The sequence below is a fragment of the Actinomycetes bacterium genome, from assembly GCA_022599915.1.
Lineage (GTDB): Bacteria > Actinomycetota > Actinomycetes > S36-B12.
Map to the genome: position 1 here is coordinate 57,672 of JAHZLH010000026.1, position 57,671 is coordinate 115,342.

Annotated in this window: 53 protein-coding genes (2 of these 53 cut by a window edge); 14 read left to right on the forward strand and 39 right to left on the reverse strand. The window is 61.0% G+C overall.

Going from position 1 to position 57,671, the window contains the following annotated elements; translation table 11 throughout:
• The 10 genes from prmC to K0U62_04645 form a co-directional block, all read right to left on the reverse strand.
• On the reverse strand, positions 1 to 123 hold the start of the coding sequence (gene prmC / locus K0U62_04600; protein ID MCH9800802.1) for a peptide chain release factor N(5)-glutamine methyltransferase. Its footprint begins 756 nt before the window's first position; 123 of the gene's 879 nt are visible here — the first part of the coding sequence; the start codon lies at positions 121 to 123; its stop codon lies beyond the left edge, outside the window.
• Positions 120 to 1,193 (reverse strand): peptide chain release factor 1, encoded by a 1,074-nt coding sequence (prfA, locus tag K0U62_04605; protein MCH9800803.1) that lies wholly within the window; start codon positions 1,191 to 1,193, stop codon positions 120 to 122. The genes prmC and prfA overlap by 4 nt, the downstream gene beginning before the upstream one ends.
• A 41-nt stretch (positions 1,194 to 1,234) precedes the next feature.
• Complete coding sequence (gene rpmE / locus K0U62_04610; protein ID MCH9800804.1) at positions 1,235 to 1,456, reverse strand: 50S ribosomal protein L31; 222 nt, start codon at positions 1,454 to 1,456, stop codon at positions 1,235 to 1,237.
• Between the two features lie 90 nt (positions 1,457 to 1,546).
• Positions 1,547 to 3,196, reverse strand: a complete 1,650-nt coding sequence (rho, locus tag K0U62_04615; protein ID MCH9800805.1) for a transcription termination factor Rho — start codon at positions 3,194 to 3,196, stop codon at positions 1,547 to 1,549.
• A gap of 316 nt (positions 3,197 to 3,512) precedes the next feature.
• Positions 3,513 to 4,415, reverse strand: coding sequence for a homoserine kinase (gene thrB / locus K0U62_04620; GenBank protein MCH9800806.1), 903 nt, complete (start codon positions 4,413 to 4,415; stop codon positions 3,513 to 3,515).
• A complete protein-coding gene (gene thrC, locus K0U62_04625; protein MCH9800807.1) occupies positions 4,412 to 5,482 on the reverse strand; it encodes a threonine synthase in 1,071 nt (356 codons plus the stop codon). Before thrC ends, thrB begins: the two co-directional genes overlap by 4 nt.
• Complete coding sequence (locus K0U62_04630) at positions 5,479 to 6,753, reverse strand: homoserine dehydrogenase (GenBank protein ID MCH9800808.1); 1,275 nt, start codon at positions 6,751 to 6,753, stop codon at positions 5,479 to 5,481. The genes thrC and K0U62_04630 overlap by 4 nt, the downstream gene beginning before the upstream one ends.
• Before the next feature lie 138 nt (positions 6,754 to 6,891).
• The gene (gene lysA, locus K0U62_04635; GenBank protein ID MCH9800809.1) at positions 6,892 to 8,298 is read right to left on the reverse strand and encodes a diaminopimelate decarboxylase; all 1,407 of its coding nucleotides are present in this window, start codon (positions 8,296 to 8,298) and stop codon (positions 6,892 to 6,894) included.
• Positions 8,299 to 8,352: 54 nt separating this feature from the next.
• Positions 8,353 to 10,011, reverse strand: coding sequence for an arginine--tRNA ligase (gene argS, locus K0U62_04640; GenBank protein ID MCH9800810.1), 1,659 nt, complete (start codon positions 10,009 to 10,011; stop codon positions 8,353 to 8,355).
• A 26-nt stretch (positions 10,012 to 10,037) separates the two neighbouring features.
• A complete protein-coding gene (locus K0U62_04645; GenBank protein MCH9800811.1) occupies positions 10,038 to 10,571 on the reverse strand; it encodes a macro domain-containing protein in 534 nt (177 codons plus the stop codon).
• Positions 10,572 to 10,756: 185 nt separating this feature from the next.
• Between K0U62_04645 and K0U62_04650 the strand changes: the two genes are divergently transcribed.
• A complete protein-coding gene (locus tag K0U62_04650) occupies positions 10,757 to 11,197 on the forward strand; it encodes a YccF domain-containing protein (protein MCH9800812.1) in 441 nt (146 codons plus the stop codon).
• A 15-nt stretch (positions 11,198 to 11,212) separates the two neighbouring features.
• Here K0U62_04650 and K0U62_04655 read toward each other — a convergent pair whose 3' ends face one another.
• From K0U62_04655 to K0U62_04670, 4 genes are all read right to left on the reverse strand, one after another.
• On the reverse strand, positions 11,213 to 12,088 hold the full coding sequence (locus K0U62_04655) for a transglutaminase family protein (protein ID MCH9800813.1): 876 nt from the start codon (positions 12,086 to 12,088) through the stop codon (positions 11,213 to 11,215).
• Positions 12,088 to 12,993 (reverse strand): alpha-E domain-containing protein, encoded by a 906-nt coding sequence (locus K0U62_04660; GenBank protein MCH9800814.1) that lies wholly within the window; start codon positions 12,991 to 12,993, stop codon positions 12,088 to 12,090. Before K0U62_04660 ends, K0U62_04655 begins: the two co-directional genes overlap by 1 nt.
• The gene (locus K0U62_04665) at positions 12,987 to 14,528 is read right to left on the reverse strand and encodes a circularly permuted type 2 ATP-grasp protein (GenBank protein MCH9800815.1); all 1,542 of its coding nucleotides are present in this window, start codon (positions 14,526 to 14,528) and stop codon (positions 12,987 to 12,989) included. Before K0U62_04665 ends, K0U62_04660 begins: the two co-directional genes overlap by 7 nt.
• 190 nt (positions 14,529 to 14,718) lie before the next feature.
• Positions 14,719 to 15,033, reverse strand: coding sequence for a hypothetical protein (locus K0U62_04670; GenBank protein ID MCH9800816.1), 315 nt, complete (start codon positions 15,031 to 15,033; stop codon positions 14,719 to 14,721).
• A gap of 120 nt (positions 15,034 to 15,153) precedes the next feature.
• Here K0U62_04670 and K0U62_04675 point away from each other — a divergent pair, with 120 nt between their 5' ends.
• Positions 15,154 to 16,236: a DNA adenine methylase gene (locus K0U62_04675; GenBank protein MCH9800817.1), complete on the forward strand. Its 1,083-nt coding sequence runs from the start codon at positions 15,154 to 15,156 to the stop codon at positions 16,234 to 16,236.
• Between the two features lie 112 nt (positions 16,237 to 16,348).
• Positions 16,349 to 16,948 (forward strand): transglycosylase SLT domain-containing protein, encoded by a 600-nt coding sequence (locus K0U62_04680; protein ID MCH9800818.1) that lies wholly within the window; start codon positions 16,349 to 16,351, stop codon positions 16,946 to 16,948.
• 124 nt (positions 16,949 to 17,072) lie between these two features.
• Here K0U62_04680 and K0U62_04685 read toward each other — a convergent pair whose 3' ends face one another.
• Positions 17,073 to 17,822 (reverse strand): 1-acyl-sn-glycerol-3-phosphate acyltransferase, encoded by a 750-nt coding sequence (locus K0U62_04685; protein MCH9800819.1) that lies wholly within the window; start codon positions 17,820 to 17,822, stop codon positions 17,073 to 17,075.
• A gap of 109 nt (positions 17,823 to 17,931) precedes the next feature.
• Here K0U62_04685 and K0U62_04690 point away from each other — a divergent pair, with 109 nt between their 5' ends.
• A complete protein-coding gene (locus tag K0U62_04690; protein MCH9800820.1) occupies positions 17,932 to 18,288 on the forward strand; it encodes an FKBP-type peptidyl-prolyl cis-trans isomerase in 357 nt (118 codons plus the stop codon).
• 82 nt (positions 18,289 to 18,370) lie between these two features.
• Positions 18,371 to 18,577 carry a zinc ribbon domain-containing protein gene (locus tag K0U62_04695; GenBank protein MCH9800821.1) on the forward strand — a complete coding sequence of 69 codons (207 nt, stop codon included), beginning with the start codon at positions 18,371 to 18,373 and terminating at the stop codon, positions 18,575 to 18,577.
• A gap of 84 nt (positions 18,578 to 18,661) precedes the next feature.
• Here K0U62_04695 and K0U62_04700 read toward each other — a convergent pair whose 3' ends face one another.
• From K0U62_04700 to K0U62_04730, 7 genes are all read right to left on the reverse strand, one after another.
• Complete coding sequence (locus K0U62_04700; protein MCH9800822.1) at positions 18,662 to 26,440, reverse strand: DUF11 domain-containing protein; 7,779 nt, start codon at positions 26,438 to 26,440, stop codon at positions 18,662 to 18,664.
• Between the two features lie 331 nt (positions 26,441 to 26,771).
• Entirely contained in the window at positions 26,772 to 27,212 is a 441-nt protein-coding gene (locus K0U62_04705) for a hypothetical protein (GenBank protein ID MCH9800823.1), read from the reverse strand.
• Between the two features lie 55 nt (positions 27,213 to 27,267).
• Entirely contained in the window at positions 27,268 to 27,729 is a 462-nt protein-coding gene (locus K0U62_04710; GenBank protein MCH9800824.1) for a hypothetical protein, read from the reverse strand.
• 72 nt (positions 27,730 to 27,801) lie between these two features.
• Complete coding sequence (locus K0U62_04715; protein ID MCH9800825.1) at positions 27,802 to 29,175, reverse strand: patatin-like phospholipase family protein; 1,374 nt, start codon at positions 29,173 to 29,175, stop codon at positions 27,802 to 27,804.
• Between the two features lie 98 nt (positions 29,176 to 29,273).
• Complete coding sequence (locus K0U62_04720; GenBank protein ID MCH9800826.1) at positions 29,274 to 30,584, reverse strand: DUF445 domain-containing protein; 1,311 nt, start codon at positions 30,582 to 30,584, stop codon at positions 29,274 to 29,276.
• Positions 30,585 to 30,612: 28 nt separating this feature from the next.
• Positions 30,613 to 30,960: a twin-arginine translocase TatA/TatE family subunit gene (locus K0U62_04725; protein MCH9800827.1), complete on the reverse strand. Its 348-nt coding sequence runs from the start codon at positions 30,958 to 30,960 to the stop codon at positions 30,613 to 30,615.
• A gap of 68 nt (positions 30,961 to 31,028) precedes the next feature.
• Positions 31,029 to 32,492, reverse strand: coding sequence for a trypsin-like peptidase domain-containing protein (locus K0U62_04730; protein ID MCH9800828.1), 1,464 nt, complete (start codon positions 32,490 to 32,492; stop codon positions 31,029 to 31,031).
• 107 nt (positions 32,493 to 32,599) lie between these two features.
• Here K0U62_04730 and K0U62_04735 point away from each other — a divergent pair, with 107 nt between their 5' ends.
• From K0U62_04735 to K0U62_04745, 3 genes are all read left to right on the forward strand, one after another.
• The gene (locus tag K0U62_04735) at positions 32,600 to 33,250 is read left to right on the forward strand and encodes an O-methyltransferase (GenBank protein ID MCH9800829.1); all 651 of its coding nucleotides are present in this window, start codon (positions 32,600 to 32,602) and stop codon (positions 33,248 to 33,250) included.
• 92 nt (positions 33,251 to 33,342) lie between these two features.
• Positions 33,343 to 33,510: a DUF3117 domain-containing protein gene (locus K0U62_04740; protein MCH9800830.1), complete on the forward strand. Its 168-nt coding sequence runs from the start codon at positions 33,343 to 33,345 to the stop codon at positions 33,508 to 33,510.
• A gap of 20 nt (positions 33,511 to 33,530) precedes the next feature.
• Entirely contained in the window at positions 33,531 to 34,961 is a 1,431-nt protein-coding gene (locus K0U62_04745) for a leucyl aminopeptidase family protein (GenBank protein ID MCH9800831.1), read from the forward strand.
• On the opposite strand, the gene K0U62_04750 is transcribed toward K0U62_04745, so the two are convergent.
• Entirely contained in the window at positions 34,958 to 35,254 is a 297-nt protein-coding gene (locus K0U62_04750) for a DivIVA domain-containing protein (GenBank protein MCH9800832.1), read from the reverse strand. The genes K0U62_04745 and K0U62_04750 overlap by 4 nt on opposite strands.
• Before the next feature lie 109 nt (positions 35,255 to 35,363).
• Between K0U62_04750 and K0U62_04755 the strand changes: the two genes are divergently transcribed.
• Entirely contained in the window at positions 35,364 to 36,155 is a 792-nt protein-coding gene (locus K0U62_04755) for a TIGR00730 family Rossman fold protein (GenBank protein ID MCH9800833.1), read from the forward strand.
• Positions 36,156 to 36,157: 2 nt separating this feature from the next.
• Here the strand turns inward: K0U62_04755 and dapE are convergent, their stop codons facing one another.
• Positions 36,158 to 37,240, reverse strand: a complete 1,083-nt coding sequence (gene dapE / locus K0U62_04760; GenBank protein MCH9800834.1) for a succinyl-diaminopimelate desuccinylase — start codon at positions 37,238 to 37,240, stop codon at positions 36,158 to 36,160.
• A 17-nt stretch (positions 37,241 to 37,257) separates the two neighbouring features.
• Here dapE and dapD point away from each other — a divergent pair, with 17 nt between their 5' ends.
• Positions 37,258 to 38,199, forward strand: a complete 942-nt coding sequence (dapD, locus tag K0U62_04765; protein ID MCH9800835.1) for a 2,3,4,5-tetrahydropyridine-2,6-dicarboxylate N-succinyltransferase — start codon at positions 37,258 to 37,260, stop codon at positions 38,197 to 38,199.
• Positions 38,200 to 38,205: 6 nt separating this feature from the next.
• On the opposite strand, the gene K0U62_04770 is transcribed toward dapD, so the two are convergent.
• From K0U62_04770 to K0U62_04795, 6 genes are all read right to left on the reverse strand, one after another.
• Positions 38,206 to 38,838: a hemerythrin domain-containing protein gene (locus tag K0U62_04770; GenBank protein MCH9800836.1), complete on the reverse strand. Its 633-nt coding sequence runs from the start codon at positions 38,836 to 38,838 to the stop codon at positions 38,206 to 38,208.
• A gap of 94 nt (positions 38,839 to 38,932) precedes the next feature.
• Positions 38,933 to 40,219, reverse strand: a complete 1,287-nt coding sequence (locus tag K0U62_04775; GenBank protein ID MCH9800837.1) for a citrate synthase — start codon at positions 40,217 to 40,219, stop codon at positions 38,933 to 38,935.
• Positions 40,220 to 40,316: 97 nt separating this feature from the next.
• A complete protein-coding gene (gene dapC / locus K0U62_04780) occupies positions 40,317 to 41,396 on the reverse strand; it encodes a succinyldiaminopimelate transaminase (protein ID MCH9800838.1) in 1,080 nt (359 codons plus the stop codon).
• Complete coding sequence (locus K0U62_04785; GenBank protein ID MCH9800839.1) at positions 41,389 to 42,390, reverse strand: prephenate dehydrogenase/arogenate dehydrogenase family protein; 1,002 nt, start codon at positions 42,388 to 42,390, stop codon at positions 41,389 to 41,391. The genes dapC and K0U62_04785 overlap by 8 nt, the downstream gene beginning before the upstream one ends.
• On the reverse strand, positions 42,387 to 43,337 hold the full coding sequence (locus K0U62_04790) for a hypothetical protein (GenBank protein MCH9800840.1): 951 nt from the start codon (positions 43,335 to 43,337) through the stop codon (positions 42,387 to 42,389). The genes K0U62_04785 and K0U62_04790 overlap by 4 nt, the downstream gene beginning before the upstream one ends.
• Entirely contained in the window at positions 43,334 to 43,666 is a 333-nt protein-coding gene (locus tag K0U62_04795; protein MCH9800841.1) for a ferredoxin family protein, read from the reverse strand. The genes K0U62_04790 and K0U62_04795 overlap by 4 nt, the downstream gene beginning before the upstream one ends.
• A 111-nt stretch (positions 43,667 to 43,777) precedes the next feature.
• Here K0U62_04795 and K0U62_04800 point away from each other — a divergent pair, with 111 nt between their 5' ends.
• Positions 43,778 to 44,779, forward strand: a complete 1,002-nt coding sequence (locus tag K0U62_04800) for a GNAT family N-acetyltransferase (GenBank protein MCH9800842.1) — start codon at positions 43,778 to 43,780, stop codon at positions 44,777 to 44,779.
• Here K0U62_04800 and K0U62_04805 read toward each other — a convergent pair.
• From K0U62_04805 to mshB, 3 genes are read right to left on the reverse strand one after another with little or no spacing between them, the layout of a single operon-like run.
• Positions 44,731 to 45,243, reverse strand: a complete 513-nt coding sequence (locus tag K0U62_04805) for a flavin reductase family protein (GenBank protein ID MCH9800843.1) — start codon at positions 45,241 to 45,243, stop codon at positions 44,731 to 44,733. The genes K0U62_04800 and K0U62_04805 overlap by 49 nt on opposite strands.
• Positions 45,240 to 45,713: a hypothetical protein gene (locus K0U62_04810; protein MCH9800844.1), complete on the reverse strand. Its 474-nt coding sequence runs from the start codon at positions 45,711 to 45,713 to the stop codon at positions 45,240 to 45,242. Before K0U62_04810 ends, K0U62_04805 begins: the two co-directional genes overlap by 4 nt.
• The gene (gene mshB / locus K0U62_04815; GenBank protein ID MCH9800845.1) at positions 45,713 to 46,615 is read right to left on the reverse strand and encodes an N-acetyl-1-D-myo-inositol-2-amino-2-deoxy-alpha-D-glucopyranoside deacetylase; all 903 of its coding nucleotides are present in this window, start codon (positions 46,613 to 46,615) and stop codon (positions 45,713 to 45,715) included. The genes K0U62_04810 and mshB overlap by 1 nt, the downstream gene beginning before the upstream one ends.
• Before the next feature lie 86 nt (positions 46,616 to 46,701).
• Here mshB and K0U62_04820 point away from each other — a divergent pair, with 86 nt between their 5' ends.
• Entirely contained in the window at positions 46,702 to 48,789 is a 2,088-nt protein-coding gene (locus K0U62_04820) for a prolyl oligopeptidase family serine peptidase (protein ID MCH9800846.1), read from the forward strand.
• Between the two features lie 21 nt (positions 48,790 to 48,810).
• On the opposite strand, the gene K0U62_04825 is transcribed toward K0U62_04820, so the two are convergent.
• The 5 genes from K0U62_04825 to K0U62_04845 all read right to left on the reverse strand — a co-directional run bounded on the left by K0U62_04825 (position 48,811) and on the right by K0U62_04845 (position 54,440).
• Positions 48,811 to 49,818 carry a dipeptide ABC transporter ATP-binding protein gene (locus tag K0U62_04825; GenBank protein ID MCH9800847.1) on the reverse strand — a complete coding sequence of 336 codons (1,008 nt, stop codon included), beginning with the start codon at positions 49,816 to 49,818 and terminating at the stop codon, positions 48,811 to 48,813.
• Entirely contained in the window at positions 49,802 to 50,818 is a 1,017-nt protein-coding gene (locus K0U62_04830) for an ABC transporter ATP-binding protein (GenBank protein ID MCH9800848.1), read from the reverse strand. The genes K0U62_04825 and K0U62_04830 overlap by 17 nt, the downstream gene beginning before the upstream one ends.
• Positions 50,806 to 51,720: an ABC transporter permease gene (locus K0U62_04835; GenBank protein MCH9800849.1), complete on the reverse strand. Its 915-nt coding sequence runs from the start codon at positions 51,718 to 51,720 to the stop codon at positions 50,806 to 50,808. Before K0U62_04835 ends, K0U62_04830 begins: the two co-directional genes overlap by 13 nt.
• Positions 51,713 to 52,636, reverse strand: a complete 924-nt coding sequence (locus K0U62_04840; GenBank protein MCH9800850.1) for an ABC transporter permease — start codon at positions 52,634 to 52,636, stop codon at positions 51,713 to 51,715. Before K0U62_04840 ends, K0U62_04835 begins: the two co-directional genes overlap by 8 nt.
• A 169-nt stretch (positions 52,637 to 52,805) precedes the next feature.
• Positions 52,806 to 54,440: an ABC transporter substrate-binding protein gene (locus K0U62_04845; protein ID MCH9800851.1), complete on the reverse strand. Its 1,635-nt coding sequence runs from the start codon at positions 54,438 to 54,440 to the stop codon at positions 52,806 to 52,808.
• A gap of 662 nt (positions 54,441 to 55,102) precedes the next feature.
• Here K0U62_04845 and K0U62_04850 point away from each other — a divergent pair.
• Positions 55,103 to 55,999 carry a hypothetical protein gene (locus K0U62_04850; protein MCH9800852.1) on the forward strand — a complete coding sequence of 299 codons (897 nt, stop codon included), beginning with the start codon at positions 55,103 to 55,105 and terminating at the stop codon, positions 55,997 to 55,999.
• A gap of 62 nt (positions 56,000 to 56,061) precedes the next feature.
• On the opposite strand, the gene ychF is transcribed toward K0U62_04850, so the two are convergent.
• Positions 56,062 to 57,141 carry a redox-regulated ATPase YchF gene (gene ychF / locus K0U62_04855; GenBank protein ID MCH9800853.1) on the reverse strand — a complete coding sequence of 360 codons (1,080 nt, stop codon included), beginning with the start codon at positions 57,139 to 57,141 and terminating at the stop codon, positions 56,062 to 56,064.
• Between the two features lie 251 nt (positions 57,142 to 57,392).
• Here ychF and rmuC point away from each other — a divergent pair, with 251 nt between their 5' ends.
• On the forward strand, positions 57,393 to 57,671 hold the 5' portion of the coding sequence (gene rmuC / locus K0U62_04860; GenBank protein MCH9800854.1) for a DNA recombination protein RmuC. The gene runs 990 nt beyond the window's last position; only the first 279 of its 1,269 coding nucleotides appear in the window; its start codon is at positions 57,393 to 57,395; the stop codon falls past the right edge of the window.

The window sequence follows — 57,671 nt, forward strand, 5'->3', positions numbered from 1 at the left end:
GATCGGCTCCGCTGACAACACCGTGGCGGCCAGTGCCCGCGCATCCTGCGCCGGGCTGGGAACCCCAGCGGCCCGCAACTGCCTTTCCCACTCCTGCAGCGCGGCTGGCAATGGCCTACTCATCCGCCCCCCGCGGACAATCGCTCCGCCATGTCGGCATCCACAAGCGACTGAATCACTGCGTCGATTTCCCCATCGAGTACCTGATCGAGGTTGTAGGCCTTGAAGCCGACCCGGTGGTCGGAGATGCGATTCTCCGGGAAGTTGTAAGTCCGCACTCGCTCGCTGCGATCCACGGTGCGCACCTGCGATCTGCGAGCATCTGAGGCCTGTTGATTTGCCTCTTCCTGGGCCACCGCGAGCAAGCGGGACCGCAAGATTCGCATGGCTTGCTCTTTATTTTGCAGTTGGCTCTTTTCGTTCTGGCACGACACCACTACGCCGGTGGGCTCGTGGGTGATCCGCACCGCCGAATCGGTCGTGTTGACGCTCTGACCGCCAGGCCCCGAGGAGCGATAAACATCAATCCGCAAATCATTGGAATCGATCTGCACGTCGATTTCCTCGGCCTCTGGCAGTACCAGCACGCCAGCCGCTGAGGTGTGAATTCGACCGGAGGATTCGGTGACCGGCACCCGCTGCACTCGGTGCACGCCGCCTTCGAACTTCAACCGGGCAAATGGCGCATCGTCGGGGTCCACCGCACCGCGAGCTCGAACTGCCAGCGCGGCATCTTTGACTCCGCCGAGATCCGACTCTTCCAGTTCCAGGATTTGGTGGCTCCAACCGTGCCGTTCCGCATAGCGCTGGTACATCCGCAGCAGATCGGCCGCAAACAGAGCCGATTCCGCACCGCCCTCACCTGCTTTGACCTCGAGGATCACGTCTTTGCTGTCCATCGGATCGCGAGGGACCAGCAGCAGCCGAAGTTTCTCAGCGGCTTCGTCCAGTTGGGCGGTGAGTTCCGCGGCTTCCTCTGCGAAGGCGGCGTCTTCCTCGGCTAGCTCTTCCCCGGCGGCAACATCTTCAGTCAGTTGTTGCCAGTCACGGTAGGCGGCAATGACCGGGCGAAGTTCGGCAAACCGCCGTCCCAGCCGACGCACTTGTGCTTGATCAGCATGGATAGCGGGATCCGCGAGCTGCTGCTCGATGTCGGTGTATTCCGCAAGGATTTCCTCGCAGGCTTCGAACACGTTAGATCCTCACCGGGGCAGGAAAAGCAGCCCGGACCGGATTATTTGTCCTTGTCCGCGGACTTGCCGAACCGCTTCTCGAACTTGGCGACGCGACCACCAGTGTCCAGCAGTTTCTGCTTGCCGGTGTAGAACGGGTGGCACTTCGAGCACACATCAGCGTGGATAGCCCCATCAGCCGCAGTGCTGCGGGTGGTAAAAGTTTCGCCACAGGTGCAAGTGACCTGGGTCTCGCCGTAAGCGGGATGAATATCGGGTTTCATCGTTGTCTCCTTCTAGGGTCCGGGTCGCGAAACGCGTGAACCGGTCCGCCGATGATTGTCACACGGCGAGGGGGTTACAGCCAAGTGCAACTACTCAGCAGAGCTGTCCCCGTTCGCAGTGGGCGTAGTTTTCTGCACTTGGGAGAGGAAGTCGTAGTTGCTCCTAGTGTCACGCAGCTTGGTGAGCAGCAGTTCGATCGACTGCTGCACCTCCAAGGCATGCAGCACCCGGCGCAGATTCCACACGATCTTAAGTTCCTCGGCGGTCATAAGCAGTTCTTCCTTGCGGGTGCCAGATGCATCGACATCCACACTGGGGAAGATCCGCTTGTCGGCCAACCGCCGGTCCAACTTGAGCTCCATGTTGCCGGTGCCCTTGAACTCTTCGAAGATCACTTCGTCCATCCGCGAGCCAGTTTCCACCAGCGCGGTGGCCAAGATGGTGAGCGAGCCACCGTTTTCGATATTGCGAGCGGCACCGAAGAACTTCTTCGGCGGATAGAGCGCCGCCGAATCGACACCACCGGACAGAATGCGACCGGATGCCGGAGCCGCCAAGTTGTAAGCACGACCGAGTCGAGTCATCGAGTCCAACAGCACGACAACGTCGTGGCCCATCTCAACGAGTCGCTTGGCGCGTTCGATAGCGAGTTCCGCGACCGTGGTGTGATCGTCTGCAGGCCGGTCGAAGGTTGAGGAGATAACCTCACCCTTGACTGAGCGCTGCATGTCGGTAACTTCCTCCGGACGCTCATCCACCAGCACCACCATCAGGTGACACTCCGGGTTGTTAGCCGTGATCGCATTCGCGATGGCCTGCAACACCATGGTTTTACCGGCCTTGGGCGGTGACACGATCAAGCCACGTTGCCCCTTACCGATCGGGGAAACGATGTCGATGACGCGGGTGGTGAGATTGGCAGGATCAGTTTCCAGCCGTAGCCGCTGCTGCGGGTACAGCGGAGTCAGCTTGGAAAAATCTGAGCGCTGCCGGGAATCTTCCACCGACATGCCATTCAGGGTGTCCACCCGAACCAACGGGTTGAACTTTTCGCGCCGTTCACCCTCGTTGGGCTGCCGGATCACGCCAGTTACGGCGTCACCCTTGCGCATACCCAATCGCCGGACCATAGACAGCGAGACGTAGACGTCGTCGGGACCGGGCAGGTAGCCGGAGGTGCGGACGAAAGCGTAGTTGTCCAGCACATCCAAAATGCCGGCAACGGGCACCAGCACGTCATCGTCGTTGATCACCGGCTCGGCGTCACGGTCGCGGCCGCGGCGATTGTTCCGATCGCGACCCCGACGGCGAGAACGACGTTGCCCGCCCTGGTTTCCGTCCTGCTGATCGCCACGGCGCCGGTTGTCGGAGTCCGAGTCACCGGACTGCTCATTGTCCTGCTCGTTGCCCTTGTCGTCGCCTTTATCGTTGCGCTGCTCGTTGCCCTTGCCGTTGCGCTGCCGGCTGCGGTTTCTACCACCGTCGTTGCTCGTGCGCTCCGAGGAATCCGAATCGTTGCGCTGCTCGTCGCCGGAATCATTGGATTTGGCGTCTTCGCGCTGAGTTTCGCCTTGCTCGCCGTTGCGACTTCCCCCGGATTTCCCGGTGTTATTCGAATCCGACTTCGCCTTGCCTGAACCTTGCTGGCCGATGGCGCTAACCAAGTCACCCTTGCGCATTGTGCTGGCGCCGGAGATCCCCATCCCTTGCGCCAATTTGCGCAGATCGGGGAGGAGCATAGACGAAAGATCTGATCCCTGTGCCGAAGACTGAGCCGGCTTATCGTCAGAGATGGTGTTTGCCACTTGTACTTACCCTTCTGGGGCTATCACTGATGACCTATTGGCATCAGAATTTTGTGGAACCGACGACAAAGGAAATGAACGAGAACTGCGAAGTTTCGGATTGCGATGTCTCACAGGTGACGATCTGGCCGTCGGTGATGTCTTCACAGTAGCACGACGAAATCCGTAGCGGCAGTACCCCCGACGCTCGGCGGGTTCGGCTCAGTTGACCCGCGGAGCGATACCGCGAGTGAGTTGCGTTGCTGCCAGTTCATTCCGCCAGCAGCCGCAGGCCGGGACCAAAGGACACGGGCCGAGTTGAAAACCCGGAATAGCCTGACTCAGCAAGGTGAGCCAGCGATTCGCGACTCCCCAGTGCCAAGACTGTCGGCCCTGCACCCGACACCACCGCAGCAATACCTTCGCTGCGCAGCGTGTCCACGAGTTCCATAGCTACCGGGTATCCCGATCGACGTTGTTCCTGATGCAGTCGATCAGCGGTCGCGTCGAACAACAAATCCGGCCGGCTGGTCAACGCCACCGTGAGCAACGCTGAGCGAGAAGAGTTGTGTACGGCATCAGCTAGTGGCACCTCGGCGGGCAGAGCGGCTCGTGCAGCGACAGTGGGGCTAGTGGCGGCTGGGACGAGCAATACCGCAGCCACGTCCGCGGCAACTGGCTGCGAAATCGCGCGCGCGGTGCCATCGGCTTGGGTCCAGGCAATCGTGAATCCACCCAGTACCGCCGGGGCAACATTGTCCGGATGGCCTTCGATTTCGGCTGCTAGTTGCAGAATCTCCCCGGCAGAGTCGGCGATGTCACCCGCCAACGCATAGGCCAATGCCACCCCACCAGCAATGGCAGCTGCCGACGACCCCATGCCACGACTCTGCGGAATGGCGTTGCGGCAGGTGATTCGCAGACCGGGCACGTCAAGGTGCAGCCGTTCGCAGCCAAGCAACATTGAGCGGGCCACCAGATGAGACTCATCGCGCGGCAGATCATCACTGTCTACCCCCGAGGACACCACGGCCACGCCGGGAGTTTCCACCACCTCGGCGACGTAAACGTCGCGAATATCCAACGCAAGTCCAAAACTGTCGAAACCAGGGCCGAGATTGGCGCTAGTTGCCGGTACAGAAATCCCCACCCGGGATCGGGGCGGTTTGGTCACTGGTCCAGACCCAGTTGCTGCGCTGCGGCAACTGCGGACGGCGGGATGACCACCGGCTCAGCGGCACCTGCCAACGCGATCTGTGGATCTTTGAGCCCATTTCCGGTCAGAGTGCACACGATTCGGCTGTCTGCCGGCACGAGTCCGGCGGCGGAGCGCTTCAGCAGTCCGGCAACTCCCGCGGCGCTTGCCGGTTCGCAAAATACGCCATCGTGGCGGGCGAGCAGCCGGTAGGCGGCCAAGATTTCGTCGTCGGTGACTGCTTCGATCACACCACCAGATTCATCCCGGGCCGCTTCAGCTTGCTGCCAGGAAGCCGGATTACCGATTCGAATAGCAGTGGCCACCGTTTCGGGCTGTGCGACTGGGGCGCCGGTCACGATCGGAGCCGCGCCGCTGGCCTGATAGCCCCACATCTGCGGGGTTTGCTGCGCGGGACCCGACTGCTGGTACTCCTGATAACCGAGCCAATAGGCCGTGATATTGCCCGCGTTACCCACCGGCAAACAGTGAATGTCGGGTGCATCTCCCAACGCATCTACGATCTCGAATGAGGCGGTCTTTTGGCCCTGAATTCGGACCGGATTCACCGAATTCACCAGCGAGACCGGGTAGTCGTCCGCCAGCTGGCGAGCCAGGGTCAGACAATCATCAAAATTTCCGTCCACTGCCAGCAAGGTCGCCCCGTGCACGATCGCCTGAGCGAGTTTCCCCCGAGCGATCTTGCCGGATGGGATAAGGACGGCCGAGATCAAACCCGCTTTGCCCGCGTAGGCGGCGGCACTTGCGCTGGTATTGCCAGTGGAAGCGCAGATAACTGCCTTCGCCCCATCGTCCACGGCTCGAGAAATCGCCATGGTCATACCGCGGTCCTTGAAGGAACCAGTGGGGTTGGCACCCTCGAACTTCAGCCATACTTCCGCTCCGACCTCAGCACTGAAGTATTCGGAACGGATGAGTGGCGTGCCGCCCTCGCACAGACTGATCACAGCCTCCCCGATCGGCAGCCGATCGGCGTACTCGGTCATGATGCCGCGCCACTGGGCGGCGGTTGTTATCGCGGTCATTGCTCACCCACCACTCGCATCACACCGACCACGCGTTTGACCGACGCCAGTCCGGACACTTGATCGATCGTGGCAGACAACGCAGATTCCTTGGCCGCGTGGGTGCGGATGATCAACCCGGCTGCCTCACCCTGGCCATCTTGTCGAACGGCCAGGATGCTGACGCCGTGGTCAGCGAAGACCTGAGAGATCTCCGCGAGGACACCGGGCTGGTCTGCCACATGCAGATTGACGTAGTAGCTCGTGCTCGCCTCGCCGATCGGCAGGATAGCTACGTCGTTGTAGGTAGAAGATGCCGCACCGCGAGAGCCACTCACCCGATTTCGCGCGGCGGTGACGAGATCACCGAGGACGGCTGAGGCAGTCGGCTCGCCGCCGGCGCCCTGCCCGTAGAACATCACCTCACCGGCAGCGTCGGCCTCAACGAAGACCGCATTGAACGCACCGCGCACTGAGGCCAACGGATGAGTGCGCGGCACCATCGTCGGATGCACGCGCACACAGACTCCTTCACCGGAGGGGGTCGAGTCGGCGATCGCTAGCAACTTAATGACAAAGCCCATGTCTCGGGCGGCCGCGACATCGGCGCCGGTCACTTCCGTAATCCCCTCGCAGTACACGTCTGCGCCGGTCACTCGGGTGTGAAAGGCCAAGCTGGCCAAAATGGCGGCTTTGGCCGCCGCGTCTAGCCCACCCACGTCTGCGGTGGGATCCGCTTCGGCGTAGCCCAGTCGTTGCGCGTCAGCCAACACTGCTGCGTAGTCGGCTCCCTCTTCATCCATCCGGGTCAGGATGTAGTTCGTGGTGCCGTTCACGATGCCCAGCACCGTGCGCACCCGATCACCAGCCAGTGAATCGCCCAACGGCCGCAACAGCGGAATCGCTCCGGCCACCGCAGCTTCGTAGTACAAATCAACGCCCTGTTTTTCGGCTAAAGCGTGGAGTTCGCCACCGCGCTCCGCCATCAACGCCTTGTTCGCCGAGATGACACTGGAACCTGCTTCCAGCGCTGCACTGATGTAGCTGGCGGCCGGTTCAATGCCACCAATCAGCTCCACCACGATGTCTGCCCCGGAGGCGGCAAGCGCAGCAGCGTCGTCAGTAACCAATTCCGCCGGAATCCCGGGTCGAGTTTTGCCGGTATCGCGAACAGCCACACCGACCAGTCGCAGTCGGCTACCGACACGAGCAGCCAGATCATCTGCAGAGTCAGTCAGGATGCGCGACACCTGCGATCCGACGGTGCCGCCGCCCAGCAACGCGACAGTGATCTCCCGATCGCTGGCTGAGGCCGGAGCGGGTTGAGCAGGGGTGGTCGAGTCAGAAGGCACAGGACATTCTATCGACTCGCGCGGCAACCGCCGACCTAGTTCCCGACAACCGGCACCGCAGCCAGCCGATCAGTTGAGTCACAGCCCAGGATCCAACGCCAACATGTCGACCACGGTCTCCCGCCGCAACAGCGTGCTGAGTCGACCATCCCGCACTCCCATGGCGGGGGGTCGGGGTACCGCGTTGTAGTTGCTGGCCATCGCCCGGCAATAGGCACCGGTGGCCGCGACGGCGATCAGATCGCCGGTAGCAATATCTCCCGGCAACCACACATCTCGCACCACGATGTCGCCGCTCTCGCAGTGTTTACCGACGATCCGACACAGTTCCGGTTCCGATGCCGACTCACGGTTGGCCAGCACCGCGGTGTATTCCGCGTCGTAGAGGGCGGTACGAATGTTGTCACTCATGCCACCGTCCACCGAAACGTAGGTGCGACTGCCACCCGCATCCAACTCAATCCGCTTGATCGTCCCTACGGTGTACAGCGTGATCCCAGCAGTGCCGACGATCGCTCGCCCAGGTTCGACGGCCAATCGCGGCATGGGCTGCCCGGATTGCTCGCACTCCGCACGTACCGCCGCAACAATCTGCTTGGCCATATCTGCCACCGCAAGTGGGTCATCACCGGGCAAATAAGCGATCCCCATGCCACCGCCCAAGTTCAACTCACCGATGGTGATGCCCTCAGCGGCTAGCTTTGCGGCCAACTCCACCAGTCGCCGGGCAGCCACCTCAAATCCGGCCGGATCGAAGATCTGGGAACCGATGTGAGAATGCAGTCCTAGGAGCTCGAGGTTGGGCATCGTGGCTACCCGATGGGCAGCCTCGGCAGCATTGCCGTCCGAAAGCCCCAGACCGAACTTCTGGTCTTCGTGCGCGGTAGCGATGTATTCGTGGGTGTGCGCCTCCACTCCCACAGTGACCCGCACCAGCACCCCAGTGGTGACGCCCTGTTCAGTTGCTAGCTGCCCTAATCGGGCAATCTCGGTGAAGGAATCCACTACAAATCGGCCAACACCAGCACTCAGCGCCGCTTGAATCTCCGCTTCGCTTTTGTTGTTGCCGTGAAACAGCAGCCGGGCCGGGTCAACGCCCGCCCGAAGCGCAATCTCCAGTTCGCCGCCGGTGCAGACGTCTAGCCGTACCCCCTCGTCGGCGATCCAGCGCGCGATCCGAGTGGTCAAGAAGGCTTTACCGGCGTAGTAGACGTCACAGTCCGCACCTTGGCTGCTGTAGGCCTCAGCGTAGGCACGAGCCGCATCACGGACATGCTGTTCGTCGTAGATGACTGCCGGGGTTCCGCACTCTGCCACGATGTCGCGCACATCCATGCCGCCGACGTGCAGGGCTCCATTGTCGGCCCGAGTCGCAGACTGCGGCCACACGGCTGGATCGAGCGAACCGGCCACTGCCGGTGCATCGGGAGCGGGGTGCGGGTCCACGATGTCACCGTGGCGGGGTCCGGCGGGGTGTGCTGGCATGTCTCCCAGGCTAGCCGCCCCTTGCCGACTACGGCACGTGTGCGGGGTGCAGAACTACATGCGCTCCGGGGCCGATACGCCACACAGCCGCAGGCCATTGGCCACTACCTGACGGGTAGCGGCGCACAGCCACAGTCGGGCCACACCAGTCGCGTCTACTTCTTCGTCGCCACGTGGGAGCACCCGGCAGGAGTCGTAGAACTTGTGATAGGCCGTCGCCAACTGCTCGAGGTAGCGAGCAATCCGGTGCGGCTCCCGCAGTTCGGCAGCACCGGTAACGATGCGCGGAAACTCCGCCAGCACCCCCAGCAGCGCTGCTTCCGCCGGATCCGCAAGCAGACCCGGATCGAACTCCTGCTGCCGCCAGTCGATGCCCAACTCAGCAGCATTGCGCAGCACCGAGGAAATCCGGGCGTGGGCGTATTGCACGTAGTAGACCGGATTGTCGTTGGAGCGCTTGATGAGTAGATCGAGGTCCAGCGTCAGCGGAGAATCCACCGGGTAGCGGATCAAGGAATAGCGAGCAGCGTCTACCCCGACCTCATCGACAAGGTCCTCCAGCGAGACGATATTGCCGGCACGCTTGGATAGCCGGACTTCTTCGCCACCCTTCATCATCTTGACTAGTTGCCCAATAGGGATCTCGATGTTGTAGTTCGGATCATCGCCGGCGCAGGCGGCCACCGCCCGCAGTCGGCCCACATACCCATGGTGATCTGCTCCGAGCAAGTACAGGCAGATATCAAAGCCACGCCGCCGCTTGTCGATGTAGTACGCGGTGTCACTGGCGAAGTAGGTCAGTTCACCGTCTGCTTTGATCAGCACTCGGTCCTTGTCGTCGCCAAATTCGGTGGTCCGCAGCCACAACGCGCCATCAGATTCATACACGTGGCCTTGCTCCCGCAGCCGAGCGAGCCCCTGCTCCACTGCACCTGATTCGTGCAACGTCCGCTCGGAAGTCCAGACATCAAAGTGGGTGCGAAAGAGTTCCAGCACTTGCTGCTGCTGCTGCAACTGTCGCTGGTAGCCCGCCTCACGAAAGGCAACCAGACGATCCTCCCCGGCGAGATCGGCGTATTTGGGATGTTCGGCCAAGATCTCTGCGGCGAGGTCCGCCACATAGGCGCCGTGATACCCGTCTTCGGGTGGCTGCTCCCCGGCAGCGAGATTAGCGATCGAGCGACCGAAGTTGTCCATCTGGACACCACGATCGTTGACGTAAAATTCCCGGCCTACCTCAGCCCCAGCCGCGGCGAGGACCCGAGCGATCGCATCTCCCACCGCCGCCCATCGGGTATGACCCAAGTGCAGCGGGCCAGTGGGGTTGGCCGAGATGAACTCGATATTGAAACTCGTCCCGGCTAAAAGCTCTCCGTTGCCATAGGAGTCACCGGCTGCCACGATCTCGGCGGCGATGGCTCCCTGCGCGGCCGATGCCAACCGGATGTTGATGAAGCCAGGGCCAGCGATCTCAACTGAATCGATGCCGGCAACAGCCCGTAACTGCTCCGCGACCACCTCCGCCAATTCACGTGGCGGTTTACCAGCCCGCTTAGCCAAGACCAACGCGATGTTGGTGGCATAGTCACCGTGATCGCGGTTACGCGGGCGCTCAACGGTGATGGCAGGCAACTCGTCGATGGCGAGCACGCCGTCGCTACGCAGCTGCTCCAATGCGGCAGCGATCGCCGCTGCTAGGGAGTCCGGGGTCACCCGACAAACCTACCGGCGCCTCGGCACTACTGGCTATTCCGGCTAGCCAACGCCCGCCGATGAAGTTCGGCGGACTCCGGTGTGAAGCAACACAGCAGCACCTGCTTGGGCGCCTCACCGGCTGCAACCGCAGCCTCAACCGCACTCACTGCTACCGCGGCGGCACGCTCCGGCGGGTAGCCAAAAATCCCCGTGGAAATCGCAGGTAGGGAAACTGACTTGGCGCCTAGTTCATCAGCTAGGGCCAAGGCGCTCCGGTAACTGCTCGCAAGCAGATCATCCTCGCCCGAAAATCCGCCCTGCCAGACCGGACCCACGGCGTGAATGACATGTGTCGCTGGCAAGCCGTAACCGGCGGTGGCCTTGGCCGCACCAGTGCGGCAACCACCCAAGTTGCGGCATTCCGCAGCCAGACTTGGACCTGCTGCCTTATGGATCGCACCGCAGACACCACCGCCGGGCAAGAGCGCTTCATTGGCGGCATTCACCATCACATCGACCGAGATAGTGGTGATATCGCCTTCCACAACTTCGACAGTTGATCGCTTCGTTTTAGCCATCAGTTGCTCTTCCTACCTGTTGCCGAATCTTCTGCCGTTGCGCCGTTGTGGGACAAACCGGAGGCACTACCGCCGCTACGGTCACCCTATTGCCGGGCGGAGCGACCCTCAACCGGAAGAGAAGCGAACTTGGCCGTTGCGCTGCTCACCCCGAATCAGGCCTTGGCATCTGTCACGATGACCGCATGGAGATTCTCCGAGTGATTCTGAACCTGCTCTGGCTGGTCCTGGCTGGGATTTGGAGCGCCATCGGCTACGCCATCGCTGGCGTATTCATGTTCGTGTTGTTCTTCCTCATCGTCACCATCCCCTTCGGCATCGCGTCGTTCCGGATGGCCGGATACGCGCTCTGGCCGTTCGGGCGAACCGTGATCCGCGATCCTGACGCCGGCCTAGCCAGCGCGATTGGGAACGTGCTCTGGTTCATTTTGGCGGGTTGGTGGCTGGCGTTAGGTCAGTTCCTCGCCGGAGTGGCACTGTGCATCACCATCATCGGCATTCCCTTTGGCATCGCGAATTTCAAACTCGCTCGGTTGTCACTGAATCCCCTCGGCAAGCAGGTAGTTCCGGTGGAATACGCCGATGCGGCGGCCTCCGGCTTCCAGTCCTACGTTCCGGTGCAGTAGTACCTCACCGACGGCTCACCAGGGCATCTGCTCGTCACCGGCGAGCTGGGTGATCTGAACTTCCACACCAAGGGCCTCGGAGCCGCCGCCGGCATACAGTCCCTTCAACGGCGGAACATCCAAGTAGTCGCGACCGGACGCCACCTTGACATGCGCCGACCCCACGGTGCGGTGGTTGGTGGGATCAAAGGCCTCCCAACCACCGAACCACGCTTCGATCCAGGCGTGGCTCTCGCCAACTACCGTCTCGCCGACTGCCTCCTCCTTAGAATGCAGGTACCCGCTGACGTAGCGGGCCGGAATCCGCAATGTCCGCAACAGCGATAGCGCCGCGTGGGCAAAGTCCTGGCAGACCCCTTGTCCCGTTTCCCAGGCTTCACCGCTCGTGGTGAAAACCGACGTCACACCAGGGGTGTAGGTCATATGTTCGTGGATATTCGCTACCGCCGCTCGAACGGCATCCGCAGGAGAAGCAAGCCCACGTAACTGCTCCACCATGGCGTATCGGGGATCATCTGGCGCGATTTCGTCGACGTAGCCGGTGGGCATGAGGTACTCGCAGTACCGGTCTTGCACCGCGAGTTCGGCGATGTCAGACCAATCGACACCTCGGGCACCTGGATGACCGGCGGGAGTCAACACGACTGAACTTGCGACAACTTCCATGACCCGATGTGGGTGATGAATGTCGAAAGCTTCGACAACCGCACCCCAGTAGTCCCGATAGGCGTGCACTACCGCGCCCGGCTCTACTTCCAGAGTGTGACTCACCAGCAGTTGACCGCCTACCTCGGCCGGTCTCATGCGGACCTCGTTGAACGAGGCCACCACATCCGTCACGTATCGGTATCCGGATCGGTGCACGATCTCCAGTCTTCGACCTCCCGCCATCAGTGGCTCCACACGATCGTGCCAGCTTGATGGAAGAATCCCCGCGCCACCGAATCACTGGATCTAGCCGCAGCTGCTTGAGCGTCAGCACACAGCGCGTCGACCTCACCGGGTGATGGATCGACGGCGTACTCCAGCCGCGACCGCAGCATGCCCACTTCGCGCAGCAGATCACCGCTGTCGCTCGATCCGATCCGCTGTAACCCTCGCACCGCGGACTCCGCACCGGCTGCGCAGGCGCGCAGTGAGCGCGGAAAGTCCGGATCGAGCACGAGGAAGCGTCGCACCGAGTCACCTTCCAGTGAATCCTGCGTGCGTTGAAAAGCGCTCAGGGAACCGGCGGAACGCAGTGTCGCGACGGGGCCGCCCTCTGGCCACAACTGATCGTGTCGCACACCCAACAGCCGCGCCATCATGTCGATGCGCTCCAAGCAGCGGCCCAGGCTGAGGAAGAGGTACCCCTCATCCCGCGACATCGTCCACTCGATGATTCCGTTGACGGTGAGCAGCCGCTCCTCTACCCGATGCAGCGCAACGCCGGGACTGGCGGCGTAGACCCGGCCTCGACTCAAGGCAATGTAGGTGGCGTTGAGCGCCTCAAACACCTCAACTGACAACTGGTCGCGAATCCCGCGGGCATTTTCCCGGGCTGCGGAAATCGAGCCAACCACTGTCGAGGCATCTTCGACGGTCCCGATTACCGCCCCTACCAGTGACGAGGCGTCGGATACGCGTTCGACTGGCAACGAGAGGCTATCCAACAGAACGGCGCAACCCACCTCTTCTGGGACAGTCCGCTCCTCCACCAGGAGTTGATGATGCTCTGCCAGCAGGCGGGCGGTGGCTTCCGAACGTTCGAGATAGCGACCGATCCAGAAGAAGGATTCCGCGATTCGACTTAGCATTCCTCATCGCCACCAGACTGCTGCTGCTGGCTTTCTTGTTGCCGTTGCCGATCGCCGTGTGGTCGAGGCGGGTGACTTCGGGCAACAGAACTGTCCGGTACTCGCCGGACTTTGCGTTCCGGTCGGGGCGGTGGGACCGCAGTGTCATCGTCGGGCTCCAGCACCCAGGTGTCTTTCGATCCGCCACCTTGACTGGAGTTCACAACCAGCGATCCTTCCGGCAGCGCTACCCGGGTCAACCCGCCAGGAAGGACGTAAATCTTGTCACCGGAGTTCACGGCGAACGGACGCAGATCCACGTGACGCGCACCCAGGTTCCCTTCATCCACCGCGGTAGGTGCGGTCGAAAACGTGACGACGGGTTGCGCGATCCAACCGCGGGGATCCTCGAGGACATGCTGCCTAGCCTTGGACAACTCTTCATCGGTCGCCTTGGTCCCGATCAGCAGTCCAGCACCGCCGGATGCGTCCGAAGGTTTGATGACCATCCGATCAATCCGGTCCAAGACGAAGTCGCGTTGATCAGAATCCTGCAGGTCATAGGTGTCCACGTTCGGCAGGATGGGCTTCTCGGCAAGGTAGTACTCGATCAGATCTGGCACGTACGGATAAATCGCCTTGTCATCTGCGACGCCGTTGCCGACCGCGTTCGCGATAGTGACTAGACCTGCTCTGGCGGCATTGAGCAATCCGGGTACGCCTAGTACTGAGTCGAACCGGAAATGCAGCGGATCCAAGAACTCATCGTCGATGCGACGGTAGACGACGTGAACACGCTGCGGTCCTGAAGTGGTCCGCATCCACAGATAGCCGTCCCTGCAGTAGAGGTCACGACCCTCCACCAACTCGACACCCATTCGTCGCGCGAGGAATGCGTGCTCATAGTGGGCTGAGTTGTGTACGCCAGGGGTCAGGACCACCACATTCGGTTCATCGATTCCGCTGGGGGCAGCTGCCACCAACGCATCGAACAGTCGCTCCGGATACTCCTCCACGCCACGGACACGATGGCCGATGAAGACCTCCGGCAGGACATGTGCCAGCGCCCGGCGATTCTCCAGCACATAGGAGACCCCGGACGGATTTCGCAGGTTGTCCTCTAGGACCCGGAATCTTCCTTCCTCATCGCGGATGAGATCGATACCAGCCACGTGGATTCGAACACCGTTGGGCGGGGCGAAACCAAAGGCTGCCCGATGGTAATGACTAGAGGTGAGGATCAAGCGCCGCGGCAGGATCCCATCGGTGAGTACTTGTTGTCGGCCGTAGAGATCGGAGAGAAAAGCTTCTAACGCGCGGATTCGCTGAGCGACACCGGCCTCGACTTCTTGCCACTCGGTCGCGGTCAAGATCCGCGGTACGAGGTCTAGCGGTAACGGTCGTTCGCGACCGGAGAGCGTGAAAGTGATGCCCTGCTGATCAAGGTAGGCATCGCGCAACCGACCTCGCTCGGAGATTCCCTCCGGCCCCAGTTCCTGTAGCGCCGCGAGCAACCCGGCTTGGTCTGGCCGCGGCTGACCACTGGTGGCGTACATCTCGTCGTACGGCGTGGCCGAGTGCCGTGCAATGTCCTGGGCCGGAGCAACCGACTCGCGGGGTGGGGTCACCAGATCTCCTCGGGCCGACCGAGTCACGACGCGGACTCGGCACGTTCACATTCTGACCTATTTCTACCCCGGAATGGCGGCTGGCATCTCAGGGATATCAGGTCCGCTCAGCCGTACGCTAAGACAACCACTTCGGTGGGCGACCAAAAGCCGCTGCCAATGCCGCGCCGCCAGCAGCGCCAATCCCCGTGGACACCGGGTCCACGAACGGGAGCATCCATAAGAATCCGCCGACGACAGCTCCCGCCGCTCCACCAGCGACGGCGGCGATCGGTACCCAACGGCCGCGCCCAGAACTGCTCTTATCAGCCACTGGCTCGACCTCGGTACTAGCTGCGGGTTCACTTGACGGCTGTGATTCGCTGCTGTCGCTCCCCGTCATCGCGTCTACTTCTCGGAGTAAACGAGCGATTTCATCATCGTCTGAGGCCATGCCCCATCCTCACCTGTCACCCGGTTGGGGGCAATACCCAGCCCTGACATTGGGCGTGCCCACACCAGAGCTGGCGAACTGTGATCTACCCTCGGGACACCACTAACTCGACGAGGTGCTGTGCTGAAATACCTGGGGTCAAAGCGCCGACTCGTACCCGCTTTGACGGCAGCCAGCCAAGCGGCCGACGTCTCGACTGCCGCAGACCTGTTCACTGGCACTACCCGAGTAGCGCAGGCACTGAAGCGGCAGAACATCGAGGTCGTAGCAGCAGATGCTGCGGCCTACTCCTCCGTTCTGGCTGAGTGCTTCATCGCTACTGACGCGCGTGACATCGATGTGGACGTAGTTGCTGGCGAGATTCGGCGGTTAAACGAACTTCCGGGCAGCCCGGGCTATGTGACTGAGGTTTTCTGCCAAAACGCTAAGTTCTTCCAGCCACATAACGGCGAGCGAATCGATGCGATTCGTGACGCCATTGAGGACTATCGCGGTACCGCACTCTTTCCGGTACTGCTGACATCACTGCTCTTGGCCGCCGACCGGGTGGATTCGACTACCGGGGTGCAGATGGCCTATCTCAAGCAGTGGGCGCCCCGATCCCATCGACCCCTAGAACTGCGACTGCCAGAACTGCTCCCCGGTCCGGGGCGGGTGCTGGCTGGCGATTTGCTCAGCACCGCTGCTGCCGTAGGCCCGGTGGACTTGGCCTACTTGGATCCGCCCTACAACCAGCACCGTTACGAATCGAACTACCACATCTGGGAAACCTTGGTCCGGTGGGACGAGCCCGAACACTATGGCATCGCCTGTAAGCGGATCGATCTGCGCGATCCCGATCGCCGTAGCCCCTTCAATAGCCGGCGTACCTTCGCCGCTGCCTTACAAGACGTCTTGCAGTCACTGACCGCTGATTTGGTCATGCTGTCCTACAACGACGAGTCCTGGGTCGAAGCCGACGAACTGTCGCGGTGGCTCACAGCTGCGGGCTGGCCGTGCGTGACGGCGGTCGGTTTTGATTCCGCTCGGTATGTGGGGTCGCGAATTGGAATTCACAACCCGGCCGGAAAACGAGTGGGCACCGTGCGGCGCACCCGCAACGTCGAGTGGCTCTTTGTCGCCGGTGATCCGGCCCGGGTGGAGGCAGTCGTCGCTGCCGTCGCAGACTTTGGCGGTCGACCATTGCCCGTCCCCAGCCCCTGAATTTGCGTATTCGATACGACTTTTGGCCTTACTGTCACGGCGACACGCCGTTTGTGATGTATGAGATGTCCAAAATTGTCAAAAAAGTTGTGAAATTACCTAGCGTGTCGCCTTGATTACCGCAAAACTCTCTTCCGTGGTGATGGGAGCAAAGCGCATGCGACGGTTGATTATCTTTGGTTGCGCGGCGGCATTGTCGACTGGTTTGGCCGTCGGTACGGCTAGCGCGGACATTTCCGCGCAAGAGACCAGCCAGCCTAGTTCTACCGTGACGACGTTCCCGCTGCAGGCGGGCAGCACTCCTGCCCAGTTATCCGCACGCAAACAAGCCAAGCTGCCCAAGATCGACCGGTGGGCGAGCCGGGTGTTGGCTCCGGTGATGGATCAACCGTCCGGCCTGATGGATGTTCAGGTGGTTTCGGCGCTCTACATCAAGAAGGTATTCCGCAAGAAGTTCGATAAACCGGCCGCCGAGTCCGCACTGCGGATCTCCTGGCGCGAGAGTCGACTACTGCCGAATGTGGTCAACGACAAGAACACCAACGGCACCAACGACTGGGGCCTTTTCCAACTGAACGACGGCGGAACGTTGCAATACGCCGGTGGGACCCCAGGAACCTCCGCGCTCAAGCCCACGTGGAATGTCCGAGCGGCCGCCCGACTTATTGCAGATGTGGGCTGGGGGCCCTGGGGTGGAATGCTCACCGAGTAGTTGGCTCACCCTGCTAAGCCATCTCAACCACGACGTCCAGTGACATAGAACAATTCGTCGATGGTGTCATGAACTCCGAGGCTAGTCGTGTGAGAAAGCCATCGGCCGAATGTACGGTGACACGCTAATCCTCGGCGCGGCCCTCACGTTTGGCTCGATCCGCTGCCTCTTTCTTCGCCATCTCCGCTAACGTAGGTGCACCGCCACCGAAGCGCGCTGGCCACCACCAGGTGTCAGGCTCGGGTGCCGGGTAGCGCCGAATGGTGTCGTCGTACAAAATCTGCATCTGCGCCTTCAACTGAGCAGTCGCTACTTCCGGCTCGTCCGACGACGAAAACGACAGCGGCTCACCGACGGTCAGCGCCAGCGTGGCCTTGCGTTCCATTTCACGTTTGTGTCCCTTGGTCCACAGTCGCTGCCCACCAAAGGTGATCATGGGCACGATGGGCACTCCCGCCTCGGCAGCCATCCGCACCGCACCGGTTTTAAAGTTTTTGAGTTCGAAGGATTGGCTGATGGTGGCCTCTGGGAAGACTCCGACGACCTCCCCTTGCCGCAACCAATCCACCGCGTTATCCAACGAACTGGCCCCGGACGAGCGATCAACTGGGATGTGATGCATAGACCGCATCAACGGCCCACTGACTTTGTTGTCGAAGACCGACTTCTTTGCCATAAATCGAACTAGTCGATGACTGGGCCTGGCAGCGTAGCCGCAGAAAATGAAGTCGAAGTAGGAGACGTGGTTGCTGGCGAGTACCACGCCGCCCTTGCGGGGCAGGTTATTAGCACCGGTCGTCATGAACTTCAATCGCAAGGCTTTAAAGAAGCCGTACCCAGTCATGACGATCGGCGGATACGTGATGTCGAGCATGACTCCGACGTTAGCGGAGCGAGTGCCTCGGCACTCGCTGACCGGCAGTCAAGGTCCACAACACTTACCCGAGCGAAGTCCGGGTGGGGCTGACATCTAGGCTGCGGCTATGGAAAAACCAGAGGTTGATATGCCCGAGGGTGCTGCGCCCACCGAACTCGTTATCCGCGACATCACCGTTGGCGAGGGTAAAGAGGCTGTCCCCGGCGCTACCGTCGAAGTTCATTACGTCGGTGTGGAATTCGATAGCGGCGAGGAGTTCGACTCATCCTGGAACCGAGGCGAATCCATCTCCTTCCCGCTGCAGGGATTGATCCAAGGCTGGCAGGAGGGTATCCCCGGCATGAAGGTCGGTGGCAGGCGCGAACTGGTGATCCCGCCAGCCCTTGCCTACGGCGAATCCGGGTTTCATCGCCTCGCTGGCAAGACGCTGATCTTCATCATCGATCTCATCGACGTTCAGTAGGCTCACCCCGACGGCAGGCGTTTCGGCACCCGAGGAAAAACTTTCACGGTCGCACCACCCCGAACCCGCGTATCATGACGGCATGCCTACTTACGAGTTCCGCTGCCGTGCCTGTGGTGACACCTTTGAGGTCAGTCGACCGATGGCGGCGGCCGCTGATCCTGCCAACTGCCCGAGCGGACACACCGACACCGTGAAGTTGCTGGGTATCTCCGGCTCGGTGGGTACTGCCACCGCACCGCCCCAGGCCAGCGGCGGTGGCTGCTGCGGGGGTGGCTGCTGCGGCTAACCGCAGCTGTCATTTGCCCGACCGCAACGTGCGCGGCCGGATGCAGGACGTCCGTTGTCAGCTTGGTCCACCGATCAACGCTTCCTAACCAGTGCCGGGCAGAGTGCAGACCTTGCTGCCCTTATTGATCTTGACCTTGAATGTCTTGCTGGACTTCACCATGGGCTTCGCGTTGGCGGAGACCTGGATAGTGAAGGTCCCTTGCGACTCCGGCGTCAGGTAGATCGAGGACTTGCCCTTGCGGTTGGCTCGGGCGGGTTTCGCCCACACCCGACCGCAGGCACTGCCTGACATCTTCTTCCCGCCGACGACACACTTCTGGATCTTCGCAGTGACCTTCGCCTTCGGTTCGGTCTTGATGGTGGCGATCTTCTGCTTCTTGCAGTTCTTGCCTTTTTTCTTCTTGTTCTTGACCTTCACCGGAGTCTTGTCGAACTCCACCGCTACCACCGGCGCAAAGCAGTCCGGATTGTCACTGCCGGGCGGACAGTTGGAGGCCTCCACCTGGACTTCTGGATTCTTCGGCTTGTCAGACTTCGGCGGCACCATCACCACAGAGTTGCGAATGTTGCCCGGCTCCGGGTTGTCACTGATGGTGAATTCCAGATCTAGCGTGGCAGTCTTGCCAGGCTTCAACTTCCCAACAGCCCAGAAGAGCTTCGGCTTGTCCCACTTCAACTTGCCTTGACTTATCGTCGCCTTCTTCGGCTTCACACTGGCGCTATCGATCACATCGGACAGGTCGTCTTTCAAGACCGGCCGCACCGGACGCTTGGCGTAGTTGGTGACACTGATGGTGTACATCCGGTCATCACCAGGAGCTGCTGCCGAATCGTCATCAACAGTCTTTTCCACCACAACGTCGTACAGCGGCACCACGGCGTAGCAGTCGGGGTCGATAACAGCGCTTGGCTGCTGGATCGGCTTGGTGGCCAAGATCTCCGCGAGGCTCGGCAACTGCCGCTTGTTCACTGCTGGGCAGTTGCTGTCCGCTCCGACCACACTGTTTTGCAGCCAACCGCCAGCCTTGTCCGGCACTGAGGTCACAGTGACGCTGTAAGTGGTAGTTGCCGTGGCACCAGGACCGAAGTTCGTCGCCGACCACGACAGGTTCGGCTTGGCGTAGGACACGCTGCCGAGAGTGGTAGCCGCATCCTCGTTGTAGTCAGCGGCAAGCAGCACGTCAGACAAGTCGTCGGTCCAACTGGCCGGGTTGGCGGTCGCCGCACCACGGTTCTTCGTGGTGATCTGGTACTGGCGGGTATCACCGCGTTCCGCTGGCCGCGACTCCCGCAAGACCGACTTCTCGTGGTGCAACAACAACAACGGAACGCTGGTTGAGCATCCGGCAGTGCAGTCACCGCCTGGACTGACGCTGATCCCGTTGTCCAACACTGCATTGCTGCCAAGTTGGCTGTCGCTCAACTCCAACAGTTCCGCCCCAGATTTTACCGTCACCGAATACGACACCGTGGACACCGAGTTGGCCGTATTGTACGGCTGCAGCGTTCCCGACCACGACAGGTTCGGACGGACATAGGCCAAGTTTCCGCTGGGTCCGGTGGTGACTGCAGCGTCGTTGTTGTAGTCAGCGTAGGTGAGCACATCGGCCAGGTTGTCGGTCCAAATCGCAGCCACTGGCGCTGACCCGATGCTGGTGGCGGTGACCTGATAGCTCACCTTGTCGTTCGGCGATGCCGAACCACCTGTCGGTGAGGTGCGAACCTTGGTGTACTTCACCACCGCAATCGGGGTGATGGTGGAACACTCCGCTGGTGGCGGACCGCTAGCACAGTTGCCGTCAGCGCTGATCACCGTGTTGATGAGCGTGGCACCGGCGGGCAGTTGGTCTGCGGGCTTCACTTTCATGTCATAGGTGATCGTCACCGGATTCCCGACATCCACCTGACCTGACCATGTCAACGTGGCGTCGCTGTCGTCGATCGTTCCGCTGCTGGCTTTGGCACTACCGGCGACATAGTCAGCACTTGCTGACGCGAGGTCGTCGCTCCAACTCGTCGTGCCAGTTCCGGTGCCGGTGTTTTTCACCTCTATCCGGTAGGTGACATTCTCGCCGGGCTGCGCGGCTCCGGTCGGAGACACCACCGTCTTGGTGGTCTGGAACTGCGGCGCCACCAAGTTGACCGCGGCGTCGCATTCCGGCGGCAGTGACTCGTCACCGACCGGACAGTTACCGAAGGGGCCTACGACCGCTGTTGCAGCATCGATGCCATCAGCGGGCAATGAATCGTCAGCGGTCAGCGAGTATTCAACCGTGGCGGTGGCGTTCGCTTCACCAGCCTTGCCGAGTAGTCCTTCCCACGTGACGACCTTGGCATCTGCATCGAAGGAGACCGAATCGCCTGAACGGTCAGCTTGGACCTGCAAACTCGCCGGGTCAAATTCCGCATATTCCAAAACATTGCTCAGATCGTTGAACCACCTTGTGGGGAAGTCACTAGCACCCCGATTCTTGGCCGTCACTTCAAACGTGATCTCATCACCCGGCCCTGCCGACGATTCGGGGGACGTTCGGGTGTTGTCGTACTCAAACAACGCTATCGGCGTGGACGTAGAGCAATCCAAATCCGGATCCAGGTCATCTGCGGGACAGTTGGATTCTGCACCCGTCACGATGGTGTTGCTGAGCACCGCGTTCCCGTCCAACTTGTCGTCGTCCAGGTCCAATAGATCGGTTGCCGACTTCACCGTCACTGAGTAGACCACCGACGCCTTTTCGCCAACCGCGAGGCTACCCGACCAGGTCAGCGTGTTGCTCGCGTAACTGAGGCTGTCACTTGGCCGGTCTTGCTGAAGTTGGGCATCAGCGTTGTAGTCCGCGTACACCAGCACGTTTCTTAGGTCATCACTCCAGGTGCCGGACGTGGTGACGTCGTTCACGTTGGTCGCTGTCACCTGGTAGAAGACATTACCTTCGGGCCAGGCGGGCACCGTTCCAGCCGGCCATAGTCGTTCCTTCTTGTAGACAATCGCCGCAATCTCTGTGCTGGTAGTACAGCCGTCATTGCTGCTATCGATGCAGTTGCCGTTGGTCGTGGTGATTCCGTTGGTCAACGCCCCTGGGTCCACGTCCGCCAACTCTGTTGCCGGCTTCACCGTCACCGAGTAGGTCACCGTGGACTTATCGGTGGACTCGCCTGCAGCCGCCAAGGTACCCGCCCACGACAACTTGTAGTTTGGTGCACCCACCTGGGACTCATCGACAACACCAGGCCCCACCTTCGTGGCTGGACCGTTGTAGGTCGCTTTGTCCAACACTTGCGATAAGTCATCGGTCCAGGCCGCGTCCACAGCTGCCGCACCTCGACTCGTGGACGTCACGGTGTAGGTGACAGTTGCGCCGGGGCTGATATCACCGTCGGCCGGGTCAGGAGTTTTGGTGTACTGCACTAACGCGATCGGGGTGCTCGTGGAACAACCCGGATCCGGGTCCGGGTCGTTCAAAGGACAGTTAGAACCCGCTGGCCCGACAACGGTGTTGTCCAGCTTCGCGCTGGTGCCCAACTGGCCGTCGGCAAGCGCCAACAGTTGGGTCGCCGACTTCACCCTCACCGAGTAGGTGATGGTGGCTGTCGCTCCACCCGCAAGATCCTGGTCGGACCACGACACGGTGTTTGCCGCGAAACTGACCTGACCTACGTCAGTTGCCACATCGTTGTTGTAGGTCGCGTACTTGAGTACGTCGGTGAGGTCGTCAGTGAACGAGCCAGCCGCAGCCACGTTGCTGACGTTCGTTGCAGTGACCTGATAAGTCACCTTGTCACCTGGTTTCACCGACAACGGGTTCCCCGGCGGATTGCCATTAACCGACGTGATCGACTTCGCGTAGACGATCACGCCAAGACCCACACTGGTGTCACAGGACTCGTCACCCGAACCGGCTACACAGTTGCCGTTGGTGGTGATGATGCCGTTGCTCAACGAGCCAGGTGGATTCGGCAGGGCTGCCGCAGCGTTCACCGTCACCGAGTAGGTCACCGTGGACACTGGGTTACTACCGCTGGCAGCATCCAGTGTCCCCGACCACGACAGTTTCGGCTGAACGTAACCGAGCGTTCCGAGACCGTTCGATTCAGCAGCATCGCCGTTGTACGTGGCCTTATTAAGCACCTGCGACAAGTCATCGGTCCAACTAGCAGCAACTTGCGCCGCACCCTTGCTGGTGGACGTCACCCGGTAAGTGACCGTCTCGCCCGGGGCAGTGTCGCCATCTGTAGGTGACACCACAGTCTTGCCATATTCCACCAACGCGATCGGTGTGCTGGTGGAACAGTTCACGTCCGCAGAACCAACGGTGCAGTTCTCGTCATCGGTGACAATCGTGTTGGCCAACACCGCATTAGTGCCCAACTCGGTGTCGTTGTCCAGTTTCAACAGGTCCGCCGCCGACTTCACGGTGACCGAATACGTCACCGTCGCCGTGGCGGTATCGGACCCAGCCGCACCGAGGGTGCCACTCCACGACACCTTTGGCTGTGAATAGGTGGCGGTACCTGGGCCAGACGTCACCTGCTGGTCGCCGTTGTAACCTGCGTACGCCAACATGCCCGTCAGGTCGTCAGTCCACGCAGCATCCCCAGAACCATTACCAGTGTTAGTGGCCGTGACCTGATACGTCACGGTGCCGCCGGGGTTCACCGGTGACGGCGATCCCACCACCGACTTGCTGTAGCTGATGTTCGGCCCACTCAAGTTCGACGACGTGCCACAGTCAGAGTGACCGGAATTTAGCGTGCAGTTTCCGTTGTTGCTGACGATGGTGTTGTTCAGCGTCGTTGCCCCATTGATGTCGGCTTTCACTTGCACGACGTAAGTGACCGTCGAAGTCTCGTTGGGCTGCAGTTCACCGTCCCAGGACACGGTGGAATTCTCATAGTTCTTCGCGCCCGGACCCACCAGGGTGAAGTCATCCCCGCCGAGCCAGTCGGCGACTGTGAGCACACTCGACAAGTCGTCTTTCCACTCGCCGGAGCCCGGACCGGTGCCACTATTGGTGGCGGTAACAGTAAACGTGACCTTGTCACCAGGCTTCAAGTCACCCGAATCCGGCGACACCGTCTTTTTGTAGCTGATGCTCGCCAGACCGGTGTTGGTGTGGCAATCAGCCTCATCTTGGGCTTTAGTGCTATCTGGGCAGTTGGTGGACCGATCGGAGACCACCAAGTTCTCCAACTGCTGGTCACCCGCAAGCGGGTTGTTCACCACCACCTCGTAGGTCAACGTCGCGGTGTCGGTGCCCGCGTTATCTTTCGCCGCTAGATCGATCCCCGACCAGGTGAGGTTCGGGCTGGTGAAAGACGCGCTGCCCGCTGCTGTGCCACCACTAGTCGCGATGTTGTTCGGCCCGGTGGCCACGTCCAGCACATCCGACAGGTCATCGGTGACAGTTATCCCCGTGAACGGTTGCGACCCGGTGTTGGTCACCCTCACCTCATAATTGACAGTTCCGCCCGGCGCCGCGTTTCCTGGGTCCGTGGATTTCTCGACTTTGTAGGAACACAGGTCCGTATCCTCCGCCAGCAGCAAGGACGCCTTTTTCGTCACTCCGTTTTGGGTTGCGGTGTTGTCGACCGTCCCGGTCATCACCGCGCTGCAGGTGTCATCCACGACCGTTTTCACGCACAGTTGTGGCCCGTCACCAGTCCACGTCACCGCCGCCTTCACATCCCAGGAGTTGGGTGCTGTTGACCCGGCAGCCCGCACCGTGACGTTCAGCGTAGAGGTATTGAACTGCGCGCCACCGATGGTCACGTTGGCACCGACGGGAATACCGCTAATGTCCGCAGCCAGCCGCCCATTGCCATCCTCAGAAAGCGGCACATTCGCGTAGCCCGGAATAACGTAGAACCCACCCGGCGCCTGGGCTTTGATCTCCACCGACCCGTCGAAATCATTGGGCAGCCCGTCCACTACAACCTTCTGGTACCGCTCAGCACCACCAGCGGCCGCATCGCAATAGGAACTATCCGGTGTCACCGAGAAATACGTCGATGACACCGCACCACACACATCACTGCCATCAACCGGGTTGTAAGCGAAAACCTTGCCTGCGTCCCCGTTTTCGTAAACACACCCGGTGTACGGATCAACGCTGAGCGAGTACAGAAACAAGTCTGACGATGAAGCCTCTCTCACGCCACAGTCGGCACGTGTACCGGTATCGAAGCATTGGAACTTGTAGTTGTCGGTCTCTATGTTGCAGTTGCTAGAGGTCCCTTGACAGACAATCGGAATGAAGACCTGACTGTTGGTTGCCTTGGCGTTATAGCTAGGCCGGGTCATGTAGTTTCCCGAGAGCAGCAAACTGAGTGCGCTTGCAGTACTGGAGCTCCGGCCACCGCCGAAATTCTGACAGTTCACCGCGTGCTTATCGAAGTTTCCGATTGGAGGCTTTCTGGACACCTCGTTGCCCCAGGATTCGATGGCACACACACCTGTTGCAGAACCAGGGGAACCGATCGGTAGCAGCGTCACCCAGGGGGTGTCCCAGTAGCCATCGCCCTGGGCCTGTCCGTCCAAGAAGTAGTCATCGAGTGTGCAGGCAGAGTTTCCGGATAGATCCCAGCACAAGATTTTGCCCCGATTACCTGAACCGTCTTTTTCGCCACGAGCCCAAACCATCTTTCCGTTAAAGATCTGGGTATCAGCCATGAAATTATTGCCGTCGAAGCCGCGAGTGATTTCGGGTATTTGCGTCCCGTTAGAGCCACATTTGTTCTTGGCGTTGAGATTCACACAGACGAGTTTGTTTTCGGCCTCCCAGCCGTCGCCGCCATCTTTCCGACAGTCATCGTTAACCCCACCGTAAGGCCGGCAATAGATCCGACCGTAGAGGTTGCCGTTGAACTCCCCAGCCAGCGATACCTGCGGGAAACTACTGAACTTCTTGTCATCGTCCCAATACGTCCTGACGTAGGCCTTGTGCCCAGTCTTCACGTCACCACACGATGTCTGGTTTATGTAATCAATGCAGCGGAAGACCACATCGTTGTAGGTCACGTCTCCGCTCTTGGGGGGGGTGTCGTAGTCACCAAGAACCGTCCCCATCGTCCACACTCGACCCCGGTCCTCATCCACGTACAACGTCGACTGCATCGGAGTGGCGAAGTTCGGTCGCCCTGTCCCAAGCGCCTGCCCTTCAGCGGCAGATGCGTAGGTGCCGTTGTTCGAGAATCCGTCACACGCATCACCCGTGACCTTGTCATAGCAGTGCAGCCACCCCTTTTGAGCGTAGGTACCGCTGCCATCCTCGTACCAGGCGTGATGGTTGATCATGAAGATCCGGTCACTGGCGAACGCGACGTTCCAACCGTCGCCCTCACCTGTCAGATTCAGGGATGTCAACGTATTTGGACTCGGCAACGACTGCGGCACGGACTCCAGCAATGAGCCCGACAGTGTGCCCCCACTCGGCGGCACCGCCTGCACATCCGTCACACCAGAGCCCGGCTGATTCGTTGACCAGGAGGTACCGTTGTCGGTCGAATACCCCGCTGTCCAACCCAGTTCGTCTGGCACCTCTAGCGAGCCGGACTTGTAGGACTGCGGTCCAGCGAAGGTGTTTTGTATCGTTCCTTGGGTGGGGTCCGCTGCCGGATTACCGGTCGTGGTCCAACTAACGTCCGCGCCACGCTTCGCCTCAGTTGTTGGACCGCCACTCTTACCCGAAATCGTGAGCTCGTTGTTCGCCGCCGCCGCGTCACCGGCACGCGAGATCGTGATCGCTGCCAGCAATCCCGCCACCAGCGACAGACCCGCAATGGTCGCGACTAGGGCCCGCAAGCGTTGATAGCGAGCAGGTGATCCAATCGCTCGACCAGTGGGCACGGCAGCCTCCGACATCAGGAAGCCCAGAAACCGCCATTCCGGACGTCATCTCCTGAGGCAAAGATCACACCAAATCGGCATCACCGCGATAGGAAATATTAAAAACTGAGGTGTTCTTGAGATTTCGGCAGCCAATCTGTCTGGTTTGTCCACTTAGTCCGACTTTTTGCGAAGTCCTGGGGTGGCGCAACTAGCTTCAGAGGACATCGAGGCGACGGCACCACACGAGCATCAATTCGGAGCAATCAGCGAATGTCCGCCCATACCCGTGGATCTATGACCGACAAGACCCCACGGACCACACCGGGCCGCTGCGGCCAAAGCCGACTAGTTCGGCCCACGCCCGCTACTTCGCGGCCTTGACCTTCACGTCGTAAGACTTGCCGTCCGAGGTCGTGACCGTCATGGTCGCGTCACCGGCACCTACCACTTCGGCACCGCCGTTGAACTGGGCAGAACCGTCGTCGCGCGGCTGCGACACCTTCAGCACGGTGTCGTTGTCGGTGGCGACCTCGGTGACGTCCTTGGTGGTGACGTTCAACGTTGCACCGACGGAGGCACGCACGGTCTCGGGGCCGTCGATCATGATGGGCGGCAACACGGGGTTGGTGATCTCTCCAGTCGGGGACGGGCTGGCCGTCAGACTTTCACTAGGGCTGGCACTCGCAGTCGGGATCGGTTCCGGACTGTCGGTGACATCCGGGTGGGAGACCGAGGTGGAACAGCTGGCTACCGCGAGGGCGGCGGCGAATCCAAAAGCGATCACTGCAGGTGCGCGTCCAGTCATGAGCGACAGTATGCCGTAAGCGCTCGCCAGCATGGGCGACGACACCCTTTGGACGTCACAGCGCGAAGTACAGCGCCCACAGCGAAATTGGCAACCCGATGTTGGAGAGCATCACCAAGGTGTTGCCAGGTTCGAAATTCCGATCGGCCACCATCTCGCGGATGTGGACCGCAGACGCACCAAAGAGGAACGTGGTAATCACAATCGAGAGTGCGAACCAGGCCGACTGGTCCAGATAGGCAGCCCAAATTCCAGCGATGCCGATGCCCAGGCTGACGAAGCCCAACTCGTACTGAAAACCGTTCGTCTGCCAGCCGATGTTGGCGGCGGTCTGTTTGGCAAGCACGGTGTGCATGAAGCCACTCACCACGAACATGCCGCCGGCGGGCAGAGTCATCATCCAGCGCATGGCGTTGTCGGCGAATTCTGGGTTCGCGGCGGAACCCGGGGCTTCTACTCCGAAGATCGCCAGCAGCCATGCCACTAGCAGGGTCGCCGGCAGGAACAGAACCAACATACTGAGTGAGGCTAGCGAATTCCCTCCGGCGGGCGAGGGGTATTGAACCCGCGATATCAACTTGATCGAACTCTATATAACAGCAAGGCCTTGCAGCGCCTTGGGAATATCTTGGCCGTGTTTTTCCCAGGTGTGGCCCCAGGACTGCAACTGCTGGGGCTGCGGCAGACCAGCTGATTGCCAGACCTTGACGGAATCGACAACTTGCTTGCGAGACCGGCGTAGCGCGGCGACGAGTTCGGTGGTGGGACCCGAGTCGAGGAGTCGATCCTCGATAAACCAACACCGTTCGCGCTGCTGGACAATAGTGTCGCTCGCCTTACCCAGTCGCTGACTGTCTTGCTCAGCTAGTTGTGCCGTCGCCTCCGCAGCTCGCATCCAGCCGTAGTCGAAATCCATCGCCAACAGGCCGCCCTCGACTTCAAACAATCCCAGCACATCCACCGTCGGCGCGATGATGGTCATGTTGGCGCCATCAGCAAGCGGGTAGGCGAGATTGACTCGCTGCAGTTCCTGGGCGGTCATGTCTTGTGCCGAGCGGGCGTAGATGGACACAAACGACGATTTGTCGAAGGCGGTGTCCTCGTGATTCAGCGATATCGGGCTCGCCATGAGCACGATGACGTCGTGTGCACCACAATCCACGACGGCAGACAACGGGGTGTTTTGGATGACTCCCCCATCGACGTAGAAAGAGTCTCCGATTTGGCGCGGCGGGAAAACGATCGGGACACTTGCCGATGCACAAATACCTTCAATGACACCTGGCGTGCCACCTGCGGGATAAGGCGTCTGCGAGTCGGATTCGACTAGGGAACCCTGGTCGGTCACGTACCGACCCACTCCGTCGCTCAAGGACGAGATCGTAACCCGCAGCGTAATCCCCGAGGCCGCGATTAACTCCTCATCGATCGCAGCAACACCGCCATTTGATGTTCCGCGGTAGCCAGCCTCCATCGGATCAAGATTCATAATGGCGGACGGTATGTCCCGCAGGTATTTACCGGCTTTCACTAGTTCATCGCTTTTCCCGATGGTTTTGCCAATGTCGAACAGCGTCCGATGCTTACGCGGTGGGTCCGAGGCCGTGAGCGGATCCGCAGCACCGTCAGGGTCTGACGCGATGGCGGGCCGAGTACGAATCGAAATGATCTGATTGATGAAGTCACCCAACGGCGTGTCGGAGATTTGGTCCAACCACGGCTGTCGACCGAACAAGGAAGACATGTCGGTGATGGCCAGCGCGTTGTGCCGAACAACGCCCACCAACTCTTGGAAATGGCTGGCATCCCTGGCCTGTGCCAATGGTGCGCAAATCAAGGATCCGGCAGACGTTCCCGCCATGATCGGCGGATAGAAGTCAGCGTCCCGAGTAAGAAACTCCAGCGCTCCCACCTCGAAAGCGCCTTTGGTTCCGCCGCCGGAGACGACGAGGGAAGGTTGCATGACTTCTGCCTACCAGAAGATGGCAATCGAAGCCGCCGGGGAGATCCTCAGACAACCAAACTCGCCAAACAGCGGGCCAACGACCAGTTCGGTAGAGATCAGATGATCAGCTCGGACAATGTGTAGATCACCAATCCAGCTAATGCACCGACAACGGTGCCGTTGATGCGTATGAACTGCAGGTCTCTACCCACCGCGTTCTCGATTCGGCGGGCGGCTTGCTCACCATCCCAGCGTCGCACGGTCTCCGAGATCAGTTGCACCGCCGACTCGCCGTAGCGACGGACCAGGAAACCGGCCGTGTTGGCGATTCGCTCGTCCACCTGCCCAGCAAACTCTTGATCCTGATCCAGCCGTACACCCAGATCGGCCAGATAGGAATCCGCCCGCTGTCGAAGATCTGATTCCGGATCGGCAAGTGCCTCCAACACGAGCTCCTTAACGGTAGGCCAGGCCATACTCACAGTCCGCTGGGTTTCCGGATGCTGCAAAACTGCTGCTTTCCAGCCCTCAACCCGCTCAATCATCGCTGGGTCGGATTGCATGTGCTCCGCCAGCCGATTCAGCGCCGCGTCTAGCTGCTGCCTCGCCGGATCCTGCGGGTTGTCCCGCATCTGATGCACCCACTGCGCCAGCACGTCCGCACCCTTGTAGCCGATCCGCTCGTGCAACCAGCGAATTGGACCATCTTGCGACACCGGGCCGCGGTCGGCGATCACAGTGGCAATGGCGTCACGGTTCTCCAACAGCCACCGGTTCAGCGCGGTCAACAAACTGTCCACGACCTGGTGGTGCTCTTCGGCTTCTAAGGAGGCCGCGAGTAACCGCCCAGCGGGTGGCCCCCAGGCGCTACTACTCAACTGGCTGAACACCATGTTGCGAACCATTAGCTGCGCCTGCTGGTCATCGATACCGTTAACCAGTGCGGTGCCCAAGGCGGCACCTTCGGCGACGATCCGCTCCCGATGGCTGTCTTGCTGCAGGTAGCGACCGATCTGGGCAGCCGGTTGGGCGGCCAAAATCTTGTTGCGGACGTTGTCTTCCGACATGAAGTTGCTGTGCACGAAGTTGCTCAGGCTGTCGCCGAGTTGGTCCTTCTTATTCGGGATGAGCGCGGTGTGGGGAATGGGCAGCCGCAGCGGCCGTCGAAAAAGGGCGGTGACCGCGAACCAGTCCGCTAGTCCGCCGACAACTCCTGCCTCCGCGGCTGCACGCACGTACCCCCAGACCGCAGCATCGGTGGTGGCTTCCATCCGCCGGGCAAACACGTACACCAATGCGGCAATGACGAGCAGCGAGGTGGCAAACGCTTTCATTCGCACTAACCCCCGCTGGCGTTCGGCATAGCCGGGGTCCAGTTCGCCAGCGGTCACCGGCTCCGGATCAGCGGGGGTGACGCGGGAGGGCATGACTTGACGCTAGCCGGTCTGCGGCAAATCAGGGGGCGTCCGGATCGAAGTCGCCCAACTTCCCCGAGGAAGCTTTCGAGGCAGACCCGTTGGCCGACGACCCGTTGCTGCCAACTTCTCCGGTGACATCGTCCACCACCGATCCCATGATCCGTTTGGGGTGCAACTCGGCGAGGTCGTTCATCGTCTGCTTAGTCGCCTCGTTGTCCAGACCCGCCGCGTCTTGTAGCGACTTGGTCGCATCCGCTGCCGAACTGCGCAGCGAACGGATGCCCGCGGCCAGCGACTGAATCGCTTTAGGGAGTCGATCCGGGCCGAACACCAGCAGGCCGAGGATTGCGATAACCGCGATCTCACCCATGCCGATGTTGAACATGCTGTCAGCCTACGTCCTTCGCTGCCGCGGTACTACTCGTCTGGGTCGTCGGGTCAGTCCGTGGCGGCCTACTCGTCGGCGCTCCCTAGCTTCACTCGAACGTCGCCTTTACCCTTGATCTCTAGGGTGACCGTGTCACCGGGGCGTTGGGTCCGGATGGCCACCACAAGTTCGTTGGCATCGTTGACGGGTTCACCATTCACTCCCACGATGATGTCGCCCGGTTTGAGGTTAGTCCCAGACGATGGCCCGTCAGGTGAGATCGACTCCACCTTGGCGCCGTCACCGGTGTAGGTGGTGTCGAGCGTGACACCAATGATCGGGGTACTGGAGGAACCAGTGGCAATGATCTCTTCAGCGATTCGTTTGGCTTGATTGATCGGAATGGCAAAGCCCAACCCGATCGAACCCGCTTCATTGGCAGAGGCCACTGTGGCAATGGCTGAGTTGATCCCGATCACTCGGCCCTCAGCATCCAGCAACGGGCCACCAGAGTTACCCGGGTTGATAGCGGCGTCCGTCTGCAGTGCGGAGATAAAGGACTCCTCACCACGGCCACCGGCGGTGACCGGTCGGTTGAGAGCCGAAACGATACCGGTCGTCACCGTGCCGCTGAGACCCAGTGGTGATCCGATCGCCACGACCGGGTCACCCACTCGCACCGCATCTGAATTACCCAGTGGAGTGGGCTGTAACCGATTCGCGCTGATCTTGACCACGCCAATGTCGTAGGACTGACTAAGACCGACGATCTCGCCAGTGACGCTTTCCTGGTTGTCGAAGACCACCGTGATCTTGCCCCCGTTTGCCGCCGGGGCAATCACGTGGTTGTTGGTGAGCACGTAGCCGTCGGAGTTAAGGATGAAGCCCGAACCAGTCGCGGCTTGGCCACGGCCTTCAACCGCTAACGAGACCACTGTGGGTAGTGTGGCCGCGGCAATCGCAGCGACTGTGCCCTCTTTAAGAGGTGGCGCGTCTGCCGACGGCTGCGGCAGGTCAATCCCGGCAGTGGCGGGACCGGTGGCCTGCAGCCGTTCGGCAACGCCATAGGAAACTGCTCCCCCGAGCAGTCCGGCGACTAGGCCAACTGCCGCCGCAATAGCGACCGTGCGACCAGAGATTCCGCCCGTGCCAGAGCCGATGGGCTGAACCACGCCAGTCTGGTAGCCGGCCGCCACTGGCTGAGGCTGCGGAGCCGTTGCGGTGGGGTCAGAGGTGGTCGTGTAGTCGGCCGTCGAGTAGCCCGCCTGGCTGGGCGCGGCGGGGGTGTACGGAGCCGAGGCGGCGATCCCGGCAACCTCCCAGCCTGGCGCTGTCGACCAGTTGGCTGGTTCGGTGGCGGGCGCGGCAACCTCTTCGGTGGGTTGAGCTACCGGTTCGGTGGCGTAACTGGGCTGCTGCTCGTAGTCGTCCACTTGACCCTCGCCGGGCGCCACGGTGCCTTCGGCTGGGACCGGATCGACTGGAATTTCCGAGCCGTCTGCATAACGAGGTCGACCCGCAGGGTCGGGCCAAGATTCGCGGTCTGACATGAGGCCTCCGTCGCCGTGCTAACCGGGGGCGGATAGCCTAACCCGCCACCTATACCCTATGTCTGCGGGAACCGTGGCGCCAACGCCGCAGCCCAGGGGAGGTAATCATGACTGACGTAGCCGCTATATCTGCACCCAATGCAGCCAGCTACGCCTTCGCCGACGGGTACGTTGCGGAGGAGGAACCACTGACGCGGGCACGGGAGCGCGCGGCTGAACTCGGCTGCGCACCCATCGGAGCCGGTAGCGGTGCGCTGCTGCGCTTCATCGCCCGGTCCATCCAGGCCAAGCATGTGGTGGAGATTGGAACCGGGACCGGGGTCTCATCGCTGTATCTCCTCAACGGCATGGCTGAGGACGGCGTGCTCACCTCGATCGACATTGAGGTGGAGCACCAGCGGGTCGCTAAAGAAACGCTTTCTACTGCAGAAATCCCTGCTGGCCGTTTTCGGTTGATCGCTGGCCGCGCCATGGAAGTACTCCCCCGACTGACCGACGGCGCCTACGACATGGTGTTGGTCGACGCGGATAAGTCCGAATACACGCTGTACTTCGAGCAAGCACTGCGGTTGCTGCGCTCCGGTGGTGTCATCGCGTTCGACAACGCCCTCTGGCACGATCGGGTCGCAGATCCGGCGCAACGCGATGAAGAGACCGTTGCGCTTCGTGATTTGGTCACCATGATCCGGGGTCACGAGGGCCTCACACCAGTACTTGCACCCGTGGGCGACGGCCTGTTGCTTGCGGTCATTGATTAACGCTCCGACACGAAAAACCGGCTACTGCTCCGCTGAACCGTTCCAATCGGGAATAATAGGCGGAAGCAGGCATCCGAACTGAAGGGACTGACATGGCGGCCATGAAGCCCAGGACCGGGGACGGCCCACTTGAGGTCACCAAAGAAGGGCGCGGCATCATCATGCGCGTGCCACTCGAAGGTGGCGGCCGGCTCGTGGTCGAATTGACCGCCGACGAGGCCAAAGATCTCGGAGCTCAGCTCAGCGATACTGCTGGCTGACCGCCAGATCACCGGTACTCATGCCCGAGAAACCAGGGCGTCCCGGCACCAACCGCCCCGAGCATCTCCTCGATTTGCGCATCAGCGCGGTTGCAGATCGCGAATTGCCAGTTGCCGAGCGGCTAATCGTTGCACTCCCCGCTGATGACCTGTCGGCGAGCCAACGGAAAAAGTGCGCCGACCTGCTCGGTCTCGATACTGCTGACGCAGTTGATCCAGCAGGTGATTCTCCGGAACAGGTGCGCTTCCTGGCCGCCAACGACAACCTGTTCGCCCAGGGCGCCGCAGCAGCCAACGATTTAGCCAAGACCGGTCCAGCCGACATCTACCTCCCCGCGGCAACAGCCGATCACGCCCGCCGATTCACTATCGGGCTCGTCCGCGGATCGCAGCGGTTCCCCATCGATGCTGGCCCCATGACCACTGAGCTCTTCCTCGATCGCTCCACTACTGTCCCGGCAGCGGAGCAAGGTCGCACGGTCGGCCAGCGAGTACTACTCGCTCGCCGATTGGGGAATGAGCCAAGCAACGTGAAGGATCCACAGTGGCTAGCCGGCCAGGCAGTGGAACTGGCCGGTCGGGGGCTGCGAGTCACCGTCTGGGATCAGGACGAGTTGCAGCGACGCGGCTTCACCGGGCTCACAACAGTAGGAGCGGGTAGCGCTTCACCGCCGCTATTGGTCACTATGGACTATCGGGGGGCTACCGGTGATCCAGTGGTGCTGGTGGGTAAGGGCATCACCTTTGACACCGGCGGCCTTTCGCTCAAGCCAGCGGCCGGAATGCCGCTCATGAAGACCGACATGACCGGCGCGGCGGCGGTCATGGGCGCAATGGCAGCGATCCGGGACCTGCGACTCCCGATCCGCGTCGTGGGCCTATTGGCAGTGGCAGAGAACATGCCCAGCGGCACCGCGATGCGGCCGGGTGACGTTATTCGCCACTACGGCGGTCGCAGCACTGAGATCCTCAATACCGATGCCGAAGGCCGGTTGGTACTGGCAGATTGCCTGGCTTATGCAGCCGCGCGACTCAAACCCCGCTACCTCGTGGACTTGGCATCCCTCACTGGAGCGGCGACCCTTGGCCTGGGTCGGCAACATGCTGCGCTGTACGGCACTGACGAACGACTGCTGCGAAGCCTCGAATCTGCTGCTGAGGCCAGCGGAGACGCGGTCTGGCGAATGCCGCTGGTGCCGGAATATCGAGCGGCTATCGCTTCCACCGTGGCAGATGCGGCCAACACCAACACATTGCCGGGCATCTCGGCCGGCTCCATCACCGCGGCGCTCTTCCTGCAGCCTTTTGCCGAGAATGCTCCGTGGGCACATCTCGACATCGCCGGTGCCGCTCGCGCAGATGCTGATCGCTCCGATACCAAACGCGGCGCGACCGGCTTCGGAGTAAGCCTGCTGACTAGTTGGCTCACCGACCTCGCGAAGAGCGGCTAGTCTCGCTGATCAGCTGCAGGCGCTGATTGCTCAGCTGCTGCTGAGTCTGCCTCGGCGACTTCCAGTTGCGCTGCCAAGTGGCGCAACACGTCATCGACATCCTCCATCCGATAGCCGCGCAGTCCCACCCGGAACTCCATGGTGCGGATATCGTCAGCCCGCCAGGGCTGTGGTGGCAACGATGGGCGTGCTGGTCTGCCGGAGCCGGCCAGGCTAGCGTCCCAGCGTCCCACCAGCACTAGTGCAGCTCCTAGGACGACCAAGACCACCAGAATCAGGAAAACTACAGCCATCCTGCAACCCTTCGAAGTATCTCGGAACTTCTTTACCTTGCCTACCTAGTATGCCGTGCGGTCTGGTGAATCACCGGCGCGATCAGCAATGTTTCCCTAGCGTGGGGTCGTGGCCCCCATCCCACCACCTCGACGCCAGATCGGCCCGTTATCCGCGCGGCCGGAACGACTACGCACCACCACTTACGATCAACGGCTCCTGGATACCAGGGCCCCACGGGCGGGCTGGACGTCGGCGGACCCGTGGCGGGTTATGCGGATCCAGGCTGAATTCGTCGAGGGTTTCGGGGCACTCGCCGAACTCGGTCCGGCCGTCAGCGTCTTCGGTAGCGCTCGCACCGCCCCAGATCATCCGAACTATGCCCTAGCCCGAAAAGTGGGCGGGCTACTCGCTGAAGCGGGTTACGCCGTCATCACCGGCGGCGGTCCGGGATTGATGGAGGCAGCCAACCGAGGGGCCCTCGAGCACGGCGGTCGATCGGTGGGGCTCGGCATCGAGCTGCCGTTCGAGCAGCACCTCAACGACTATCTGGACGTGGCCATCAACTTTCGCTACTTCTTCGCCCGCAAAACCATGTTCGTGAAGTACGCCCATGGCTTCATCGTGTTGCCCGGCGGATTCGGCACGCTGGATGAGCTCTTCGAAGCGTTGACGTTGGTTCAGACTGGCAAGATCACCCGGTTCCCGCTGGTACTGATGCGCACCAACTACTGGGCGGGACTGTTGGACTGGGTGGGTCAGGAACTGATCGGTGAGGGCATGATTCATCCCAACGAGTTGGATTTGGTGGAAGTCACCGATTCACCGGAGGAAGCCGTAGCGACGATCGTGGCTGCTGACCGGGCGCGTGCGGAAGACCCAGCGGCGGTCGACCCCACCGAAGACGGCTTGATCTGGTAGCACTAGACCGAGCCGGTTAGCCAAGCGCGCATGTCGGCTTCGCAACTGAGCAGGTCAGCCTCTGGGACTCGTTCATCTACCGCGTGAGCCAACCCCGGGTCGCCGGGGCCATAGTTCACCGCAGGGACACCCATCGCGGCGAACCGGGACACATCTGTCCAGCCGAACTTGGGCTGCGGTTCGCCACCCACGGCGGCGAGAAAGTCCCGCGCGGCGGGTTGTGCTAATCCGGGCAGGGCCCCGGGTGCCAAGTCCACGACCGTGACGTCAAACCCGTCAAACACCTCGACTAGATGAGCAATCGCTTCCTCTGACGAGAGGCTGGGCGCGAACCGATAGTTGACCTCGACCGCGCAACTATCCGGGATCACATTGCCCGCAATTCCGCCATGAATCCGCACGGCGTTCAGACCCTCGCGGTATTCCAGCCCGTCCACCTCAACCCGTCGCGGTTGATAGTCAGTCAGCCGCTGCAGTATCTCGGTTGCTGAGTGAATGGCGTTGTCGCCCAACCAGGAGCGAGCGCTGTGAGAACGAACTCCGGTCACCGATACCTCAGCGCGCAGTGTGCCTTGACAACCTGCTTCCACCTGAGCGTTTGATGGCTCCATCAGGATGGCGAAGTCGGCGGCTAGCAGTTCCGGGTGCGACTGGGACAGTTTCTGTAGGCCGTTGTGCTCTGCTGCGACTTCTTCGCATTCGTAGAACAGGTAGGTGACATCGTGAGTAGGCTCGGTGACCCCCGCAGCCAGCCGCAGCGCTACCGCCACGCCGCCCTTCATGTCACAAGTACCCAGGCCGTGCAGGAATCCGGCTTCCCGCCGGCACGGCAGATTGCCAGCCGACGGCACCGTATCTAGGTGCCCGCCGATCACGACCCGCTCGGATCGACCCAAGTCGGTGCGGGCAATGACGTTGTTGCCAATGCGCTCCACGGTGAGGTGCTCGTATCGCGCCAAGGCAGCGGTCACCGCCTCAGCCAGCACCTCCTCTTCATGGGATTCGCTGGGAATATCCACCAGACTCGTGGTCAGCGAAACCACATCGGAATCCAGATCGAGGTGCGGAAACTGCTCAGAGGTCACACAGGTACGGTAGCGAGGTGAGCGAAACGACCCCCACCCCAGTCACTGGATCCGCTGCTGGAATCGGCCTAGCCACCGCTGCCGACGACGGCATTTTGGATGTTTGGTACCCCAATCCCAGCCTCGGCGATACCGCCGACGACGTCCCCGACATTGCCACCGGAATCCACACCGATGACATTCGCGGCGTGTCAGTACGGACGATGCAGACGGTGATCGCCGATCTGCAAGTTCCCCCCGAGAATGTTGCAGACGCCTACCTGCGACTCCACTTGCTGTCGCATCGGCTGGTGCAACCTCGGACGATCAATCTCGACGGAATCTTCGGAATCTTGCCCAACGTCGCCTGGACTAACTTGGGCCCAGTTCCGCTGGCGGCACTCACCACGGCACGAATCCGTGCTCGCGCCCACGGCTCGGTCCTGACTGTGCTGTCCGTCGACAAATTCCCGCGGATGGTCGATTACGTGGTCCCAGAGGGCGTACGAGTCGGTGATGCCGACCGGGTTCGTCTGGGAGCGCACTTGGCGGTAGGCACCACGGTGATGCACGAGGGTTTCGTGAACTTCAACGCTGGCACGCTGGGTACCTCGATGGTGGAAGGACGCATTTCCGCAGGGGTAGTTGTCGGCGACGGTAGTGACATTGGTGGTGGCGCCTCGATCATGGGAACGCTGTCCGGCGGCGGCAAAGAAGTCATTACCGTCGGGGCTGGCAGCCTGATCGGAGCGAATGCTGGCTGCGGTATCTCGCTGGGGGACAACTGCATCATCGAAGCTGGCTGCTACGTCACGGCCGGGGCGAAAATCACCTTGCCCGATGGCGCCGTGGTGGCGGCGCGGGAATTGTCTGGGTCACCGGACCTGCTCTTTCGCCGCAACAGTGTTTCCGGCGCATTGGAAGCGGTCTCCCGAACCGGGTCTTGGGGTGGGCTCAACGCGGCGCTACATAGCAACTGAGTGCCGTCAGACGCCACACTCTTGCGTGAATGCGCGGTATTTGCGGGTGGCGCGAGGTTTGGCCAGCAGCCGAAGTGGTGCTGGCAGCAGCCGCCAGGTTTCTGTGACCACACCCTGGGGTGCGCCCTCACAGATCCACGCCAACGCAATGTCAAAGTTTTGCTGGGAGCGGACCGACAGCCACAATTGTTGGATGTCGGATTCGGTCAAGTACTTGGCCAAGATCGGGACGGCAGCCTGTTCCTCATGCAGACAGTGCCCGGTCAGGACCAACTCCAGTTCATCCCACCGAGCCAGCGCAACATCCCGATCGGCATCGGTTCTCAGCTCCGCCATCGCCTGGCTTAATCCGGTCACCGCGTCTTCCACCGCTTCATGCTCGGCAGCCATAGCGACCAGCACGACTCGTTCTTCGGCCGTAGCCGCTGCTTCGACCGGCGGCCATAGGTAGGTGTCTTCGTTGTCATGATGATCAGTCAACTGCGCGGCGAAGAACTCCCAGCGAAGATGCAGTCCGGCCAATGCGCTGGGATCGGCGAGATCAACGCCAACTACTGCGGCCCGTAGGCGTCTCACCTCACGCAACAGCGCCTGATGCACTGCAGAGTTGATCTTGAAACTACTTAGCGGTACGGCCATGCCCGGGTGTTCACCTCCCTGCCAATCCAGCGACTGCGTTTCCGCTCAGTCTAGAGGTTTCGGCCGGTCACGCCACGATTATCGGAACCTGCGACTAGCGGTTGCCGATCGGAAGGTAGTTACGCTCAACTTCGCCAACGTACACCTGGCGCGGCCGCCCAATCCTGGTCTGCGGGTCGGTGATCATCTCGCGCCATTGCGCGATCCACCCGGGCAGTCGACCCAACGCAAACATCACCGTGAACATCCGCGCCGGGAAGCCCATCGCCTTGTAGATCAGCCCGGTATAGAAGTCGACATTGGGATAGAGGCTGCGAGAGACGAAGAAATCGTCGGCCAAGGCCGCCTCTTCCAACCGCAAGGCAATGTCCAACAGCGGATCATTGACGTTCAAGGCCTTGAACACCTCGTGCGCCTTCTGTTTGATGATGGCTGCCCGCGGATCATAGTTCCGATACACCCGGTGGCCGAAGCCCATCAGCCGGATGCCTCGCTCCCGGTTCTTCACCTGCCGGATGAACGTCTTGACCCCGCCACCGGAGGCATGGATACCTTCCAGCATCTCCAAGACCGCCTGGTTCGCACCACCGTGCAACGGGCCGAAAAGCGCGTTGATTCCGGCTGACACGGACGCGAACATGTTGGCGTGCGAAGAGCCCACCAATCGAACTGTCGAGGTGGAGCAGTTCTGCTCGTGATCTGCGTGCAGAACTAGCAGCATGTCCAGTGCCTCCACTACGACCGGATCAACTTCGTAGTCGGCAGCAGGGACACCAAAAGTCATTCGCAGGAAGTTGTGAATGTAATCCAGCGAGTTCTGCGGGTACAGATACGGCTGTCCCACTGACTTTTTGTAGGCGTAGGCCGCGATGGTTGGCAGTTTCGCCAGCAGCCGGATAGTGGAGATTTCCACCTGCTCTTCGTCTAGTGGGTCGAGTGAGTCCTCGTAGAACGTGGACAACGCGCTAACGGCGCTAGACAGCACCGGCATTGGATGGGCGTTACGTGGAAAGCCGTCGAAGAGTCGGCGCAGATCTTCATGCAGCAGCGTGTGCATCGTGATCCGGCCGGTGAAGTCTGCCAACTCGGTAGCGGAGGGCAGTTCGCCGTAGATCAACAGATAAGCGACTTCCAGATAGGTGGAGTGTTTAGCAAGTTGCTCAATCGGGTAGCCCCGGTACCGCAGAATCCCTTCACCGCCGTCGATATAGGTGATAGCGGATTCACAGGAAGCGGTGTTGACGAAACCGACATCGAGCGCCACCTTGCCGGTTGTGCTGAGCAAATCGGAAATTCCTAGCCCGTCGCCTCCGTCGCTAGCTGGAATCCGGGGCAAATCCAATTCGCCGTCCCCGTAGGACAACACCGCTCCATCGGTCACAGCGACCTCCTCGCTCGTCAACTCTTCTTTTCCCCTCCCACCGTAGTCAGCCCACCCAAACCTCCGTCGGGTGGCCCACAAATCTGCTGCGGCTGGCCTAGACGCCCAGCCGGTCCGCCACCTCAGCCAACTGCTGCTCCGAAGCAGTTAACGACAATCGAACATGCTGGTCACCTCGTGGACCATAAAAGCCACCGGGAGCCACGAGCACGCCCAGATCAGCCAACTGCTGCGCCGTGCGTTGGTCAGACTCACCCCGAGTCGCCCAGACGAACAACCCTGCGGTGGAGTGATCGACTCGGAACCCGGCCCCAGTCAGACCTGCCCGCAAGGTTTCCCGTCGGCTCTCATAACTGCGCTGCAGCGCGAAAACGTGCTCGTCATCAGCCAACGCCGCGGCGGCTGCCTGTTGGACTGGGCCCGCCGCGATCAGTCCGGCATCTCGCCGCCGTTGCAGTAGCCGAGCCACCACTTGCGGGTCACCAGCAGCGAAACCCACCCGATAGCCAGCCATATTGCTGCGCTTAGACAGCGAATGGACGACGAGCAGGTTGCGGTAGTCGCCACCGGTTACTTCCGGGGAAAGTACCGACGGCGCCGGTGGTCCCGGCGGAGTGAGTTCTACGTAGCACTCGTCACTCACCACCAATGCATTATGTTCTCGGGCCCAGTCCACCACGGTCGCGAGTTGCCCAACCTCACTCACCTCACCGGTCGGGTTGCCGGGCGAGTTGATCCAGATGAGACGAGGGATAGGCTCACCCGCTGCCGGCGTGCCGAGCACTACCGAACAACCAGCAAAGGCTGCGCCAGCGGCGTAGGTGGGGTAGGCGAGTTCCGGGATCGAGATGACGTCCTCAGCACCGAGTCCCAGCAACCACGGCAAGGTGGCGATGAACTCTTTGCTGCCAGCCGTAGTGATGACGTCTTGCGGATCGATCGCTGCGCCCCAACGCCGCTGCGCCCAGTGGGCATAGGCCGCGCGCAGATCAGGCAGCCCGTGAGCCGGTGGATAGCCCGGCCAGTCGGATGCGGCCGCCAGTGCTTCCCGCACGACGGCAGGTGTTTCATCGACCGGTGCGCCCTGGCCAAGATCGATCACGGCCAGACCGCTGGCGTCAGCGCGGCTACGCATCTGACCGACGAGTTCGACCACACTCCATTTCCGCTCAGTCATGCGGCGGGCTCTCCGGGATACCCATGAGGAGTTGCCAGGACCCGGGTGAATTACCGGAAATGCGCTCCACCCAGCAGGAAGTGTCACGCAGCCGCAACAAGTCCCGATGCAGACTCACCGGGTCACCCACGAGCTCTCGCTGTTCATGCAGCTGCCACCGGTCACGGAATGTCAACCGGGAGCTAGTGGCTGGCGACAACCAATCGGCGACAGTAGTTTCCTCGCCCGCCGCCAGGGCCACCGCGACTTGCTGCAAGGATTCTGCCGCCGCTCGAGCAGCAGCAGCTGCTACCTGACCGTTAGCCACCAAGAACTCCGCCGTGCGATCTGCTGGTGACGAACTGACTCGACTGGCATCACGGTAGGAGCCGCCCGCCAGTCGCAACGCCAGTTCTTGCTGGGCTGGTGAACCGTGCAGTGCCTGGCCCAGCCCTCCCGCCAACAGATGCGGTAGGTGCGAAACCAACGCCACCGCCGCATCGTGGTTTCCAGCCGACACTGGCACCGGTCGGCCGCCGAGAACGGTGATCAACTCGATCACCGTCAGCAGCGCCGCCGGATCAGTGAGTTCGTGAACGACTACCGGCCAGGCCGCATCAGCAAACATGTCTGCTGATCCGGCAGCAAAACCTGCCGACTCCGAACCAGACATCGGATGGGTGCCGACAAAGGGGAAATTCGGATCGGCGGCTAACCAGGCCTGCTGGATCGGGTGTTTCACCGAGCCGAGGTCGACGACTGGGCGGCTGATTCCCGAGGCGATTTCATCCTGGAGCAGTTGCGAGTTGGTCCCGGTGGGGGCCGCGAGCAGGATCGCGTCGCAGTCCGACAACTGGGATACCTCGGCAACTACGCTGATCCCGGCTGTCTCAGCGGCCGCCATCGTGTCCGGATCCGGATCGACACCAACGACCTCGACCTGAGGTTGCAGTCCTCGCGCCACCGACGATCCCACGAGCCCGAGACCGATTATTCCGACGCGACTGACCGTCATAGCCCCAATTGCTCCGGCCGAAGCAGCGAGTTCAACCAGTCCGGTAGCCCTTCGGCGCCAACTGATCCCGGCGGCGCCGATTCATCCACGCGATGTGCTTCCGACTGCTGCGAGATGGGGAAGGAACCCAACACTTTGACCTCGGCCGGCAGTTCGGCAGTTGCTTGTAACGCAGTCCGGAGCCCGGAATCCGCCAAGTGACCTTGGGCAGTCATCAGGAAACAGTACTCACCGAGCCGAGTCTTCATCGGGCGCGAGCTGATCGCAGTCAGTCCGATTCCGCGATCGGAAAAACAGTGCAGGATGTCGGCCAGCACGCCGGTTCGATCGCCGATCGGGGTCACCACAATCGAGGTTTCATCGTGACCGGTTGGCTGCGAGAGCCGCCGCGAGAGTAGCCCCATCCGAGTAGCAACCCCGGAATGGTCCTCTACCGCGGTGCGCAGCAGTGACAGCGAGCTGAGATGCGCCGAGATCGGTGTCGTCAACGCCACCACTTCGGAAGATTCCGCAGCAGCCACGGCAGCAGCAGCTTCGGCCACATCACCGACGAGGTCTACGGTCACTGCGGCGCCCTCGAGGAACCGACGGCATTGGGCCAACCCAGTAGCGGTCGTGACGACCCGCCGCGCGTCAGCCCAACGACTGCCGGCGGCCCCCGCCACGACGTAACTCACCGGGACCACGACAACTTCGTTGAGGAAACATAACGAAGATCGAAAGATCAGTTCGTCGACGGTGCTTGTGACATCCCCTTCGATGGAAGTTTCCAGCGGGATGACCCCCGCGTCAGCCTCACCCGACTCCACCGAGAAGATGACGTCGACGACAGACGACCGTGGCTCGGCCCGTCCGCTCCACGGTTGGCTGAGCGATTCGACGGCCGCGTGAGTAAAGGACCCCGACGGGCCCAAAAAGGTGAGCAGCGGCTCACCACGGTCACTCACTCGTCGTGTTCCTGCGGCGGCAGCGCGACGACCAGCGGAACGTCCTTTTGGAACGGGCCATGCTTGGCAGCGCCACCGAGGTCGGAATCTGGGATTCCGTTAAAGAACTCGACATTGGCGTCGGTGTAGGCCGCCTGGTCGTCCGGGACGTCGTCCTCGTAGTAGATGGCCTCAACCGGGCACACCGGCTCGCAGGCCCCGCAGTCGACGCACTCGTCCGGGTGGATGTACAGCATCCGCTCACCCTCGTAGATGCAGTCCACGGGACATTCGTCCACACAGGCCTTGTCTTTCAGATCAACGCATGACTCGGTGATGACGTAGGTCACCTGGTCCTCCTAGCAACTCAGCCGGCTTCTCGTCGGCCGGGGAAAGCACGCGTCAGTCTAGTATCGTCTGCTTGCGGGCCGCAGCATCAACCCCGCCCCAACGAGACCAATATGCCGATATTCCCCATGGGCCGTTCCCGGCTCGACGTCTGCCCGGCCGACGTCGGGCGGCGAGTTTCCATCCGCTACCGATCCGGATTGCGGCCAGAAGCTGAAGTCGTTGGCGTGCTGTTCCGCTGGACGGGCGACCGGAAAACCGGGATTTTGCGGGTTCGACTCCGCAACGGAAGTGAGGTCGGGGTCAGGCAGCGCAACATTGTGGCGATGCGCATCATTCCGCCGGAGTCGTCGGCCCTGGCGATGCTGCGCCTCGCTGAGGCGGGCTGGCCGCCCATGGAGACAATGGACCTAGGCACCTGGGTCTTGCGCGCTAGCCAAGGAGTATCTGCCCGCGCCAACAGTGTCCGCGTAGGCGGATTACCCGACGACTTGGACAAGCGCCTGGCGCAAACCGTCGACTGGTACCAAGAGCGGAACCTAGCGCCGCTTTTGCAGATTCCCGACCCGATACTGCTGCAGCGATATCTTACTGACCGCAATTGGCGACAACAGCACAGCAGCCGGTTGATGATCTGCCCTGCCACACTACTGCGGGAGACTGCGGTGGCGGGGGCCTACCGATCTGATTTGGACCTCGAGGTAAGACCAGAATTCGACGACGAATGGCTTGAATTCCTCCCGCGCGAAAATACGGACAACCGACCGGAATACGAACGAGCACTCGGTACTGAACAACCGCAAGCCTTTGTCTACTGTCGCAACACCGAGGGGGAGTTACTTGGCGTAGGCCACGCCGTTCGGCTGGATGATTGGTGCGACTACACCACCCTGGCAGTGTCGCCCGATGCGAGACGAGGCGGCGTAGCGACCGCGGTGACCAGCACCCTCGCCGAGTGGGCGATCGACAACGATGCCCGCAAATGGTTCTTGCAGTTCTACGAAAGCAACGCCGCTGCGCTCAACTTCTACGAGGGGTTGGGTTTCACCACCCACCACCGCTACGGCTACTGGCTACCCGAGGAGTTCGAGCTCTCGGACACTAATGACGTGTAGTTCGAGCGCCAGTAGACCAGCGGCTCAGTACCCGGTCCCAACCGGGCAGCATCCACTCGACCGATGACGATGTCGTGGTCACCTGCCTGCGCCTGAGATTCGGTAGTGCATTCCAGCCAGGCCAGCGACTCATCGATGAGGGCGCAACCGTTTTCTCCGCGATGATGCGGAACGCGGTCAAGTTGGCCAGCCAGTGGGCGACCGCTGGTGGCCAGCCAGCGCGCATGCGGTGTGGCCGCAGCAGCCAAGATGGAGACCGACCACCTGTCCACTGCACTAATGGCCTCCCAGAAACGTGAGGTGCGGGAGACACAGCACAACACCAACGGCGGCTCGAGCGATACCGAGACCACGGCAGTCGCGGTCATGGCGTGATCCTCTCCCGCCACGCGACACGAGACCACGTTGATTCCCCCCGCTAGCGAGCCCAGCGCATCCCGAAAGGCTAATTCTGTGGCGGTCATGAAGGGTTGCCGCCTTGGCCTACGTCAGGCTTGGTAGCCACACTGGGGGTGGCAGCCGGCTTGCGACGCAGTCGGGCGGGAACATTGACGCACGCGGTACCGATAATTACTCCGCCAAACAGATACACCATCGCGATCGGATCGGACGGGATCGCGACGTCATCGCCAGGCCCCGGTAGCGCCATCAGCACAGTTGCCAACAGCCAGCCGACGAGCAGGAAGACTCCCGCGCGGCGCAGGCCAAACACGTGAATCACGAGACGAAGTGAAGAAAACAGGGTGGCAAAGACCAGTACGAGACCCACCGGGATATTGATCCCGACCACCGGCACCGTAATCGCGGAGATGAATGCGCCGAACAGGCCGAGGATGAAGCCGCTGATGAAAAGAAGCAAGGCGTACGGCCACATCGGGCGGTGCCGGCTCTCGGCGGAGTCGACTACTGCGGCGTCAGCGGATTCCACAGTCATCACTCCCTCCCAGCGGCTTCGGGGATGTCGAGACCAGCAAACACATCGGTGAGGAGGTCGTCACCGGTCGGACCGTAGGCAATCCGGAAACTTTCGGTGCCGAACACTGGCACCCCATAGTTGTTCGAGAGGGCGAAAAACCCCTTGTCCAGGTTGATCTGACTGGCATGCGCCCGCATGGCGGCCACCTTGGCTGCCAGTTCGTTGGAGACATCGACCGCAATATCAAGCGAATCATCTGGCACCGCAAAGGGGATGTCTTCTGGGTCCAACGCTGCAAATGGCGAGTCATCACCCATTTCACGCAGGGCCGCGATACCCCGTTGCACCGCACTAACCGACAGCGCCGTCCAGAGAATCCGCGGAATCTGCCAGGCTGCTCCCATGTCGGGCCGGTAGCTGGCAACGCCCGCCAACTGGGCGCCATACATGGCAACCCGATGGGCTTGGATGTGATCTGGGTGGCCGTAGCCGCCAAAATCGTCATAGGTGATCAACACATGGGGCTGCACTTCGCGGACCACCGGCACCAAGGCATCGGCTGCTTCCCGCAGATCAGCCCGCCAGAAACACTCAGGGCGCTCGTTGCTGGGTTCACCCATCATTCCGGAATCACGGAATCGACCGGGACCACCCAGGAAGCGGCTGTCGGTCACTCCTAGCGCGGCCATTGAGGCAACGAGTTCCTGCTGTCGGTATGGTCCCAATGCGTCGTCCCGGTCCGCCGCCAGGTGCTCGATCTCCGGCAGCAGGATTTCCCCTTCCTCGCCCAGAGTGCAAGTGATCAGGGTGACGCCATCTCCAGCAGCCGTGGCCTTGGCGATAACGCCACCAGAGGTAAGGACTTCGTCATCTGGGTGAGCGTGCACTAACAAGATCCGCCGCTGCGCCCGACTTGTCATGCCTCGACCATAGCCGTTACCCCGCTCCTACCCTGTCGCGGCATGTCCACGAAGCGAGAACGCACCGGCGGCATTAGGTTCGATACGTGACCACCGACTCCTTCCCGCGTCGTCGGGCGGCCACCCGCGGCTTCCGCCTAGGCGCCCCTCGCACTATCGCCATAGCTCCCGACGGACGTTCGTTCCTGTTTCTCCGTTCGGACGGGCCGACCGATCCCGTCAACCATCTGTGGCGAGCTCAGTGGCAAGCAGACACCTTGATTGCGGAAAAAATCGTCGACGCCACCGAACTGCTCGCCGGAGGTAACGAGCAACTACCTGCGGCTGAGCGAGCTCGTCGGGAGCGGCTGCGGGAAGTCACTGCCGGGATAACCAGCTACTCCGTGGACCTCGCTCATCAACGAGTCTGCTTTGTGCTCTCCGGAAAGTTGTTCTGCCACGATCGTGATGCTGGCACCACTGCTCAAGTCGGAACCCAATCCGGGCTCGCCAATCCGGTGCTCGATCCCACCGGGAGACGGGCCGTGGCCACCGCTGACGGCAACCTGTGGCTGCACGAGATCGATACCGAACAAACACAACTCCTGCGGGAGGCGAAATCTGCCACCGAGTCTTGGGGAAGTGCTGATTTCATCGCGGCGGAGGAGATGGGGCGTTACCGCGGCGCCTGGTGGGCGCCGGACGGCGAGTCGCTGTTGGTCCAACACAGCAACAACGCTCCGGTACCGCAGTGGTTTATTGGCGATCCGGCCCACCCCGAACGGGAGCCGGCGGTGCATCGCTATCCGGTGACTGGGAGCCGGAACTGTGAAGTGCGACTAAAACTCATCACGCTGGCTGGCGCTGAGACTGAGGTCCACTGGGACCGTGACTCCTTCGAATACCTCGCCCGAGTCGTGTGGAACCGACATGGCCCGCCGATCATCGCCGTGCAGAATCGCGCCCAGACTCAGTTGCAACTTCGCGAGGTCGACATCGCTACCGGGAACACCCGGTTGTTGCTCACCGAATCCGACGATCGCTGGGTGGAACTGGTGGCCGGATCACCGGTGGTGACCGAACACGGCATCGCCCACAGTTGGGTTGACGAGGACGCAGATAATCGACGAATCGAACTACTCACGAGCAATGGTCCGATCAACTCCGAACCTGGATTGCACGTCACCGGCATCACCGGACAGGATGCCGACGGGATCTACTTCACCGCCCACCCCGGCGATCCTGCCCGCAGCGATCTGTGGCGGATGGGTTGGGAGGGGAACAGCACCCGGCTGAGCCAGGGTGATGGCTGGGCAACCGGCACTGCGCGTGCTGGCTGTGTCGTGATTACCCAGGCCCTCGCTGATGAGCCAACGACCCAAACCACCAGCACCCGGGAGGGCGTTACCGCGACGCTGTCGTCGAATGCCGAGGTCGCTGCTGTTCGACCCCAGCCGCGCTTCCTCGCTGATGACGACTGGAATCGCATTACGGTACTCCTGCCTACCGAGCCCGCCACCGGCTCGCTACCGATCATCATGTCGCCGTACGGCGGCCCACACAGCGGCCGCAGCATCAAGGCCGGATCTACCCTGCTCACCGAACAGTGGTTGGCGGATCAGGGGTTCTGCGTAGTAGTGGCAGATGGACCCGGTTCTCCCAGCACTCCCAGCACTGAGTACGCGATTTACCGAAATCTCGCGTCTGGCCCACTAGCTGGACAAGTCACTGCCCTCGACCGGGTATGTGCCGAACTGGCGGACATCGTTGATCCCACTCGGGTAGGTATCCGCGGTTGGTCGTTCGGCGGATACTTGGCAGCGTTAGCAGTACTGGAACGTCCGGACATCTTCCACGCCGCCGTAGCTGGTGCACCGGTGACACAGTGGGAGCTTTACGACACCCACTACACCGAGCGATACCTAGGCAAGCCAGAACAGAATGCAGTGGCATACGCCGTTTCGGATCTCACCCAGCGGGCTGACCAACTTCGACGTCCCCTCCTACTCGTGCATGGTCTGGCCGACGACAACGTCGTTGCCGCCCACACACTGCGGCTGTCAACTGCACTACTCGCGGCCGGCAAAGAGCACAGCGTACTGCCGTTGTCTGGAGTCACCCATATGACACCGCAAGAGGTGATCATGGAGAACTTGCTTATCCGCGAGCTCGAGTTCTTTCGCCAACACCTCTAACGGCGCTCCGGGTCGCGGGGGCTATCGGGCCGGCAGCTCTGGGAAATGGCAGGCAACCGCATGATCTGATCCCACTGAGCGCAACTCCGGCTCTTGGTCGCTACAGATGTCCTGCGCCTTCCAGCAGCGGGTGCGAAACCGACAGCCAGACGGCGGGTTGATCGGATCAGGTGGATCGCCAGGCAGTTCGATGCGCTCTCGGCTGGCCTGCACCTCGGGATTTGGAATCGGAGCGGCCGAGAGCAACGCGACCGTGTAGGGATGGGCCGGTGCGGAATAGACCTGTGCGGCCGCACCAGTCTCCGCGATCCGCCCCAGGTACATCACCGCCACCCGATCAGCGATTTGCCGAACCACCGCCAGGTCATGGCTCACGAACACGTAGGACAAACCAAACTGCTGCTGCAGATCCAGCAGTAGATTCATCACCTGAGCCTGCACCGATACGTCTAAGGCCGAGACTGGCTCGTCAGCGATGATGATCTGCGGTTGTAGGGCCAAGGCTCGCGCCACCCCGATTCGCTGCCGCTGCCCACCGGAGAATTGGTGGGGGTAGCGGCCTATCATTTCGGCATCCAAGCCAACGCGATCCAATAGTTCCCGAACTGCTTCGCTCTTACTGCGACCAGCTAGGGCTTCTGGATGAATGTCGAATGGCTCACCAATGATGCTGCCAACATTCATGCGTGGGTTGAGCGAGGTGTACGGGTCCTGTAGCACGATCTGGATGTCGCGCCGCTTATTACGTAGTTGCTTGGCGCTCAGGTCCGTCAGTTCGTCACCGAGAATCCGAATCGAGCCGGCAGTGGGCTGTTCCAAACCCAATAGCAACTTGCCGAGGGTCGATTTACCGCAGCCGGATTCCCCCACGAGCGCCACAGTTTCGCCTCGGCGAAGTTGCAGGTCAACGCCGTCTACCGCCCGGACTTCACCCACCTGCTTCTTGAACAAAATCCCGCGCGAGATCGGGTAGTGCTTGGTGAGATCCCTCACGTCGACGACAACGTCATCGTCATTCGCTGCCACCATCGGTCATCACCTCCTCGGTGAACCAACAACGACTGCTGTGCTGCGCTGCCACGTCGATGAGCGGTGGCGGTTCACCGACGCGGCATCGCTCAGCAGCCATAGGGCAACGAGGGTGGAAGGCGCAGCCACTGGGCGGCGACAATAGGCTCGGTGGCACGCCCGAAATCGCCGGGAGCCGCCCACCGGCAGTATCGATCGTGGGGATGGATTGCAGCAGGCTTCGAGTGTACGGATTCGCGGTGTGACCATAAATGTCGTCGACCGGTCCAGCCTCCATCATGCGACCGGCGTACATCACCGAAATCCGATCCGCCACATCGGCGACAACCCCCAGATCGTGAGTAATCAGGATCAGGCCCATTCCGGACTCTTCCTGCAACTCCTGTAGCAGGTCCATGATCTGCGCTTGCACGGTGACGTCCAAGGCAGTTGTTGGCTCGTCGGCAATGAGAACTCGAGGTTTAAGCGCGATCATCATGGCGATCATGATCCGCTGACGCATGCCGCCGGAAAACTGATGTGGATAGCTGTCATAGCGATCCGCCGCTCCAGGAATTCCCACGCGGCGCAGTACCGCCAGCGCCTCTTCTTTGGCCGCTGCCTTGCCGGCGCCACGATGCACGCGAAACATCTCCGCGATTTGATCGCCGACGTGTAGCACTGGGTTGAGCGCGGACAGCGCGTCTTGGAAGATCATGGCGATCTGTTCGCCGCGGAGCTCCCGATACTTCTTCTCCGGCAGTCCCACTAGCTCTTGGCCCAGCAACTTCACTGATCCACCCGCGATCTGGGCCGGTGGCGTGTCCAGAATCCCCATAATGGCCTGCGCCGTCACCGACTTGCCAGAGCCGGATTCCCCCAGGATCGCGACCGTTTCGCCTTCGGACACCGAAAACGACACTCCGTTGACTGCTCGAGCCACTCCGAGGCGGGTGGTGAATTCGACCCGCAAGTCCTCGACGCGCAATAATTCGTTAACCAACCCGATCACTTCCTCAATTTCGGGTCGAGCGCGTCGCTGATGGATTCACCCAGCATGATGAAAGCGAGCACGGTGACGGTCAGGAAGCCCGCTGGCACCAGCAACGTCCATGGAGCCGAGAAGAACACTTGCTGGGCTTCGGAGATCATCGTCCCCCACGACGTCTGAGGCGGCTGGATACCCAAACCTAAGTAGGACAGCGTTGCCTCGGCACCGATGAAGATTCCCAGACTGATCACTGCGACCACGATGGTCGGGCCGATGGCGTTCGGCAGGATGTGTCGGAACATGATCCGCATGTGGCCGGCTCCTAGCGCTCTGGCGGCGACCACGTAATCCTGCCCTTTCGCTTCAATCGTCTTGGCTCGCACCATACGAGTGGCGACCGGCCAACTCAGCAATGTGAATGCCAGCACTACTCCCCAAATCCCTGGGATATCGACCGCTGACAGCAATACGATTGCGCCGAGGACGTAGGGGACTCCCAAAAAGATTTCCAGCGTTCGAGAGATCACCGAGTCAGTGACCTTGCCAAAGTAGCCAGCCAGCAGACCGAGTAAGGCACCCAGCAGCGTCGTGGTAACTGCGGAGATCACCCCTACCGCCACGCTCGGTCGCGTGCTGTAGATGCTGAGCGAGTAGACATCACAACCCTGAATATCCGAGCCCAGCCGGAACTGCTCGTTGGGGGGAGTGAGCGAATCGGACAGTTGACAACCGCCGGTTAATGACGAGGTTGCGTCCTCACTGGCGAACAGCCAAGGGAAGAACACCACCAGCGAAATCACGAAGATCAAACCAGCGCTGACCCAAAACACCCAACTGCGCCGCAACTCGTACCAAGCGTCCGAGGAACTGCTGCGAATCGCGGCACCGCCGTCGGAAACTTGGCTTTGGGCCTCTAGCTGGAGATCACTCATAGCGGATCCTCGGATCGAGTACGGCGTACAGGATGTCTACCAACAGATTGGCGATCAAGTAGATGATGATCAGCAAGGTCGTAATGCCCACGACTACCACCGCCTCCTGCTGTTTCACAGAGGTGAAGAGTTGCTGACCGATGCCCGGAATGTTGAAAATTCCCTCAGTAATGACGGCACCGCCCATCAGTGCCCCAACTTCTAGACCCAGGAATGTGACCACCGGGATCAGTGAGTTGCGTAGGCCGTAGCGACGCAAAATCGTACGGGTGGGCAGACCCTTCGCCCGGGCAGTACGAATGAAATCGGCGTTGAAGGTCTCCAGCAAGCTCTGTCGCGTCAGACGCAAGACATAGGCCAGCGAGCCAGCAGCCAATACAAATGCGGGCAGCAGATAACTCACCGGCCACCCCTGTGAGATTCCGGTGGGAGCCACCCAGCCCAGTTTGATGCCGAACAGCCACTGCAAAGTGAAAGCCAACACAAACACCGGCACCGCGATGAAGAGCAGCGCGATGACTAGCGACGCGTTATCCAATAGTTTTCCGCGCCGCAGTGCTGCCGCTACCCCGATGGCAATACCCAGCACGATTTCGATAACAACGGCCGTGAGCGCCAAGGTGGCAGTGACTGGGAACCGCTCGATCACGATCTGAGTGACCGATTCGCCGGAGAATGTCGTACCCAAATCCCCAGTCAGTACCCCACCGATGTATTTGAAGTACTGCACGATGAATGGATCGTCGAGATTAAACTGCTCGGTCAGGTATTCCAAGTAGGCGGGATTGCGCCGCTGCTGCGGCGACAAGGTGTTGAGTGGATTACCCAGCGCATTCATCAGGGCATAGATGATGAAGGTGGCTCCGAAAAACACCGGTATCAACTGCAGCAGCCGCCGCAGCGTGTATCGGCCCATGGCTTACCTCACCGGCTGAGCGCCGCGATAGTGCGGCTGCCTGAAATCCTAGCGGCGGGTATGGCTCGGCTGGGCTCTTTGAACATCGCTGCAGTTGGGATGCTGCAAAAGCGAACGCCGGGCTGCTCCGGAATGAAGCGGCCCGGCGTCACTACTTAGGCAACCGTGATTAGGAGACAACCAGCACAGCGGACAGATCGACCGCACCGTCTGGTGCGATCGTCACATCCGACACGTTGGTGGAGTAGCCGCCGACCCGGTTGCGGAACTGGGTGGCCCACGCCTGGAAGTCGTCGTAGAGCACCTGCTCGGCCTGCTGCCACTTCTCAATCTGTGTGGAAGTTTCCTTGGCCTCGTTGCCTTCCTTCAGCAACCGGTCGAACTCCGGGTTGTCGTAGCCAATGTCGTTGTAGGGGCTAGTGCTGGCGAAGTTGGCGGCAATCATGTTCTGAATCGTCGGATTGTCAGCCACCCAGCCGACGCCATAGATGAGTCCCTTGACCGGGTTATCACTCAGTACCGCATCCAGCAGGCCACCGAAGTCCTTGAACACCTCCGGGGTGCACTTCACGCCAGTATTGGTCTGGATCTGGTTACAGATGGCTTTCTGCACGTCACCAGTCTCATTGCCGAGCTGTGGAATTTTTACTTCATTCCCGGGTACACCACCAGCTCGGTCGATCAGCTCCTTGGCTTTGGCCGCGTCAAAAACACAACTGTCGCCGCAAATATCGGTGCCGCCACCGGGGATGGTGCTCGGCGCGAAACTGTTGGCGGTGGTGCGGGTGCCGTAGTAGATCTTCTCGTTGATCTCGTCCCAGTTGATCGACTTCGCTAGCCCAATGCGCACGTCCTTCTTCTTGAAGGTCGGATCACTGGTCGGATAGCCGTAGTACGAAAACTCCAACGCACCAGTCTCATTGATGAACCGGTTGCCCAGCACGCTGGGAGCCGTTGCGAGTGCGTTTTGCGGCAGATTGTTGGTGACATCCAACTGGTTGGCTTGTAGATCCGCCCAGAGTGCGTTGTTGTCTGCGTAGATCTTGAACTCGATCGAATCCGCGTTACCTGGCGTACCGGCGTAGTCCGCGTTCTTCACGACGGTCATCCCCTGGTTGTTCCAGGGGGATTCCAGCTTGTACGGCCCATTGCCGATTGGCTCTTTTTCGTAGCCCTTCGGATCATCAAAAGCTGCCTTTGGCATCGGCAATAGCTGCGGGCCACCGACGAAGTTGTAGAACAACGACTCGCCCAATGGTCGAGCCAACTTCACGGTGAAGACAGTGTCACTTTCGACCTTAAGGCCCGACATCGTCTCCGATTTACCGCTTTCGGCCTTCTTGTAGCCATCGACGTCCAACTGGTCCGGGCCAAGCACAAAGCCCAGCTGCTGACCGTTCTTACCGTTGGCGGCATAGTTCCAGGTATCGACGAAGGTCTGCGCGGTAACCTTGTCGCCGTTGGTGAAGGTGAAGCCCTCATTGATCTCGATGCTCCACGTGGTGCCGTCGTCATCGGAACTGATGTCTTTGGCAAGCTCGGTCTTGACCGGAACCATCGCGCCGGCACTATCAGCCTCGAACTTGATGAGGCCGAGGAACAGCGTCTGGTTGACCTGATAGCAGTACAGGTCGTAGCAGTTGGTCGGCGTCAGCGCCTGAAACTTCTCAATCGCCATCGAGAAGGAACCTCCGGACGAGCCACTGTCACTGTCGCCATTGTCGCTGGAGCTGCAGCCTGCCAACAGAAGCGCGCCACCCAGCACTGTGGCTCCTAGCGCCAGTTTCTTCTTACCAATCCTCATGCCTGTCCTCTCGCCTTACGTCACTGCCAGCCCAACGATCGAACTGAACCAGACCGGTAGGGCAACCGGCCACCACGGTCTGTCGTATTTGCGAGCCTATCGCGGTTACCGCCCCTGTTTTCAAGCAAACAGCGAGCCCAGCCTGCGAATCGTTACTTGCGCGGCCGAGCGACCGATCTTTCCGGACATAGCGTGAGGTGGAGGGTGCACCACCCGGGTTCGAAAAAAAATATAAAAATCTTGATTTGTGAGGTTTCAGCCGCCCGCTATAGGTGACACCCAGTCTGACGGCAACGGCAGAAAGGAGGTGCAACATGCTAGGTAGCGTTATTGAGTTCCTCGGAACTCCGAACCTTCACGGCAACGGTGACCCAGCCGCAGTAGCGGTGGCACTGCCGGAGAAGCAGCAGTTCCGATAAATCGTTGCGGACGGGCGCTTGCTCATCGCCGGTAACGGCACCAGACAACGCCGAAACCACAATGATTACTTCGTCGCCCGAGTATGGTGCAAACTGTGCTCGGGCGACGAAGTGTTCCGGTTAGCCAACCGCCAAGTGGATGGACTTCAGTCCAGATCACGGGGACAGTTCAGTGCCGACATCGACCGCTCGACAGCACGACTGGACAATGGGTTCGCCCGCGAGTTGGTCCGGAGGTAACCAATGAGTCCGAGTTCGCAACTGTCGGCGAAGGCAGTCACTACCGTCGGCCTGGCGGCGGTGATCGCCGCGGTTCTGCTGATGCCGACTCTGTTTGCCCAGGCCAATGCTGGAAAGAACAGCCAGAATCTCGGAGATGCGCCCGAAGGCAAAGTCACCATTTGTCACCGCACCACTGATCCCGCAGACCCCTACAACCAACTCAATCTGGGGCCAGCGGCTGTCGACGGCAACGGCAACGGCGACCACTACGGTGCACACGCTGGGCCAGTGTGGCGACCCAGCGCGACTGCCGGAGATTCCTGGGGCGACATCATCCCTCCTATCGCCGGCGAGCACGACGGCCTTAACTGGAACCGGCAAGGCAAGGCGATCTGGCGAAACGGCTGTCTTCCAGCCGACCCGCCGACGAAGCCAGTAACTCCCACCTTGCCGCCAGCACCCACCCCGTCACCGACACCCAGTCCACCGGCCCCGACCACATCACCGACGCCCACGCCACCAACGACTCCTACGGCGACAGCAAGCCCATCCAACTCCCCCACGCCATCCCCGACAGAAACCACACCAGCAAAGCCGCCAAAGGTGCCCATCGTCGTGCTGCCCGCAAAACCCGACATCAAGCCAGGCGAATGGGTGGACTTGATCGACGACATTCGGGCCGCGGGAGACCTAAAGATCAAAGTCAACTGCCGGGTCAACGGTGTCAAAATGAACGATGTCTGCGCCACAGTTGTCAAGAAGCGGCAGATCAGGGTGAAAGCTGATTGCAGCGACAATGTCTCACTGACTGTCCGACTGAAGGCCACTCGCGATGACTTTCGCATCAATCGCTGGCGAGGCCGTTGGCAGGTCGACGGCGGCGACTTTGTGGCATGCACCCGTCAAGGAAATGGCTAACTCGGCAACACGGTGACCTGTCGGCGCAGCGAGTTCCTCACGGTAGCCGCCGTGCAGACCACTTAGGTGTTGAACCGAAACTCCACAACATCACCGTGCTGCATAACGTAGTCCTTACCTTCCATCCGGACCTGACCACGGGATCGCGCCTCCGCCATCGAGCCAGCATCCACCAACTCGTCATAGGAAACGATCTCGGCCTTGATGAAGCCCTTTTGGAAATCGGTATGGATAACGCCGGCGGCTTCCGGCGCGGTATCGCCGCGTCTGATGGTCCAGGCCCGTGATTCCTTGGGGCCAGCGGTCAGATACGTCTGCAGACCCAGCGTGGCGAACCCCACCCGGGCCAACGCATGAATGCCGGCCTCTTGTTGGCCGATGGATTCCAGCAGTTCCAGCGCTTCCTCGTCTGGTAACTCCACCAGTTCTGATTCGACTTTCGCATCGAGGAAAACCGCCTCTGCTGGCGCCACTAACTCCCTCATCCGCTCACGGAAGGCGTCATCGGGTAGTTCGGATTCGTCGGCATTGATGACGTAGATGAACGGCTTGGCGGTCAATAGGAACAACTCCCGCAGCGACTCCAGATCAAGACCGGCAGCAAAGACCGTTCGCCCAGATTCCAACACTTGTTGCGCCTGCTGGGCTGCCGCCAACAGCGGCGCCCGTGATTTGTCGTTGCGGGCTTCCTTCTCCAGCCGAGGAATAGCCTTTTCCAGAGTTTGCAGATCCGCCAGCATCAACTCAGTGTTGATCGTGGCCATATCTTCAGCCGGCGATACTTCACCGGCCACATGAACCACATCTGGATCTGCGAACGCCCGCAGCACCTGACAGATGGCATCGGATTCCCGAATGTGCGCTAAGAACTGATTACCCAAGCCCTGGCCCTCGCTGGCACCAGCGACGATCCCCGCAATGTCCACAAAGGTCACTGTGGCCGGGATGGTCTTGTCAGAGGTGAACATCTCAGCGAGCACCGGTAGTCGAGCATCCGGAACCGGAACCACGCCGGTGTTCGGCTCGATAGTCGCGAAAGGGTAGTTGGCGGCTAGCGCACCATCGGGGTTCTTCGTGAGTGCGTTGAACAACGTGGACTTACCGACGTTGGGGAGACCGACGATGCCAATAGTAAGAGCCACCCCCAGATTGTAGGTAATGGCTCTCGCCCGGCGATGCCCCGGGAACCGCGACGCACTGACCTGCGGTCGCAGGACACTGTCGACCTCAGCAGATCTCCCTCCCTGAACCCGCGCAGACACGCGGTCTCGCGGAAATGTCGGACCCCTGGGTCATGCTGACACCAGGACGGTGGCGGCCAAAACGCAGTTGTCCACTGGAATACAGCTGACCACTGGATAGCGGCAGCCGGACCACAAGGGAGAGGATCACCGTGGACTTCGCCATGGCCATGATTTTGATCGCCGGAATACTGCTGGCAGCTGCTATCGGCTACTGGGTCGCCTTGCGGCGCTCAGCTGCTGATCTGCGTGCCCAACGAGCAGAGCAGGGCCGGGAAAACGACCAACTCGCCCACAGCAATGCCCAGTTGACCGGCGAGTTGACGGCAGTGCAACGCTCGTTGGCCACTGCCGAAACCCAACTCGCGCAGCAGCGGGAGGAACGCCGGCAATGGGATGAGCTTCTGAATCCCGTCCAGACCGCGCTCAAA

What these genes read in the sequence shown, in the direction of transcription:
- K0U62_04735 (MCH9800829.1), top strand. Translation starts at nt 32,600, where the DNA reads ATGACTGACGTAGCCGCTATATCTGCACCCAATGCAGCCAGCTACGCC.
- K0U62_04840 (MCH9800850.1), bottom strand. Translation starts at nt 52,636, where the DNA reads ATGGGCCGATACACGCTGCGGCGGCTGCTGCAGTTGATACCGGTGTTT.
- K0U62_04705 (MCH9800823.1), bottom strand. Translation starts at nt 27,212, where the DNA reads ATGACTGGACGCGCACCTGCAGTGATCGCTTTTGGATTCGCCGCCGCC.
- rpmE (MCH9800804.1), bottom strand. Translation starts at nt 1,456, where the DNA reads ATGAAACCCGATATTCATCCCGCTTACGGCGAGACCCAGGTCACTTGC.
- K0U62_04655 (MCH9800813.1), bottom strand. Translation starts at nt 12,088, where the DNA reads ATGGCGGGAGGTCGAAGACTGGAGATCGTGCACCGATCCGGATACCGA.
- K0U62_04845 (MCH9800851.1), bottom strand. Translation starts at nt 54,440, where the DNA reads ATGAGGATTGGTAAGAAGAAACTGGCGCTAGGAGCCACAGTGCTGGGT.
- K0U62_04690 (MCH9800820.1), top strand. Translation starts at nt 17,932, where the DNA reads ATGGAAAAACCAGAGGTTGATATGCCCGAGGGTGCTGCGCCCACCGAA.
- K0U62_04685 (MCH9800819.1), bottom strand. Translation starts at nt 17,822, where the DNA reads ATGCTCGACATCACGTATCCGCCGATCGTCATGACTGGGTACGGCTTC.
- K0U62_04810 (MCH9800844.1), bottom strand. Translation starts at nt 45,713, where the DNA reads ATGACTGTGGAATCCGCTGACGCCGCAGTAGTCGACTCCGCCGAGAGC.
- K0U62_04785 (MCH9800839.1), bottom strand. Translation starts at nt 42,390, where the DNA reads ATGACGGTCAGTCGCGTCGGAATAATCGGTCTCGGGCTCGTGGGATCG.
- lysA (MCH9800809.1), bottom strand. Translation starts at nt 8,298, where the DNA reads ATGCCAGCACACCCCGCCGGACCCCGCCACGGTGACATCGTGGACCCG.
- K0U62_04715 (MCH9800825.1), bottom strand. Translation starts at nt 29,175, where the DNA reads ATGCAACCTTCCCTCGTCGTCTCCGGCGGCGGAACCAAAGGCGCTTTC.
- K0U62_04750 (MCH9800832.1), bottom strand. Translation starts at nt 35,254, where the DNA reads ATGGCTGTAGTTTTCCTGATTCTGGTGGTCTTGGTCGTCCTAGGAGCT.
- K0U62_04665 (MCH9800815.1), bottom strand. Translation starts at nt 14,528, where the DNA reads ATGTACGCCACCAGTGGTCAGCCGCGGCCAGACCAAGCCGGGTTGCTC.
- K0U62_04730 (MCH9800828.1), bottom strand. Translation starts at nt 32,492, where the DNA reads ATGTCAGACCGCGAATCTTGGCCCGACCCTGCGGGTCGACCTCGTTAT.
- K0U62_04710 (MCH9800824.1), bottom strand. Translation starts at nt 27,729, where the DNA reads ATGTTGGTTCTGTTCCTGCCGGCGACCCTGCTAGTGGCATGGCTGCTG.
- K0U62_04695 (MCH9800821.1), top strand. Translation starts at nt 18,371, where the DNA reads ATGCCTACTTACGAGTTCCGCTGCCGTGCCTGTGGTGACACCTTTGAG.
- K0U62_04770 (MCH9800836.1), bottom strand. Translation starts at nt 38,838, where the DNA reads ATGGCCGTACCGCTAAGTAGTTTCAAGATCAACTCTGCAGTGCATCAG.
- K0U62_04850 (MCH9800852.1), top strand. Translation starts at nt 55,103, where the DNA reads ATGAGTCCGAGTTCGCAACTGTCGGCGAAGGCAGTCACTACCGTCGGC.
- K0U62_04800 (MCH9800842.1), top strand. Translation starts at nt 43,778, where the DNA reads ATGCCGATATTCCCCATGGGCCGTTCCCGGCTCGACGTCTGCCCGGCC.
- K0U62_04700 (MCH9800822.1), bottom strand. Translation starts at nt 26,440, where the DNA reads ATGTCGGAGGCTGCCGTGCCCACTGGTCGAGCGATTGGATCACCTGCT.
- K0U62_04825 (MCH9800847.1), bottom strand. Translation starts at nt 49,818, where the DNA reads ATGGTGGCAGCGAATGACGATGACGTTGTCGTCGACGTGAGGGATCTC.
- K0U62_04650 (MCH9800812.1), top strand. Translation starts at nt 10,757, where the DNA reads ATGGAGATTCTCCGAGTGATTCTGAACCTGCTCTGGCTGGTCCTGGCT.
- K0U62_04835 (MCH9800849.1), bottom strand. Translation starts at nt 51,720, where the DNA reads ATGAGTGATCTCCAGCTAGAGGCCCAAAGCCAAGTTTCCGACGGCGGT.
- K0U62_04740 (MCH9800830.1), top strand. Translation starts at nt 33,343, where the DNA reads ATGGCGGCCATGAAGCCCAGGACCGGGGACGGCCCACTTGAGGTCACC.
- K0U62_04645 (MCH9800811.1), bottom strand. Translation starts at nt 10,571, where the DNA reads ATGGCTAAAACGAAGCGATCAACTGTCGAAGTTGTGGAAGGCGATATC.
- dapC (MCH9800838.1), bottom strand. Translation starts at nt 41,396, where the DNA reads ATGACTGAGCGGAAATGGAGTGTGGTCGAACTCGTCGGTCAGATGCGT.
- K0U62_04725 (MCH9800827.1), bottom strand. Translation starts at nt 30,960, where the DNA reads ATGTTCAACATCGGCATGGGTGAGATCGCGGTTATCGCAATCCTCGGC.
- mshB (MCH9800845.1), bottom strand. Translation starts at nt 46,615, where the DNA reads ATGACAAGTCGGGCGCAGCGGCGGATCTTGTTAGTGCACGCTCACCCA.
- rho (MCH9800805.1), bottom strand. Translation starts at nt 3,196, where the DNA reads ATGCTCCTCCCCGATCTGCGCAAATTGGCGCAAGGGATGGGGATCTCC.
- K0U62_04805 (MCH9800843.1), bottom strand. Translation starts at nt 45,243, where the DNA reads ATGACCGCCACAGAATTAGCCTTTCGGGATGCGCTGGGCTCGCTAGCG.
- K0U62_04745 (MCH9800831.1), top strand. Translation starts at nt 33,531, where the DNA reads ATGCCCGAGAAACCAGGGCGTCCCGGCACCAACCGCCCCGAGCATCTC.
- K0U62_04720 (MCH9800826.1), bottom strand. Translation starts at nt 30,584, where the DNA reads ATGCCCTCCCGCGTCACCCCCGCTGATCCGGAGCCGGTGACCGCTGGC.
- thrC (MCH9800807.1), bottom strand. Translation starts at nt 5,482, where the DNA reads ATGACCGCGATAACAACCGCCGCCCAGTGGCGCGGCATCATGACCGAG.
- K0U62_04660 (MCH9800814.1), bottom strand. Translation starts at nt 12,993, where the DNA reads ATGCTAAGTCGAATCGCGGAATCCTTCTTCTGGATCGGTCGCTATCTC.
- K0U62_04670 (MCH9800816.1), bottom strand. Translation starts at nt 15,033, where the DNA reads ATGGCCTCAGACGATGATGAAATCGCTCGTTTACTCCGAGAAGTAGAC.